Genomic DNA, 57,671 nt, shown 5'->3' with positions numbered 1-57,671 from the left:
TTTCCATTACCCTTATCTTTTTGCCTTTAAATGACTCGGGGCCTTCAATTTTAAAGTTGCCCGTAAGTTGTTTCCATCCGGTCCCATAAAAAGAAGTGGCGACCAGACCGTGTTTTTCAAGAGTAGCTAAAACCGCATCTCCCACTTCACCTTCAATCACTTGATAGGCAACTTCTCTTGATGGAAACAAAAAGGGTAAGTCAAATATGGACATTTTGGGCTCAAACCCGGTTACGGTTGATGTGGGCACGGCAACTCCTTGGATAGATCCTATTTGGGCAGCTTCTATAAGCTCTCTTGATGAGCCCAATTGGTTACCCGGATAGATAGTGACTTTTACTTCATTATTAGTCAATTCCGCTACTTTGTCGGCAAACCTCATTTGTGCTTCATGTTTAGGCGTACCTTCCGGTTCATCAGTACCAACCTTGCAAGTGTACACTTTAGACGCGTCGCTGCCGCCTTTATTTACTGCTGCTTTGTCCTGTCCACAACCTACTATTACCAATGACATAACAATAAGTAAGACTAAAAACAAGTTCTTTTTTACCACAACCGCACCTCCTTAAAATTTTTACAAAACCGCCCTGCCATTAATTAACTATCATATTTCACCCCCTTGTCCAAAGAAGAATGAAACTGTTCACAGATAATCAACATCAGTATTAAAGAAGTATCGGTAATCTGGTAATAATGTAGTTTCTGCAATAAAAAACTCCAGCTGACTTAAACCTTATTTTAATTAAGGTATAAGACGCTGGAGTTTTACTCGTTTATATAGAGGGCTGTTTTTTTGGTAGAAAAGCCCTCCACCATGAATAAATACAGCCGAATTTTTTATATTATTTTGTTATTTTATCTTTTTAAATTTTATACATTATAATTCCTTTAGTCAAGTTAAATACCGACGGGTATCGCGACAATACAGCAAGCACCATGAATGGCAGCGGCAACAGCCGGAGCACTTGGGAAAAGACCGCGCGAAATCCCCTGTGCCGATAATATGGCACAGGGGATTTTAGAAGGAGAAAAGGAGTTTTCTATTTGCTAATCATCTCAACTTCAGCCGTGATTTTCTCCAGCAGCGCCTTACCCTGGTCATCAAGCATCCCAACCAGTGCCTCTCTGGTCGGCTCCTTAATCTTTGCAGCAAAAGCATCTTTTTGCTCCTGGGTTAATCGGATTACTTTCATACCGGACTTTTCGAATGCCGGTATAATTGTTTCCTGCTCCTCTTTAGCAATGGCTTCCCGTAACCAATCACGGCAGTCAGCGGCTGATTCCTTGAGTATGGTCTGATATTCCTGGGGAAGACTGTCCCACCAATCTTTATTAACGCCTAATACCAACGGCAACCACCCATGGTCGGATACGGCCATATACTTTTGTACTTCCTGAAATTTCATATCATAAATGGACATCATGGGGTTTTCCTGGCCATCAACTACTTTTTGCTGAAGGGCGTTGTAAGTCTCGGAATAATTTATAGGAATAGCACTGGCACCCAGCGCCTTGAATTGGGCAATCAAGACCGGATTTTCCATAACCCGAATCTTTCTCCCCTGAAAATTTTCCGGCTTGGTGATTTCAAAATTACCGGTTAGCTGTTTAAAACCGCTTTCCCACATAGTTAGTACATGTATGCCAGTTGATTCATAAGATTTGAAATACTCCTCACCAATCTTGCCGTCCATTATCTTATAGGTTACCTCCCGATTAGGAAACAGATAAGGCATATCGGTAATGGAGGCGGGCGGGAAAAAGCTTACATAGTTTGAATTAGGCAGAAGCGCCGCCTGCTGAGTTTTCATCTGAACCGCTTCTACCTGTGCCCGGGCATTGCCAAGCTGTGAGGCTGGATATAATTCAACCGTAACATTGCCTTTGGTAGCCTCTTCCACTTTTTCCTTGAACCTCTCACATGCCTGGTGCTTGACTGATTCCACTGCTTCAACTGTACCAAGTTTCATAACAAACTTTTGTTCTTGGGCATTCTTGGCGGTATCGCCGCCGGCTTGGCTGTTGCTATTGCTGCTGCCACAACCGGCAGCCAAGAGACTCAATGCCAGCACCAGAATCAGTACTCTTGGGAATCCGTTAGCCTTTATTTTCAACATAAGTCCCCTCTTTCCGTTTGTTACTCCGGTTTGTTTGGTAAAAATGTTAACTTAAGAGATGCAAATTAACCTGGGATGCCCTGTCCACAACCTACTATTACCAATGACATAACAATAAGTATCACTAAAAATAAGCCTCATTTTTTACCATAACCACTCTCCTCAAACTTTTTTATAAAACCGCCCTGCCCTTAATTTAGTATCATATTTCACCCCCTTATCCAGAAAAGAAGAATTAAATTGTCCAACAGGTAATCCGAATTAGTATTAAAGAAGTTTATCTGTAACATGATTAATGTAATGATTTAGTTTCTAAAATAAAAAAACCAGCTGACTTAAACCTTATTTTTATTAAGGTATAAGACGCTGGAGTTTTACTCGTTTATACAGAGGGCTGTTTTAGTAAAAAAGCCCGCCACCATGAATAAATACAGCCGAATTTTATGCTATTATCCGACAATTTCTTGGTTTATAATTTTTTTAAATTTTAAACTTTATAATTCCTTATGTCAAGTAAGATACCGAGGGGGAATCGTGTCAAGATACTTTGAGTTTTAAATAGCTACCTTGCGTTTTCTAGGTCAATTCTATTAAGCCAAGCCATTTCTCAACGTATAAAACGGTAAACCCGCTTTCAGTATTATACTACTGAAAGCGGGTTTGTCTTCAGCCCAAGAGCCTGTTTATGGCCGCTACGCCATTAATGCCGGAATCCATTATAAGCTAGGTCACGGCTTGTGGCGCGGAGCCAATATTGATCAGTATAACTCACCCGGTTAGGGACGATCCATTCGTGTGAAGAGGCACTTTCAGGCTCAGATCTTGGCACTAATCTTTTAGCTGATTTTTTTCATCTTTTCGTGCAGCTTATGGAATTCCTCACGCAGGGCTATCTCCTCCGGGGTCTCGGGGGGGATTTCCTTTTTTAACGCCAGGTTAGGATCGCATTGTGCTTCCCAGTCCCCGGCCTGCAAGCCGTTGGCGATAATGATTCGGGGCTGGTCATCGAACTTCAGATTGTAAACCGTATCGTTGTATTCCTTCAGGTAGAGCGCTGCAATGGACGTTTCATTTCCATCGGCCCGAACCAAAAGATCTCCTGCATTTAAGTCCTTTGCTGTTACCATCCCTCTCCGGGTAACCACCGGATGGGATTCGGACAGCAAAAGCTTCTCTCCGGTGTCTGTTTCAACATAAACCATCATCTTCTCTTGCCCCGAGATGATATTCTTTACCACCAGGCTTTCCTTCTCAGCGGACAGAACCAAATCACCGGCTTTGATTTCTGATATGAGCTTTTGGGTCCCATCAGCCATGGTGATTTTTGTTTCCTTGCCAAAACATCCCCAACGCACCGTAATTTTAGGTATCCGGACCGAGGGTTTTTTGCTGGTGTAGTATTGCTCATCCGGGCCTAAGGCTGAGACACTGTTGATAGAGCAGCCTACGATTTGGATATCTTCCCCGTAAGTTGCATCGAGATAAAAACTGCATTTTAAAGTCAATTCAGTTGAAGTGCCCAGGTCTTTTGTATACAGCTTGGTGTTCCAGTCCCGGGGCAATTCAAAAGACAGGGTATGGGTTGCGGAATCAAATTTAAAAAACTGCTTTATTTGGTCAGCCGTGTAATTAAACTTGATACTTCCGTTATCAGAAAATTCTACCAGGATATCGGTAGTCTGTGATTGAGTGGAGTATTTGGCATCAGTCACGTTGGCGTTGAATTTGATTGCCCCTTTGATGGGGATGTTCACTTCAACCATATCCTTAGAATCTTTGCTGACATCCTTATAATAGTATTTTGTGTCTTCACCTTCACCAGCCTCTCTGTTGTATAGAATGAGGATATTTCCTTTCTTTTCCGTCTTGGGATCATCAATGGTAAAGCTTTCAACCAGGGAAGTCCCGCCGAGAATTTTAATCCTGGCATATTCTTTTAGCGCGTTATGAGCCAAAGTACATTTCATCCCTCGGGCCGCAGGCTTCCTAACCACGGTGTAATCCGCCTCCGAGATTATTTCGGTATCCTCCTGATACACCAGATTTATGGACGGATATTTAAGCTCCGTGTCACAGTTGTCCTGATAAGGCTGATCGTATATTTCATAGCAGCTGTCTAAAATCAAACCCCGTGTAACGTCTCTGATGCCTCCGGAGACGATCATGGAGACCTGCTGGTTCTTCAAGTAAGAGTTCAGCCCAGTAGACACATCGGTTCGGGGATCGTAGATGAGACCGTTTATATAGAAAACCTCGTCTTTCATGCCATACTCTGAAACATTCGGTTCTTCAGCAGCTGCCGCCAGTTTTTTATCCGAATGCAGCTGTTTGGTGTATAAAAAGGCTTCATACACCAAGGGGAAATCATTCTTCAGCAGTTCCTCGCCACCGAATTTTTCAAGGAAATAAGCGGCGTGAACCGAATTGGAAAAGTCCAGTTCAACACTGGTGCAGCCCTCCGGAAAGATACTGTTCCTGAGTTCGTTTAAGTTATTGTTCATTTTTTATCCTCCTCTCACTCGTTAGGTTGTATGTCTATTGTCCCCATGTCACCCGGCAGCCCTAATACTCCATTATCGCCACTTTTCCCGCCATTGCCCGGAGGAGAACCGCTGCCTCCGGCTCCTCCCCGGCCGCCTGCGCCTGCGTTGCCGGGTTTGGCCTTTTGGCACTCAGGGATGATCTTGTAGTTATGAATATTGGTGTATTTAATGACGACTTTTCCGCCATTTCCGCCATTTCCGGAGTTTCCGCCACTGCCGCCGTCGCCGCCGTTACCTCCCTGAACTTCGTCTCCATCCCGGCCGTTGCCGCCGTCGCCGCCCCTGCCGCCGTTTCCGCCTTTTCCGCCGACATTCAGTACATTAAGGTTTCTTTTCAACTCCCCAATTTCTATCGTTACATCCGGGGCGTTATCGCCGTCATCTCCGCGTTCCCCGTCAGTCCCTGCGCCGCCGTTTTTGCCGTCTTTGCCTCTGGCGCCGTCTTTTCCCTTTCCACCGGTAATTATGATATCCCGGCCCCAAGCATTAGCGGTCATTCCCTTGCTCTCCATGATCTCCCCGCACAGTTCTCCTACTTTGAAAATGCAGGGTATGCGAATCTCAATATAGCCTCCTGGGCACAGTTCCACCCGGTCGTACTGTGTACGGCTTGAAGAAGATTGGATTATAAGGGGCACATCCTCCGTAACCGTAATATTAATTTTTCCCGCCGTTTCTTCCATGATCCTCATCCTTTCTTTTATTCTTATTGGAAAACAACCAATATTTTGGCCCAATAATACAAAGTACTGGGCGTTCTTGCCCAGAGAGGGACATAAATATCAGCCGTTGCCAGGGTCCTGGTGGTGTAATGGGTACAGTTATTGGTTATCAGGCCGAATTCATGAGATCCGGTATTATAGGTCAATTCTTTCGGCACTCTCCTTATGGTGACCGTGTCGATGTTGTCACCATGGAAGCTGTTGCTATCAGTGTGGTACATGGAAATATTGTCATTGGTCCGCCTGCTGGGGTAAATGTGGCTCCAATCACCTCCGTCCTCAGAAATCATGGAATGTCTCAGTTTCTGTGATTTGGGGCCGGCCAGACCTATATGAACTTCGTGGTCTTCCCCTAAGGTGTGAAGGGTTTTTAAATTGCGTCCGGCGCCTACAAGGCCGAAAACGGCCGATGATACACCGCCTATGACAGCACCGATGACCATGTTTTGAGCCCAGTTTTCAGTAAAGTCTTTCCCATGGACAACATTCAGGCAGCCGTTGGTTATTACTCCGTCCGCCCCCCCTATCACAACTCCTATCCCAACCTCCAGTACGATATTGGTAGCAGTAACACTCATGCCAAACATGGTGAATCCGGCAGGTATTGCCATGCCGCATAAAGCCGTAAGGCTGGCAAAGGCTCCCGCAAGACCGGCAGTGATAAGCCAATCCTTCACATCAAATTCGCCGCTTATGGCAGAACTTATACCATAAAAAATGCTGCCGATTCCTGCACCTACCAAAAAGGTACCGCCCAGCATAACGAGTCCGGCTCCCAGAGGAGAGGCAATGCCCCCTGAAGCAACCGTGATGATTGCTCCTGCTACGGCAAGCACGATACCGCCTGCGATTGCGGCAAAAGTTCCCCATGACCACCCGCCTTCGGGATCGATATAATTGACCCAGTCGGAGCCTCCATAAATATAAGGGCTGGCAAACTGCCTGTCAGGATCAATGGAATAGAAGCGTCCCATAGAGGGGTCATACCACCGGGAATGCATCTGGTACAGCCCGGTTTTTTCATCCCAAAGCTGCCCGATGAATCTGAAACTGATCAGCTTTTCTGCCTGGGGTTCTTCGTAGACCCGGCCCAAATATTCCCCAAAGACCTGGTAGTTGTAGGAGGCACACAGACCTTGTCCATCGTAGATCCCCCTTACCGATGATTGGTAGTCTTTTACCAAAAAAAAGGGCTTGCCGTCTGCCACCAAAGAGAATACGCCGCCGACCCCTGACAGGCAGCAAGATCGCTCACCTGCTGTTTGCTCTGTTTGGACAAACAAGTGTCCTTTCACATCATGCACATTTATTTTGGTCATGTCTGCTGATAACTCCGCTACTTTCCGTCCTCCGCTTCCATACAGGTATAGCATGCTTGACTGATTGGATTCCATAACCACCGAAGATACATATTGCAGAGCTTTATCATATTGGATGATGAGGCCTTTGGCATTGGTGACGCTCCCATATTGGTTAAACTGGAAGTCGTCCGGCCCATGGGAAACCATTCTGTTAGTGCCCGTTTGATAACTGATTTCCTGCAGATGGTCATTCCGCATGTTGCCGTTCTTATCATAGATCAAGTGATTTGCCGCGCCCAAGCTGAACTCACTGCCCATGGAATTAACCGCCGACAGCAACCGTCCCAAGCCGTCGTAATCATATTCCATGCTGTATTCTTTTAAAAAGCCGGGGCCGGCTTTGGAATTCGGGAATTTGCTGCTTATAGATCTGATTTTTCCTGAGAAATTCCCGTTAGCCCCATCCCCAAAGTAGGACAAGACCTGCTCAAAATATGGATCCTTGATAGAGGAGAGCCATTGGGCGCTATTGTAAGAATAATTTCGCGTAAGTTGATTGGGCTCACCCGGCAGGAAGACTTCCGTGCTCAGGTTTCCGGAAGGGTTATAAGTGTACGCGCTGACGCATTTTCCTCCGAAATGCACTTCCTTCAACTGACCATGGGTGGTATATACGTAACCCATGTCTTCTTTATTGTCCGCCTGCTGTCGAATGGGTTTCCCTTTGCGGTCGTATTCCGCAAGCATAACGCTCTCCTGTCCCAAAACCTTTTGCTTGCGCATGATCATGTTGCCGTAGGAATCATAGTCAAATTCCTCTTCGACTATATGGGCATCGCTGCCGTTATAGGTGACAGCTTTCCAAAGCCTGCCCAGCAGGTTTCTGTTTTCGCCGGTTCCGTTATAATAATTTTTCCGGGCCCACCTGCTGTTTTCAGGGCGGTAGTCAGGGTCATCGGCCTTTTGCTGCAGCACCTCTTCGTCCCAAGCTCCATTGCAGCTCCCGATTTCGGTAATGTTCCCCCTGCCGTCATACATCTGGTATACATAATAACCTTGCTCGCTTCCGGCAGCGTCCTGGGTGAACCGCAGCTTACCTTGACTGTCATATACGAGCCTGGTAGTGCCTGTATCCACATCTGTCCGTTCCACGATTCGTCCAAAGAAGTCGTAACGGATGGCGCTGACAAACTTTTCACGTTCACTTTGACTAAGGCTTTCATCATAATAGTTGGGGTAGCGGATCAAAACCTGATTCCCGAAGTCGTCGTATTCATAGGTAGTAAGGCTTTGCAAGCCGTCCCTTTCGGACACCATCCAGTCAGCCACTTTATTATCCAGCTTATCCTTTACTGTAATAGTCTTCAGGCCGTCTCCGTCTGTTACCACATTCATGTAATACTGGCCTCCGGGCAGGTCCAGATTTCCGGCAAAAACCTGGTTGGAATTGGTGTAATAGCCCATTGTCACCGGATGCCGGGACAATACTGTGCCCGGCTGTTTTAATTCTATGGGCAGGGGCCTTGGCGAAACCGTGGTTTTGGCACTGCTATAGGGGAAGCCTTCATCCTCAGGATAGGCTTCAGCCGCTTCTCCCCCCATCTTCCCTGTCTCCCAATCATAATCAGTGATAAAGCCACTGCGGTAACCCCATAGTTCATTTTGGGCTTCCACCGCCTTAGTCAGAACCGAAGCCTGGCCCAGAGGAGAATACACGGGCATTTGGGTCAGAACTCCACCCTCGGTTATACTCTGGTCCTGCAGAGTTTTACCCACATAATCCTGGTAGCTTATTTTCACAGCGGGTTCCGGGGCATACATCAAATACTTTAGCTGCAGGTTTGTTTTGCTCTCTATCCGGATAGGCGCCGGGCTGTTTTTCCCGGTCTTTTCGCTGAAAAGAACAGCTCCGTTGCACATAAAGGTGAATCTTTCACCAAATTGTATGAGTGTATAATCGGAGTCGGTTTTTTCATTTATCTGCGCCGTCCCCATCGGCCTGTCCCCAATATACAGTTCCCAGCTGTCCGCTTTGCGCTCAAGCTTCAGCCCTCTGGAATGCAAGCTTATATCCTGGGAGGTATTCATCTTGCTGCCAAACATAAACATATAGTTCGTGCTGGTGTTTTTTCGCAGCTTGAGCCCCTGGTTTTCTGTAACAGCCCAATACTGCAAATACTCATCGCCGCGATTAAAATCTGTAAACTCTCCACCCATGGGGAATTCGGCAGTCAGGGTGAAATCCGGTTCCTTTTCGGGGAAGGGCGTAACTTCAAAGCTGTTGTTAAAAAACACGCTGGCTTTTAAGGGGGTCTGAGCATCGGTTAGTTCAATAATGGGGCGCTCAATCGGGTCGTGTAAAATATAGCTGCCCTCCTGCAGGTTGCGGTGCTTTCCTATGGTAAGCATATAGCTGTTATATACATAGGCTTCTGCGGTACACAGTATGGGCGTAACAAACAGGGCATCGATCAGTATTTTCCCGCTGTTTTCCCCCGTAACGATCCTGATATCTACCGTGCCGGGTGGGCAGCCAAGATCAACGGCCCTGTAAAATATCCTCCACTGGTTTTCGGTGTCTTCCAAGGGCACGAAGGTTTTCCCGAAATATATACCGGCGCCTTCCACACCGCCAACTGTTTTCATCGCACAGGAAATCATGTATTTTGAACTGCTGTTTTCAATAGAAAATGCGATTCCGCCTCCCTTGTTTAACCAGCAGCTGCGGCTTCCGCCATAAAATTCGCTGGTCTCATACATAAGGTTTTTATCCGCAGTCTGGTCTACAGGGCTCCATAAGTCGTTTTGCTCGTAGGGCTCAAAGCCACAGAAGAATACTTCTTCGGGGCAGGCATTTTCAAAGTGACCGACAGGATAGCCTTCCCACCGGTCATATAAAATCGTGGTCACCGTACCATCCAGGGATTTTTGTGACACAACACTGCCGTTTTTCAAGCGGCGGGTGACTTCATTGGTTTTCAGCCAGCCTTCCTGAGGCCCATTGAATAAGAATTTGGGGCCGCCCTTTCCTGTATAGGCATAGGTGCCGGTCTCACCCCAATTCCCGAACTTGTCCCGGGCCCATTCCTTTGCCACAGCTTCAAGTACTAGATTTTGGGTATCGTTTCGCCTTGTAGTCAAAACCACAGCGGATACATAATTCCGTTTCCTGAATTCCGGATATACTTCCCAGGCATAATTGAAATTTTGGGATATCCGGATCTTCTCTCCTTTATGGTTGGTATTGATCTTGGTGATTTTCTTCTTCTGGCCGCAAACATTTTCATATTCCGTCTCGATTTCCTCGCTGACACACAGGAAATCACCGTCTGTATCAGAATAGGGTTTAAGATATGTCTCCTTCACCACCTTATGGGGCAAAACGCAAAAGCCGTTGTTATCAATGGCCTTCGGGTAATTGATTTCCCGGTTGGTCATGATCCCTTTGTCATCAAACATGGTGGTGCGATAAAGCTGGCCGCTGAAAAAGCTGTAAAAATCACGGGCGTTGCAAAATTCCGAGTTGGGAGGATATACCGCTTCCGGGTCAGAAGGGTTTAGACCATTGAAATAGAGATACTCCATTGAGCCGTATTCTCCGTTTTTTGCAGCTTGATTCACCTTTACCAGGGAGTATTGCGGAACTTCCCCCGTAAACGTAGCGTTGCTGAGCTTGTAGCCAAAATAAAAGCTTTGGTCTTCAAAACCGGTGTCCAAAGTAACTTGATCAAGATAGCTGATATCGATTGCCGAAGGGTAATAATCCCTGTCGACAACTTTGTGCAGGGTCATTTTCTGGGCGCTTGCCAGCTTATCACCCACGTAGGTAGAAAAAGAGTACAAACCCACGTTGGGAAGGGTATCGTCCTTTGAAAAAAATATCTGGTTATCAAATTTTATCTGCTTGTAGAATTCATTATTGCGGAAAAACACCGCATAAGTGTCCCGGCTGTTCTGCAATTGGTACATTAAATAACCATTGCTCAAGACTATACTGCTGCCGTCTGTCCGGTCGGGCAACGTATAGATGAGCTTCCAGGTTTCATCGGGCTGACGGGTGAAGAGGCCGCGTCCCAACACTGCATAATCGCCCAGTATTCCGGGGCGATAGATGGGCTCATTCCCTGGCAGTACAGGGCTTACGGGAACTCCGGCGGCAGCCCACTGATTGGTATAAGGGTCAAACCGCAGGGCCATAAACCGCTGTTGATTGTTTGCCATTTCTACTGCCAGAGCCAGATCGTTTCCATAAGCATAGGCATAAGCAGCGCCTTGTTTTACCTGGAGCAGCGAGGTTTTGTTCCAGCGTCCCGGAGAGTAGCGAAAAATATTTTCAGCCAGCCCTACTATACTGTCGCTTGTAATAGCGGTCAAAACAGGATTTTTGGTTCCCAGCTTCTGCTCTGTGGTAGATACTTCGATTTCCTTAAGGGCAAACGACTCATCCCAGCGCAGAAGTATGACTTTGCTGGTTACAGTGTCCTGGCTCTGCATGGCCACAAAGGTAGCCGCTGCCTGGCATGGCCCCAGGGACCACACGGTGTTCCATGAGGTTAGCTGCCAATTGACCTCCAATGCCAAGTCCTGCACATATCCCTTTTGCCATTGGTGATTTTCGTCTATGTAAAAGGACTGCAGGCGCATACTCTTGGCTTTGTCCCGGTAAAATGCCCCAAGGATAAAATTGTCGCCACCCGATATTGCCTGGGCATCAAAGCCCTCCACCTGCAGATCCTGGCGCTGCCAGGTATTGGTTAGATAGCTGAACTGGTACACGATCAGTGCATTCTGGCTTTTTGCCTTGACTGCAAAGAATGTCCCTGAGCAGGTAAAGGCGGGCCGGGATTGTTCGTTGAGCTGGATCACCTTTTCGTTGGTCCACTCCCCTTGCCTAAGGGGGTTATTCTTATACAGTCTGTAGCAATAGGTTGCCGCGTTGACCATTTTGTACGACATAACGAAAAAGTCGGAGCCTAAGTGGATCTGCACATCCTCTATTGCCTCTTTGGCAATAGCGCTGTCTTCGTAGCTCCGCCACTTCACATTCCAGCTATATACCCTGACAATGTTCGTATTCCCCCGCTGAAATAAGGCTACTGAGAAATTCAGGCCGTGGTAAATGGAGGCCGTGTATTCTGATCCAGGTTTCGTAAACTCAATTATTGAACTGCTGGCAGGCAATTTGTCATTTTTGTAGGTATATGCGAATTTCTGACCGTAGGGATATGTCACCTGTTTCAATGCGCCGGGATTGGGATTCTGACTATTGGTTTCATAGTCAAACACCATGGAAGGCATTGGTACCATGTTTCCGCCTTTACAGGAGATCTGGGTTGCAGTACTGAGAAAACGCTTTTTGAATAACTCACCCTTCTGATATATATCAATAAATTCATAGCCCAGCTGTTGGACATATAAAAGCTCCCCGTCCCTGTTTTTTACTTGGATGCTGTCGATAAATTTGTTTTCACAGTTAAACTGATATGGGTTTTTGTTGTTTTTGGAGGAATGGGGCCAAACGCATTCGAAATCTTCCTTATCCTTATAGATAAATTCTGCTTCCTCGCCAAAGGTACTGACTACTTTTTCCAGGCGTATGCTCCGGGTATAGGAACAGTTCCCTATCCGGGCTTCTTCCTTCTCATAGGAGTAAGTAACACTGTTTCCCGCAAAGCTGGTTATGCTGGTAAGGTTCCATCCTACAGGAAAGGTTTCCCCTCCGCTGGATTCGGAGGCGCCCACCCAGTTATCCCAATGAATCCGGTTTTCAATAGCTGCTGCATCGCCCCCGTAACTCCAGATACTGCCGTTTTCCTTATGAATCTCCCATTTGCTTTCCTTGGGACTGTCGATATAGTAAAACTTCCAATAAGGGTGTTCTACCGAATAAAAGCTTATCGCCCCACCCTCTTTTCCCAACCGGTACAACGGATATGTCCCGCCTTCGGCAACCAGATAAAAGGAGGAGTCAAAGCTTTCTTTTACGAGCCTGTTCTTTACTATGATGCGGGGCACTTCCATGCCCCACCCAACCCCAAGGGCGGAGCCTGCATATTCCCGGTTGCTGCTTTTAAGCATATTCTTTATATCGCTCTGATAGGAGGCTACTATGCTCAGTTGGAGATCGTCCTGGGAATCCAAGGAAGCTAAAAAAAGAGGAAAGGCCACCATGCCTTTGTACAAATTGACTGTCTTCAAGATATGATTTTCCTGTGAATTGCCTTGCTGTGCTAAACGATACGGGTCAGAATTCAAAAAAATCACCCTTTCTGTAGGTTCAATAAAGCCAATAGTTTCCTAAAATACTTTACAAGGAAAACTTTATGAATTGTATATTATTTACAGAACAACCTCCTTCCGGATCATTCCCATGCCGTTATCCTTTATGGTTAAGAGCCATTACAGCTTCTCCTGTGGTTCCCGGACCGCAAAGAAAACCAGAACCATATCCTCAAGCCCCCTAAGCCTATCGGATAAAGTATTTGCCTTTACCGAAATTGTCTTTTAGCCGTAAAGGTCACTCCAATCCGTTGCAGGCGGCTGTTTCCCTAAAAATGCAATAGACTGAATCAGAGTTATAATTTATAAAAAGTACTTTACATTTTTTGCCATACACAGTATATCATAATATTCACAGGAATAATAGCCTATAAATTACATTAAATTACAAAAATATACGCAACAAATTATTATTCTAATAATTTGGACAAAAATACAACTCGACTATTGCCGCAGCTAGAACTAACCGGCAATCCTCGTATAATGCAATATTAAAGGGACAGTTGACTATCTCGGTCAGCTGCCCCTGAAACTATCGCCTTATTCAAAATTATTTTGGACATCCTTTTCCCGGTTCTGGGGACAGCATGGGACAGTTAAATGCAGGTTTTTAGTCTTTCCCAGGAAGATCCGGATTTGCTCGGCGCCGGGCTGGAGCCCTCTGATATAAGAGACTGAACGGTCAGAGCTCGTTTCAGCCCCGGGTTTAGGAAATCATGTTTCCATCAAAAAAAGAAAACCACCTTAACCTGAAATGGTTTCGGTGGTTTTCTTTTTGCACCAACCAGTCTATTTTTAATTGTTTTCCAGTTCTTTCGCTTCATCACTATCTTTTTTCTTAAATATGATTGCATTTAGAAGAGCGCCTAATCCCAGGCCCATCATCAAACCTAATACTATACCGGCTCCTGCTATGTCAGGATTGAATGTTTTAAGAACAAAAAGCAATATAATTGCACAAACAATCGGTAGAATCGCTTTCTTCACTATAAAGTCACCTCCTTCCACCTTGAATATGTCCATTTGAGAATAAGACCATAAAAAAGGCGGATAGCTGTTAATGGCTATCCACCCTGATAGTCTACTTCTCAAATAACGACATCATATCCAAATGGACTTAGATGACCTTATTTCACACATCCCGCTTTCGCCAGGAGTGCTTTGACCGAATGCATATATTAAATTTCGACTTCATTTTACAATTATTTAATAGCATAGTCAATACTATTAAATAATTATTTTGAGGGCAAGACAATCAAAAAACCAAGGAAATAGGCCGTGTCCGGCAGTGTATTTCCAGCCAAAGGAATGATGCCATGCTAAAAGACGTTTAGTCATGACCAAATATCGGATATTTACAGCTATTGCCGGGGGCTTGCAGTTTTTTCGGTTCTCAAGGCAATAATCTGACATGGTAAGTCTTTTCCAGCAGCTTATTGTTTTTAACCAGAATCCGCTCTATCACCCGGTCCCGCTCCTGACCGTAAAAGACGGCGCGGGAGGAATTCCTCTCTTCCAGGGCTTCGGCTACTTTAAGGTCAATTTCCAGTATCTCCCGGTATTTCTTGTTGTCAGCAATAACCTCATAGTCTACATCACTGGTAATCTGAAAAAACTCCACCATAATCTTATGCAAAAGCGGATTATGGGAATACTTGGTCAGGGTAAGGCCAAAAGAGGTTTCATGAATGTATCGTTCCTTGAAATCAGTATCATCTCCAAAGCGCTTATAAAAGGTTCTGGTTGCGTTGGCGATAGCCTCGATTTCCTCATTGCTGGCATTACGGACAACCAAATCCAGAGCCTGGTACCATAATTGCCGTCCCACTTCCAGTATATCCTTCATGTAGAAATGGTTGGCGTTATCTCCATTAAGGACATCCTCTATGGACATGTCGATCAGGGGATTTACATAGATCCCGCTGCCTCTTTTGCTGCTTACTATCCCCTGGCCTTCCAGGACTTTGACAGCCTCTCTGACCACCGTTCGGCTCACCCCGAATAACTCAGCCATCTCCACCTGCGACGGTAAACGCTCCCCGGCGGTTATGGTTCCTCTTTGGATTCCCGAGGTGATTACTTTTACTATTTCCCGACTTCTTGATGTTTCCTGCTGTTTGCCCATTTACTCAACTCCCTGAATGCTGTCACTCTATTAAGTATATACGATATAAAAGGTGATGTCTTTTTGCGGTATTAGGATTCCTCTTTCTATGTTTTTCTATTTACCAGGATGCCTAGTTGCAGTATACTATGACTAGAATAAACAATTTACGACATTTTTAAGTCTTTTTAATCCCTAGCCCAGGGAAAGGAGTAAAGCTTTACTAGACTGCAGATGCTACCACTAAAGAGTTCCATTGAAGAGGTTTCAGGTTGTAAATCAACTGGTTGGTAACTACTTTAACAGGAGGTATGAAAAATGCAAGAACGTAAACCTATAGCTCCCTATATGGCCGTAGGCCTGTCTACTGTATCATACGGTATCTCTGAACGCAAGGACATAGCCAGAAACCTGGATATCATTGAGGATTGCATCCGCGGAGCGGTCGATACGGTAAATATCAATATGCCGGTAAAGATTGTAGCTCTGGCCGAGGGCGCCCTCACCGGGTTTTCAGATGAAGTTTTTGACTTGCCTCATGTAACGGCAGCGCGTGATTTGTTTATCGATATTCCGGGTGAGGAAACCGAACGGCTCGGCAAGCTGGCACGGGAGTTTCAGACTTATATCATCGTACAGTGCAAAGCCCGCTGGCCTGAAGTGATAAAGGACAGGTATTTTAATACCCTCTTTATTATCAATCCCGAAGGCAAGGTCGTCCATAAAGCAGCCAAAAATCATATCTGGTGCCGGGAAAGATCGTGCACCCCTCATGATGTCTACGACCGCTGGGTAGAGCTCTTTGGCGACGGCATTGAGGCGTTTTATCCGGTATTAAAGACGGATGACATCGGCAATATCGGCACTATCTGCTGCAGTGACGGCGAATACCCGGAAGCAGTTCGGGCGCTGGCTTTTAACGGCGCCGAGGTGGTTTATCGCCCCAGTGAAGCCATGCCTATGACCGGAAGCGGTTATCCCGGCGGCGGCAGTTGGATGATTCAAAACCGGGGCCATGCCGAATTCAACGCTTTGTATATGCTGTGCCCCAATGTGGGCCCTGTATTCGTCCACCCGGGTATGCAGCACCCCTTTAACGTCGGCGGAGGCAATTCCCATATCGTTGACTACCGGGGCGAAATAATGTCCTACTCTCCGTCCAATTACAATACCGTAGTGGCCGCCATCATTGATATCGAGGCCTTGCGCCAGTTCCGGGTAATGAACCTGAACAGCAACTGGACCAAGGATTTGCGCACCGAGCTCTTCAAGCACATGTATGACCAGCCTATTCACCCGAAAAACCTCTGGCTGAATCAGGAACCAAAGCATCATGCCGAAGTTGATGAGGTGTATCGCGCCAATATCAAGCGTTTAATCGAAAGGGGCGCTTATACCCGGCCCTATCACGATTTTCCCGGTGCCCGGTGCCTGTCCGCCCCTTTGTCAGAGGAAGAATGGGAAAATATGAAGTCACTGTGGAAGAATCCGGAAAAGTAGCGAGAGGAGGATCCAGAAGATGAGCAATGGAAACCAAGGCTTAAGTCTGGAACAGATGGGCTACAAGCAGGAACTCAAACGAGAACTGGGTCTATGGGGCGTGCTGGCGTTTGGTATATGCATGATGTTTCCTATAGCGCCGGCAGCGGTATATGGCTCAGTAACTGATATTTCTCTGGGACACATGGCTCTGGTTTATCTAATCGCCGTAATCCCCATGTCCTTTACTGCCTGGAGCTACGGTCAAATGGCCGGAGCTTTCCCGGTTTCGGGCTCGGCCTATGCCTATACCCAGAGGGCTGTCAATCCCCATCTGGGGTTTCTGACCGGATGGGCGGTGCTGCTCAACTATATACTATTCCAGGTTTTAAACTACGTCATAATCGGTGTCTTCGCGGGAGCCCTTTTCCCCGGAGTGCCTTATTGGGCAATAATCGTAGCCACTGTTGCTATAGTGACCGGGATCAATTTGCTGGGTATCAAGAATCTGACCCGGGTTAATACCTTTTTAATCATATTTATGTTTATTGGAGTAATCTACTTTGTGGTCAGCGCGTTTACCCAGCTGAATCAGGGTGTTGGCTTGGGGTTTACCACGCTGCCGTTTTATAATCCGGCAACCTTTGGTTGGAACGCTATACTGATGGGGACATCCATCGCCTGCTTCTCTTTCCTGGGTTTTGAGGCTATGACCACCCTGGCGGAAGAGATGCACAGCCCGGCCAAAACCTTGTCCAAGGCAACCCTGATCGCCTGTTTTTTCATGGCTTTTGTCTTTATTATCCAGGCCTATTTTGCCCAGTCGGTTTTCCCCGATTTTCAGAATTTCGCCAGCCTGGATTCAGCTTTCTTTGAGGTCTGCCAGAAGGCCGGAGGGCAGGCTCTGGCCACCTTTATCACCGTAGTCCTGATTGCCGGTTCATTAGCCAATGCGCTGGACTGCCAGACTGGTGTATCCAGGCTGCTCTATGGCATGGGACGAGACGAAGTAATACCCAAAAAGTTCTTTACTCATCTCAGCGCCAAACGCCGGGTTCCGTCCTATAATATCCTGTTGATGGCAGGACTGGGTATTGCGGGCGCCGCTCTGCCCCTGGAAACAGTGATAACCATCATTAATTTCGGAGCCTTAATCGGCTTCATCATGGTAAACCTTTCGGTTATTATGCATTACTATGTGAAGCTTAAGCGCCGGGGGTTCGCCAATGTGGTTAAGTTCCTGGTTTTACCCGGACTGGGCTTGATAACTTGTACGGTTTTGCTTTACAACCTGACTGTGGAGGCGAAATTGGTGGGAATTGTCTGGCTGGCCATCGGGGTGATTTATGCAGCCGCAACTACCAACTTCTTCCGTAAAACACCCAGGAACCTTACTCTGCTGGAAGACATGGACAATGAGGGCTAAGGATTGGTCGCAGTCCCAAAGCAGATAATCAAACAGCCCCTGATCAAGCTGCAGGCTGGGTCAGGGGCTTAGTTTTTCAAATCTCTGCTCCGGTTTCTTCAGCTCTGATATTACCGATAGCTTGCTTCATTTTTAATATTTTCCTCTGCCTGATATTTTCCGCCTCTTCAGGATTCAAATTACCGTAATCCTTCAGTCCCCGGCCCGTCTTTATCCCCAGTCTGTTTTTCTCCACCATTTCCCTGGCCAAAGGCATGTAATTGGTACTGGCGCATAGCTGCGGGTTGAGGAATGAGGTTACCGTATAGGCAATATCCCATCCTATATAATCAAACAATTCCATGTGTCCCTCAAAGCCGTAGCGGAGCCCAAAAGTATTGCAGATGGCTGTATCGATATCCTCCGGAGTTGCCCATCCCTGTTCTATCATATGTCCAGCTTCCCGCCCGATAGCCGCTGACAACCTGTTTATTATGAAGCCTGGTATGTAACGCGGGATTATTACCGGCTTTTTACCCAATTCTACTGCCAGTTGGCGGCAGGTATCCAGGGTTTGCGAAGATGTTTCCGGCCCCATGACCAGTTCTACCAGTGGCATTATATGAGCCGGTGTACACCAGTGGAAAATGATAAGCCGTTGGGGATTCCTTATATGTACAATATCAAATATATTAAGGGCCGAAGTATTGCTGCTAATAATGGCATCCGGGCTGCATAAGCTATCCAGCTGCTCGAATACTTCTCTCTTTAATTGCGGATTTTCCGGTATGGTTTCCACTATAAAGTCTGCTGCCGGGGCGGCCCCCTTGAGATCACCGGCATATCGGATTCTCTCTTGAGCAACGGTTGCGGTTTCAGGAGCAATTTCATCAAACTCAACCAGGGTTTCAAGGTTACAGGCAATTCTTGCTCCGGCTCTCTCCAGAGCGTCAGGATTAATATCGCTTAAGGTTACCCGATGGCCCGCACAAGCAAATACCTGGGCTATACATGGGCCCATGGTTCCGGCCCCTATAACCAGTACTTCCAAACTCCTCACGGTCTTAACCTCCCCCTCCGTCAAATATAGGGTCATTATTCTGCTGACCTGCACCGGATTCGGGGAGGGCTCATAGGAAAGTGCCTGCATAGTCTGGGAGCATAATAGTGTTCTGATAAAATCTGGGCAGGAGATATGCGCAGATACAGACAGGTCAGTTTAACGAAAAAACTTAAAAATAATTGCGATTAAGGGTATATCTGGAACCGTCTTTGATAACGACCCACTGGTTGGCGAATTCTTCAAGTATCTTTTTAACCGTCCGGGTCTCAACTACAATATTGCGCTTACCTAATTCTTCAGAAATCTTGCATGGAGTAAACGGCTCTTTTTGAAGCAACAGGATATTGGCCAGCTCATAATTTGGAATCTCCATCTGAATTGCCATTCAAGACCACCCCTTATTAATTATCGTCAAATCCTAAACAAATACTTAATCCCTAGCTTTCAGTAACCTTTTTAATTCCATTGATAATCTCATTCAACAAAACCGGAAGCTGTTCAGCTATATTCTTCCCTATTTCTTTTAAAAACTGGTTAACCGCATCCTTATTCAAGGGCTTATCTTTTTTTTCCTTTACATAAAGAAAAAAAGGCGGGAAAAATTTGGGACCATCTTGTAAGTAATGATATACCCGAGACACGTTTTCGAACTTAAGTACCTCATCGTTTCGGTTGTAGAGAAGACACTGGGTGTTTTCCAATCCAGTCATCGGGGTTTCGAAAGCTACCACTAAATCTATAATATCATATTGACAAGCAGTATTTTCTATAGTTTTTCTAATTAATCCCTGTAGCATATTTATGCCTTGAACAGCAGAAAATATCATCATAATAGTCCGCAAAAAATATCCATGCGAGGAAAACAAATCCTCCATGGATTTATTGTGCTGCAAAGCATTATTAAAATAGGTATTAAGCGACTCGGGCCTTTCCTGGGCCCAATCAAAATCCAGATTTTGAACCAGACTCTGGTCAATGAGCCAAAAATCATCGCTTCTCTTGATTAAAGAACGATAATTTTTGCGGTTTGACAGCAACTCTTCAAGTTGGCAGGTTAATAGAGAGTCTTTCTCTGACTCCCGGTAATTGGTGAAATACTCATATCGCAGCACCGACAGCAACCACGCGTCATCCCATTGGATGAGACCGTCAAAAAATACCTGGGCCGAATATTCTTTTCTAATACCCTTCCAGAGTCCGGATATGTTTAGGGGTAAAACCTGCGAATCGGAATCGCTGCTGACAATATCAGATTCAAGGTAGTACTTAGACAGAGTAACTATAATGCTTCTGAGCAGGTAGTTGGTTTTAATGACCCTATGGTGATAGTTAACATATCTGTAGAACAACCAGCGCTGATTAAACAATTCTTCTACCGTGCTTAGCGTAGACATACTGGCACAGAATTTCGGCTTATTCCCGTCTAAAAACATCTTCATAGCCGGTATTAATCTTTCATAATCAATTCTGTTTGACCCCGAAAACCCCGAACCTTTAGCATCTCTTACCACCGAATCCAGCCTGTCGCAGTCAATGGCTCCGGATATGAGGCTGCTGTATATACAATAAAATACAGAAGTATCGTCTTCCTTAGCTTGAAACAGAAGCTCCACAAATTTCAACACGAATTCATGGAAAACTAGATTTTTAGCTTCTGCCTCATTATTGACCGCCTTGATATTATCTATGGTGTCCTCAATCAGCCTAATGCCTATTTTTTTTCCTATACCTTCATGAAGTGCGCCATGGTATGAAAAAGTATCATAGAATTCCCGGGCTTTTGCGGGGTTAAAGCCACTGCCGGTGCTTAACAGCTCCTTAATATCCTTTAAAGCGTGTTCGGTTACGTGGCTAAACGGCAGGTGGCCTACATCATGCAGCAAAGCTGTGCATCTTATTGCCTGGTACAAGACTAAATACGCAAACACATTGTCGGCCATTATGTTCTGAGGGGTGTTAGCATCGTATAGAGCGTCTTCTATATATATAGAACCTATTTTATCAACTATTTTTACGAAATTTTTCAATTCCCGGTTCATCTTCCGTATAAAATCTTGTTGATTTTTAATATCTTCTATCTTGGCGTTGATTAATCGAAAAAACTCTTCCCTGGTGTTCAGGCTGCAGTTTGTCAAACTGAAGTAAAACATTTTACCCGCTAAATGCATCGCGCCAAGTGAATGGGAAAACCTTGACGTCCGATTTGAGGGATATGTGAGATATACCGTTGAGTTCTGCAAAACATTGTGAAGTCTGTTAAAAGCCTGAGTTGAAATAATTTGTTTTTCTAAATAACTTACCGGAATAGCACCGTGAACTGTATCGGAAATAAACATAGGTTTCTTTTCCACTACCATTCTCCCCTGGCAATTAATGCCTTATTTTTCCACATGTTTACTTGATACATCTTTTAGCATCTCTTGTCAAGTGAAAATTACAGCTATTTATCTAGCTTGACTTTTTTTTGGTGTGATATCCAAACCAGCAGAGGGTTCGTCTATCTCCCCCAGGGATTGGCGAGTGTGCAAATACCTTAAGAACTTGCGTAATTCCAGCATAGACTCTTGGTCCAATCCCCGCATTAATTCTTCAATCCCACTTTCATCTTTTTTGTGCTCTTCCGAATGTAAAAGTATTTGTCCGTTTTCATCAATGCTGATTTGGTTGAGGATAATCATCAGTGCTTCAGGATGGCCGGTCTGGTCAATAATTTTTTTGATATTATCCGGGATGGGTTGGGGAAAATCCGTAAGTCCTACAAGGTAGTCAAGCGTTACTGCAAAGAATTCCGCCAGAGCTACAAGGGTATCAAGCGCAGGCAAGGAGGTACCTTTTTCAAATTGGGTAATTGCACCATGACTTTTCAAGCCAACTGCGTTAGCCAGGCTTCGCGTTGATACTTCCTTGTTTTGTCTAAGTTCCTTTAGTCTTTCTGCAAATTTCTTTTTATTCAGCATAATTCTCCTTGACGTATAGTAATGCTAACCGTATAATTCAAAGAAAGTATAGTACGACTGTCCATTCGATTATTTTAACTTAGAATTAGTGCCACTAATTAGTCGAACCTGTTGGAAGTTAGTATTTACTATTGTTATTAGGAGCTAGATATGCCGCCACCATAACAGTTCATCGCTAAATAAAGAGCATGCAATATCAGGAGCAAAATCCAGCAGATTAGGGCAGAGATAATCTGCCACCAATAGATCGCGGTTAACCTAAATATATACGAGCAAGTCACTCTAGCAACCATTTTTTCCTGGATTTAGCCAACACTAAACTATTGATTGATTCCGCTGCCTAATCCCTTCATCCGTCATGTGACCGGGATTTGAGCAGAGGAATCAGCCTTTAAAGCCATATTAACAATTTCCGCTGCAATGTGCAAATACACGCGGATGAAGCTAAATTGCTAAGCTTCCTATAGCTGCTTGACTCAGGTAGTTAAGGATAACGCAGGAGCTCCGGGATCTTACGAACAGAGTTCGTGAGGAGGGAGCTTTTTTCACAGTATCCATAGAGCCTATTGCTGGTACTCGCAAACTTTGACGGCGCTATGACAAACACTTCCCTGACCGTATCAGATACTTTTTAGATAAAGGGGAGGGCCTATGAACCGAACAGTGCATTATTTGAAAATGGTAAGGGATTTTCACTATGATACCTATTTACATAGCGTTAGGGTTGCCATACTGGCCGATAAGATTGGCGAAAAAATCGCTCTAAATTCCCAGGAGCTGAAACAGTTGACGCTATCAGCGCTATTGCATGATATTGGTAAGATAAAGCTGTCTACGACCATTTTAAACAAGCCCGGAAAGTTGGAGCCGGAAGAGTGGAACAAAATCAAGGAACATCCGCGTTATGGGGTTGAGATGCTGCGCCATGATAATCAACTGCTGTCAGCAGATGTTATGGACGGCATATACAGCCACCACGAATTTTTTAATGGTAAAGGCTATCCGCAGGGCCTTAAGCAGGAAGATATAAATGTTTTTGCCAGGGTGATAGCCATAGCCGATGCCATAGATGCCATGACCACCAAACGCTTATACCGCCCCTACGAACTTAGCTTCGAGGATGCCATACGAGAGGTGCTGGACTGCGAAGGAGTACAGTTCGACCCCTATATATGCCGTAAAATATCAAGTTTAGCGGAAGAGGACTATAATCCTCTTTTTTAAGGGTGAAAAAGCTGGGGCAGCGGCGGCGCATATACCGGCAATCATATAGAAGCAAACGGCCTTCCTGGGGCTGGCAAGCCTTAAGCGGTAATAATTAAACACCGCTGCTGCATGGCGGATAAGATAAAGCCAAGGCTAAGTAATAAATGTCTTTCTTAGCCAGTTGAGGGTGATATCCTCTCTTTCCATAACATTTCTGCTAAAGCGGTGGTCGGCGCCTGCGATAAGGTGCAATTCCGCATGCCTGCAATTCTGGTATAAGCATACGGCATTATTCGGGGCAACCACTTCATCTGCCGTTCCATGTATTATGAGAACCGGTTGGGGTGCCAGTTTTTTGGCATAAAAAATCATATCATGGTTGGCGAAATCCTCAATAAAATCAGGTTTGAGCTGGAAGCAGCCTCGCTCATCCTTAATCTCGATAGCCGCACCAGCTTCCACCTGGCTAAACTGAGCCGCTACCCCGGCAAAAGTTTCATTAAGCTTTAACGGGGTAGACCAGAATATGTAGCCGATCACCCTTTCATCCGGCTTCCCGCCAGCTGCCAGTACCGTGCTCCCGCCGAAGCTGCGTCCCAGCAGTATGGCCGGCTTATGATAGTGCCGGTCTGCGTAATCAATAACCTGCCGCAGGTCATGAAGCTGCCGGGTAAGACTTATGGCGGCGAATTCTCCACTGCTGGCGCCACTGCCGCTAAAATCAAAGGCCACTACACCCAGACCCAGTCGATTGACCCGCTCGGCAAAGCTGAAAATCCTGCCGCCGTTTTCTTTGGCCCCGCGGAAGCCATGGCAGACTATCAGCATATTGCGGCAGTCGTTTTCCGGCATAAATTCGTAGGCGGCAAGCTTCTGCCGTCCCCCGCCCGGGATGCTTATCCTGTTCAACTGCGCCCTCCTGATGTTATATCGGTTTCTTGGGCTTCCGCTGTTCATCGGATTCGTAGCGTATCCGGTTGCTGCAATTATCACAGATAAAAGTCGGGGCTTTTTCCTGGGCTACCAGTTTGGGGTAATCTTTGTGATCTTCACTAACATCCAGCGTTTTACCGCACATCAAACACCTGGCCTGAACCATATTCATCCTCAAACCCTCCCCCGTTATCTTCTTATAATATTATATCAGCAGATGTTGTTTTAAGCCAAAAGTCCTTTGCCCCACCCAAAGATTATGACCCATCCCGTACAGGCACAGGATGGGTCACTGTTAACTTCCAATCAATCACGTAGTTATATTTTGAAATAGGAAATAGCCTCCTGTAAATCTCCAACAATGACATTCAGTTTATCCAGCGAGGCATTGATTTCTTCGATACCGGCCATTTGCTCCTGGGCAAGCTGGCTGATATTTTCAGCAATGCGGGAATTGTTTTCAGCCGCATCAGTCGTCTTTTCAATCGATTCAATAGCTGTTTCGGCACTGGCCGCCATTTCCTGGCTGGCGGCAGACATTTCCTGGATCTGTTCATTGACCATGGTAACCGCCTGAATAATGTGTTCAAAGGCCTCCCCGGCACTGGCCACCACTTCTGTTCCATTGGCAACCTCTCTGGTGCCGTCCTGCATAGCACTAACGGCCCGATTAGCTTCCCCTTGGATTTCCTTAATCAAATCCGCTATGCGCTTGGCCGCCTCGCCTGATTCCTCCGCCAGCTTGCGGACTTCTTCAGCTACCACGGCAAAGCCTTTACCCTGTTCACCCGCCCGGGCTGCCTCTATGGCTGCATTAAGAGCCAGCAGATTGGTCTGGGTGGCGATATTGGTAATTAGGTCCACAATCTGTCCAATTTCCTGAGATTTAGTACCGAGACCTCCCACAATAGCCGCGGTAGAGTTGACCGTCTGACTGATGACATTTATCTGTTTAATAGCCTTTTCAATCTGCTGTTCTCCCTCCTGCGCCCGTGAGGTAGCGGAAATGGCTGATCCCGAAACTTCTTGGGCATTCTCTGCTACCTGCTGTATAGCGGCGGACATTTCCCCGATTGCAGCCTTGGAACGGCTGGTCAGCTCAGCCTGGACGGCAGCACTTGACCTCATATCATTAGCCCGGGAGTTCATATTTTCCATGGTGGATGCACTCATTTCCGAGCTCTTCAACAGTTGTGAACTGGACTGGCCGACATTCTTGATGAGGTCGTCGGTCTTTTTTATCAGCTCAGACATTTTGTCCAGCATAATGTTTACCATTTTGGCCAGCTGCCCCGGCTCATCATTGGCCCGGGCAGGAACATGCTGGGTAAGGTCGCCTTCGCTGGTTTTTTCCACCGCCTCACGTATACGCCGCAAAGGCATATAAACGGTATAGGCTATAAGGAACGCCACCAGGAAACCAGCCAGAATACCCACTATAGAGTAGATAATCATACTGGAACGGAAATGCTGGACCAGATTGTCATATGGGGTAGCCGGTACCCCCACGTACCATATGCCGATGATTTCCCCATCCTTATTCTTAATCGGTTTATAAGCGGTTTCATTCCAGGTGCCAACCACTTCGGCCCGTCCTATGTATGTTTCTCCGTTTTTACATACTGCCTGCTTAACTACATCAGATACTTGAGTGCCGACTTGCCTTTCCCCATCCTTCATGACATTGGTGCATACCCTGGTATCGCCTTTAAAGATAGTTACTGTATCCCCGGTAAGCTCGCCTATCTCATCAACCACCTTGTAGTTTTCTTCCATCAATACTCCGCCTTTGTATAAAAGGCCGTCTTTTATCTCCCAGTCCCCAGGATAATTCATATCGACAATATGTTCACCGGTGGCCAGGTCGGATTTTAACTTCTCCTGGGCGGTAAAGGTAATTTTGTTCTGCATTACATAGGTAGCATAAATCCCCATGACCCCTGTAACTGCGGCCAATATCAATGTAAAAGCCAGAATCAACCGTACCTGTACCGAGGTTTTGCGAAGTACAATCTCTAATCGGCTCAGCAAAGCCTTCATCCCCTTTCCCTTCTCCTGTAGAAACGCAAGCGTCATAGCAGGATGACGCTATCTTTAACCTCCCCTGTTGTTACCGCTGCTTTCGGGTAAAATCTTGATGTACAGCACGCGCTGATAATTGAATGCACCTGTTATATTACCCCGAGCATCATAGAAATTATTGGTAGATGCCCCGCCGACATAGATGCGGGCATCGCTCTCCAGCCCCAGGTCTTTGACGTAAGTGACTAGTTTTTGCCCATCGGTAAAGACAATCTCAACCTTCACGAATTTATCTTTCTCTTTGCTGGAATTGAGCAGGTTACGGGCATTTACATCACATCCGCTTAAGCTCACAACCGCAATTAACAGGAGGCAGGCTAAAAAGAATTGCTTTTTTTTCACTTTCCCCTCCTCCTTCTGATCCTTTGCCTATCCTGATTCACGTGGATACCAGGTCTAACCTTGCTACCAACCCTTCTAAAGCTCCATTCACTTAGTTTCTGATTAACCAGGTAATGCACACTATCTGCAGTAAACCTCTCTCCTTCACCTCTTTTCCCTGCCGATTTACCGGTCAAAATCTCCAGCCCTTCATCAATATGCTCTACTGCCCATACATTAAACAGTTTACTTTTTACCGCTTCCACCACTTCCGGTTCCAGCATCAACTGTTCAACATTCTGCCTGGGAATTATTACCCCCTGTTTCCCGTTGAGCCCTCTGGCCTTACACACCCTGAAAAACCCTTCTATCTTCTGGTTCACCCCGCCGACCGGTTGTATCTCCCCGTTCTGATTAACCGAGCCGGTTACGGCTATTCCCTGGTATATGGGTATTTCTGCCAGACTGCTTAATAATGAATATAATTCTGCACTGGAAGCGCTATCTCCTTCAATTCCCTGATAACTTTGTTCAAAGGTAAGACTGGCTGAAAGTGATAAGGGTTTATCCTGGGCATACTGAGCACCCATATAGCCGTTAAGGGTTAAAACCCCCTTGCTGTGTATGCTGCCGCTCATCAATATCTCCCTTTCAATATTAACCAGCCCTTTCTCCCCCATAAAAGTCTTGGCGGTTATCCGGACCGGCCGCCCAAAAATATGGTCTCCTACCTCATAAACCGCCAGGCCGTTTATCTCCCCCATTTTCCAACCATCCACATCGATTAATAATATATTCCGGCGAATGAATTCCAGCGACCGTTCCTCCAACATGGAAGAGCGGTATTTCTTTTCCTCAATGGCCTGCAGCACATGTTTATCATCGACCAGCTCTGCCTGGCCGCGTCCCGCCCAACTGTTTGCCTCATATATTATCTCCACCAGCCGGTTAAACAAGGTGGTTAATTTGCTGCGGTCATCTGCCATGCGGCTGCCGTACTCCACTACCCGGGCTACCGCCGCCGGGGTAAAATGCCTTAGTCTTTCATTCTCGCACACCGAGCTGATCAGGCGGGCATATTCGCTTACGTGCTTGCGGCTGCGTTCCATTTCCACATCAAAATCAGCCTTAATCTTAAACAGTTTTTGAAATTCTTCATCCTGGGCATAAAGCAGGTAATAGTATATAGGCTCGCCGATGAGTATAACCTTGATGTCAGCCGGTATGGATTCAGGTTCCAGGGTCTCGGTATTGCTGATACCCATTAAACGTCCCATGCTTTCTATGTTTATTTCTTGATTCTTGAGTACCCTTTTAAGACTGTCCCATACATAATAGTTCCTGATAATATCGTAGACATGCAACACCAGATAGCCCCCGTTGGCCCGGTGCACCGCCCCGGCCTTGATTTTGGTGAAATCGGTGGCCAGAATACCGAATTCCCCTTCGTATTCAATCTTGCCCAACAGGTTGGAATAGCTGGGGTTGTTTTCGAACACTACCGGGGCATGCTTAAGGGATGAATTGTCCACCGCCAGGTTGACCTGGTAGCGCCGTTCGATACTTCGCCGGCTTACCTGCCGGAAGAGGTTAAAGTTGGAACCTTCCTCCTGCTTGGTAAACAGCTCCAAATTGCCCATCAAATCTTCCTGCATATCCCCCAGATAATTCAGTACGTCATCGAAGCTGCGATATTTTTTAAGCAGCTGGTCAAAATAAGGTGAAATGACCGCCTGGGCCGTTTCCTGCTCCAGTTCCTTGATCCGGCCTTTTATATCCTTCTCCAGATCCCGGTACTGACGAAAGGCTTCATTTAATTTTTCCTGTACTACGGAACTGCGTTTCATTAGTTGTTCGCGTTCTGCTTCCGTCATAGCCATATATTCTTCCTGGCTCAAAGCTTCCCCGTCTTTAAGCGGAATACTGTTGATTCCGTTCTGGTTGCGGGATATGGTAAACCCGAATTGGCGAGCCTCTTCATCCAGGCGCACATACATGCGGTTAGTCTCTTCCACAAAGCCAGTTATAATCTGGTTTTTTTTGAACTCGAAGTCCTCGCCTTCAAAGGCCTGGGTTATATGGCTGACGGCGTTCTCAACCTGAGCCTCCACATCCTTTTTAAACTCTTTGCCCTTCCCGGCCGGTAATTTTAAGGCCTGGGGCGAATCCGCCTTTTTAAAATTATGGACATAACACCAATCCGGAGGAACCGGCTCCCGGGCTGCCTTTTTAAAAAGCATCTCCCGGGCCAGAGTAGTCTTGCCGGTTCCAAAAACTCCAGCCAAATAGATGTTATAGCCCGGGTTGTCTATATTCAAGCCAAAATCCAGGGAACGTACCGCCCGGTCCTGTCCGATAATCCCCCTTAACGGTTTTACCTCAGCCGTACTGGTAAATTTAAATATGGCAGGGCTGCAGTTCTTACGAAGATCCTTGGTTTTAACCCGGTATTTATCAATATTCAAAATCGCACCTCCGCTTAAAAGTCTTGTAATAAAGTATGCATTGGGGTGATGCTCGGTTTTAAAACTCAAACCTCATACCGGCCTCTCCTTTGCTGACCCGCTCCCCCAGGGCCTGATAGAGCTGGGATGCGGCGTAGAATCCGGTACAATGGGAGACGACAATTTTGGAGATGGTGAAGGATTGCAGAGCGGTAATGGTTTTCTCTATTCTTTCCCGGGATGCGTTTATCAGATGGGTACCGCCGACAAAGGCTAAAACCTGCTGTCTGTTAGTCTTGCGGCAGGCATGCTCGATTATGTTGACCATTCCCGAGTGGGCGCAGCCGCTGACAATTATAAGTCCATCCGGATGGTCAATTATGAGGGCGCTATCATCAAGCAGGGGATCGTCCTGGATTTTTCCAGCAATCATCATCTTAAAATTAGCCCCGGTATCCTCGAAGCTGTTGCTGCGCGGTACTGCGCCGCTTAAATAAACAGCGGGGGCGATGGGGCCGAAATCGTCCCGCCAGTGGAGTATGCCTCCTGCAGCCGCCAGTTCTTCCCGGCTGAAACCGCAGCCGATATCCCGGTAATTGCCTCCCCCTATGGGTAAAGGACGATGAGCAAATATACCGGAATGAGCATAAACCGGCCGCGGACCGTATTGTTTAAGGTAGCTCATCAGTCCCCCGGTATGGTCAAAATGGCCATGGCTGATAACTATGGCGTCAACCGCCGCCAGATCAATATCCATAGCTTCCGCATTTTTAAACAGGGCTTCAGCACTTCCGGTATCAAAGAGAATTCTATAATTGCCTGCTTCAATCAGTGCTGCGAAACCGTACTCGCCTATGAGCGAGGGTACCGGTGTAGTGTTTTCAGCCAGAATAGTAACAGCAGTTTTCATATTCTTCCTCCCATTTTCATCATGATAAGTGATTGCAATAGAATATCTTGTAATATCTTCCTGAAGCGCCGGACTTCTGACCGGCAAGCCTTATCCCGGCCCAATTCACTTCAGATAATATTGTTTTTATATACTGCCCGGATCTATTCCTGCTATATCTATTATATTCCTGCAAAATTATATAAAACTGCCATGGTTATTATTCCCGCCAGTAAAGTATAAAAAAGGCTGCGGTATTTTACGGCTATGATGAAGGTAGGAATTGCGGCCCAGATATAGAGATTATGAGGTCTGAAATTTATATAGCCTTGGGGTGCCAAGACACTTAATGCTGCCAGGCCTCCCAGTACCGCCGGGGCAACAAAGGATAGCCATTTTTGCAGCAGGCGGGGAAATTCCCAGCGGGATAACAGGGCAACCGGCAGCATGCGTGGTAACAGGCTTACGGCTGATACTCCGCATATCATTAACAGGATACTAGTATCGCTCATCGATTAATACCCCCAAAGTTGCTGCCAATACCGTGGCAACGATTATATTGGAAAGGTTGGCCATGGATGACGGAATAATATATCCCAGCAACAGGCAAAATGTAGCACTGATACCGGCTACCACCGCATCATTGCGTTTTCCTACCACAAAAACCAGCAGGCATATATACATAGCCGGCAGGGCAAAGTTCAGACCTATCCGGTCGGTATTGGTGATAAGGGTGCCAAGTACGGCGCCGGCCAGGCTGCTGCCTATCCAGCCAATATGAGAGGTAATATTGAGCCCGGCCATGTATGCTGCAGTAGCACTGTGATTCTGATAGCGGGTCATGGCCACCGCATAGGTTTCATCGGTTAAGCCGTAGGACAAAAGCGCAGCCAGGGTTGGAGGTACATTTTTCAGGTGGGGCACCATGGAAGTGGAGAACAGAAAATAGCGCAGGTTAACCAGCAGATTGGCGGTGATAATGGTAAAAACTGCTCCCCCGGCCTGCATAACACCAATGGCAATATATTGTCCTGCCCCGGTAAAACACATCAGAGACATTAATCCGGCCTGGATGACGGTCATGCCTACTTGATTGGCCAGTACTCCAAAGGCGAATCCCAGAGGTAAATAACCCAAAACTATAGGGAAGGCATCCTTTATGCCGATAAAAAGCTCTTCGTTTTTAATCATCAACTTAAAATTCCTAGCTACAAATTAAAAAGATTTTAGCACTTTTTGAATTATTAAGGAAGTTAAAAATAGTAAGAGGCCTCCCCCGCTGCCATGATAGGTTCTTCTGACGTTTTCAACGGCTACCAGTTTTTCTGCCGATTATCGCCGTCTTCTTCCCCATCATCAGACTTAAGCATCCATTCCAGGTCATCCAGGTGATAATAGCAGACATTTTCCGGTTCGGTACCGCGTTGAAAGGCCATTTCAATAGTTCTGGGGCAGGCTTCGGTGGCAATCAGGCCGCTGTCCAGGCAGATATTGCTTATACTTATACCGGCCGGCCGTTCAAAATCTTCGTCCGCTGCGCCCACCGACGCCTTCCCCAGAAAGCTTGCCCATATGGGACCTGCCACCGCTCCTCCGGGCAGATTTACATTCTGGTTCAGATCATAACCCACCCAAACCGCACAGGACAAGCGGGGAGTAAAACCAACAAACCAGGCATCCTGATATTCATCCGTAGTTCCGGTTTTGCCGGCGGAAATCCGCCCCACCGTCTGCTTCAGGTGCGATCCGGTTCCCCCCGGTTCCATTACCCCTTTGAGCATATCGCAGATAATATAAGCATTCTGCGCGTCTATAACCGGCTTCGATTCTACCCGGTTTTCCTCCAGAACCTGGCCCCGTTTATCCGTAACCTTGAGTATGAAGACAGGTTTGTTATATATGCCCCGGTTGGCAAAAACCGCATAAGCTGCCGCCATCTCCAGGGGCTTAACCGCTACCGGCCCCAGGGGCAGGGACAAAACCGGGCTGATATCAGGAAAGCCAAATTTCTTTATATGTCCGGCCGTATTTTTAGGCTTCAATATATTATTGACTTGTACCGCTACTACGTTGTCCGATTTCATAATTGCTTCTTTCAGGGTGAAGGGACGCCAGTGGTAAGGCTCATCGCCATAATCAGTGGGACGGTAGGTTGTGCCATCGGATAGCCTGTAAGCAACCTTTTCACACATTACAGTATCAGCCGCAGTGAATCCCCAGTCAACAGCCAGGGAATACATGAAGGGTTTAAAGGTTGACCCGGGTTGGCGCAGGGAATAGACCCGATTATAGTTAGAGAGATTATAGTTTCTTCCCCCCACCATAGCTCGTATTCCTCCGTTTTGCACATCCAGCGCTACCAGCGCCGCCTGCAGATTCTCGTCTTTGCCCTGCAGCCCGTCGGCCACGGCCTGGTTGGCAGTCTTCTGCATGTTTAAATCAAGCGTGGTCAATACCCTTAATCCCCCCTGGTAAACCATGCGTTGTCCATACTTGTCTATCAGGTAGTCTTTGACCAAAGCGATAAAATAGGGGGCATCACCAGCAACATAAGCGTTGCGGCCATAAACCAGCTTTTCCTGCAGAGCCGCCCGCTTCTCTCCTTCATTTATCATTTCTTCTTCAACCATGCGCCTCAATACTATTGCCTGTCGTTTTTTGGCGATGTCCGGGTGGTAATAGGGGTCATAGCTGCTCGGTGCGTTCGGCAGGCCTGCCAGCAGCGCGCATTGAGCCAGGCTCAATTCATCGGCACTGCGGGCAAAAAAGGTGCGGGCGGCCACTTCCACCCCGTAAGCCCCCTGTCCAAAGTAAATGGTGTTGCAGTACATGGTAAGAATCTCGTCCTTGCTGTATTTCCGTTCCAGTTGAATTGCATAGAATAGTTCCCTTATCTTGCGGGAAAAAGTCTTTTCATTGCTGAGAAATAAGTTTTTCGCAGTCTGCTGGGTTATGGTGCTTCCCCCGGCTACGACTTTCCAGCGCTTGATGTTGGTAAACACGGCCCGGGCAATCCCGCTCAGGTCAATTCCATGATGACGATAGAAATTTTTATCCTCCACGGCAATAATGGCATTAACGAAATTCTGCGGTATATCCTCCCGTTTCAGATTTATCTGGTTCTCCCGGGTGAGGCCCTTTATTACCTCGCCATTTATATCCACTACGACGGATGCCTCCGGCAGCTCAACCTCAGGAAGTCTCCAGGTAAAACCACAACAGCCAAGAAGCAAAACCATGATTAAAAGACAGCAAATTCTGTTACGCATACCATACCCCCTAATGCCTAAATTACCCATTTAGTTGATAATTAGTCATATTTTAAAGGGCGATTCGGGAAAAATACTTTTATCAAGCTTTTTAGCCCGGGGTTGACACCATCTGCCGATAAAAGGTATAAAATAAAAGGACTCATTTTTATTGCGGGAAAGGCGGTGGTGAAATGGAACCTATACCACGATCGTCATATTGGTCTTCATCTGTTAACGTCAACAAATTAATAGGGAGGGTAACATTGCGCCGCCAAGGCATCTGTTAACCCTCCAGCGAAACGGAGGGATGAGTGTGATCAAAACCTACTTCTATGATAAAGATCAGGACGCCATGTTTCATGACGTTGATCTTTCCCAAAAAGACAGCCTTCTGAGTAATCCCAACAGTTTATTATGGATAGACTTATATGATTGTTCTGCCAATGAACTGAACTATATCGGCGACCTTTTCAATTTCCATCCTCTGGCTCTGGAAGACTGTTTGCAGATAAATCCCCGGGCCAAGGTTGACCGTTATGACGACTATAACTTCTTCGTTTTTCATGCTCTGCGCTATTTTGAAGAGGCTGAGGAAGAGGATGAGATAAGCAGCATCGAGCTGGATGTGTTCATGGGTAATAACTATATCGTCACTATCCATCCGGTTGCCTTGGCGGCAGTGGGAAAAGTCGCCCGGATATCATTAAAGGATACGGAATCAACCAGCCGGGGACCGGAGCACCTGCTATACCGGATTGTAGACAACATCGTGGACGATTGTTTCCCGATTATATCCAGGCTGGGTGAAAGGATAGATGACCTGGAGGATGATATATTCTTAAGCCGCGGCCGGAAGATAACGGAAGAAATACTGGCACTAAAGCGAACCCTGATTCTGCTGCGCAAGGTATTGATACCCCAGAGAAGGATCTTTGGCAATATCAACGGGCATTATTCCTTCCTGGTGAATGAAGATAATGTCCCTTATTTCCTTGACCTGGTCGACCATCTGGACAATATACTGGATACGGCCAATACCTACCGGGATTTGCTGAATAGTACAACTGAGACTTATTATTCCATCATAACCGGCAGAACCAGTGAAATTATAACCGTGCTCACCATCATATCCATCATCATGATGCCGCTCACGGTAATAACCGGCTTTTTCGGTATGAATGTCACGATTCCGGGCAGTGAAAATCCCTTTTACATGTGGTATATATTGATGGGAATGGCAGCCCTGGTGATAAGCATGCTGGCCTTTTTCCGCTACCGCAACTGGCTCTAAAAAAAACACCTTTGAGGCTCAGCCTCAGAGGTGTTTTGCTTACTAGGAATATTTAATGCAGATGTTGCTTATGAGCCGGGCTACATCATTTACATAGTCCTCTGCCATTTCAATATGCTCATAGACTTCCCGCCATTTGATTATGGCGATCGGGTCATTTTCATTGTCAAAAAGGTAGGCCAGACCGGTTCGGTAAAAATTATCCTGCCTGCGTTCCAATTTGTTGATCTGCTCACAGGCAGCCAAAATCTCTTTTTTATTGTGCTCCATCGAGTTGATAAGGTTCAGGGCTTTTTCCTGCAAGCTTAGGGACTTACATAAAACCTCCACCATATCCTTGACCCGCTGGTCGGGTTCACCCGTTTTATAAAGTATCATCCGGTCAATGATGCCGGTTATATAGTCAAGCGTAGCGGCCAGTTTTTGCACTAGCTGAAAGGCATCCTCACGGTCAAAAGGAAGTATGAAACTGGTGTTCAGCCTGCGCACCAGTTCCTGAATAATGCGGTCACCCTCATGTTCCATAGCAGTCAGCTTGGCCATTTTGATATCCAGGTCCCGGTAGTCATTGACCACATTTTGCAATATATTGCCGCCTCTGACCACTACCCGGGCACTCTCACTGAAAAGTAAAAACAGCTCTTCATCTTTTTTCCCAAATAACCGCATTTTCTTCCCCCCTTCAACCTGAGCATGGATTTTACAAAACCTGCTAGGTATTTATGATATACCATAGCCGCTTTTATATCAAGAATTAATGGTTTGATGATCAGGGGCAGCCGAAAATTTGATTCTTTCTTTCCCGGGCGTCCTGATAAGCTCTGCACAAGAGCTTCAGAGCGCCCGCAGGTAATCCGGCCGCAGGTAACGCCGGTCATTTTTGGCAATAATATCATTGATCAACTTAAGTATTTTTTCTTTATCATCCGGCAAGCGGCCTTTTATAGGTAGATAATTGGAAGCATGATTACTCCTGAATTCAGTTCCTTCAAGCTCCATATGCTGTATCATGATTCGCATTTCGTCAAGAATCTCAAAGGGCTCGGGCAGTTCAAACTCTTTTCTTTCCATTTTTCGATAGAGTTCAGTACGGGGCACCAGCATAAGGGTTAAAGCCCCGATATAATCCGGGTTCATTTCATTGCATATCTCTGCGGTTTTAATGGCATGATCCACCGCCCGTGGGGTTCTCCCTGCCAAACCCAGTAATACCGTTACCGAGAGCAGAATCCCCGCCTGCCTTATCTTCTTGCCTGCCTCCACCATTTCTTCATAGGTAACCCCTTTTCTGATTTCCCGCAGCAGCTCCGGATCACCGGTTTCCACTCCCAAATAGGCAATAGTTAGTCCTGCTGCTTTCAATGCGGTAAGTTCAGAAATTTCTTTTTTCAAAATACTGTCCGGGCTGGCATAAATGCCTATGTGGCGCAAACCGGCAAAGGTTTTGCGCAAATCGGCCAGTATTTCCAGAAGTTCAGCGGTATCCATGGCCAGCGCATCGCCATCGGCCAAGAAAACCTTCTCCAGATCACCATAATAACTTCCAGCCATGCGAATATCGGCTTTTATTTCTTCCAATGGTCTGACCCGGTATTTTTTGTCCTTATACATACCGCAAAAAGTACAACGATTATGGGTACAACCTACGGTACATTGAAGAATATAGCTCCTCGCTTCACTGGGAGGCCGGAATATGTTTCCTTCATATCTCATCAGCCTGGCACCTCCTTATTTGCTTTATAGTTTATACAAAATAAAATATTTTGTGTAATACTTTACTTTTTATAAATTATAATCTAGCCATATTTTTTGTCCATTGGCATCAAAATAAAAACAGGATGCGAGTTTTTTTAATATTGTGAGGAGGTTGTTGTATGGCGAGGAACAGAGGACTTATGTCCGAGCAGCTCAAATATGAAATCGCCCGAGAACTGGGTGTAGACCATATTGTGGCTACCGAGGGCTGGGGCGGTGTAAGCTCACGAGACTGCGGCCGAGTAGTCGCCAAGGCAATTGAAATCGCAGAGAAAAGCCTGGCCCGGCAAATGTAAATAACTCGCTCCTTTTCGGGGGGTAACACCCCCGAAAAAGTTTATTCTAAGGGGGGCTTGCTTATGATAACCGGAAAAACCCCGTTGGAGGACGTACTGGAAATACCTGGTGCAGCACAAGTTTTCGAGAAATACGGCATCAGATGCCTGGGTTGAATGGGCTTGCGGTTTGAAACCGTCGAGCAGGGTGCTCGGGCCCACAATGTAAATCTGGAGAAACTGTTGGCCGACCTGCGGCAAACCGGCAATAAGGGGTTATAACCCCTTATTGCCGGTTTTGTCAATCGCTGCTTTCCAGAGTCCTATTGTGATAAGTGATAACCTTATGTTCCCAGGTACGCATGGTCAGCTGCTCGTCATGCATAGACATCAGATATTGGGGCAAAAGCGGAGTCTTACCCATACCGCCGGGGGCATTGACTATATAGGTGGGAACTGCCAGACCAGAAGTATAGCCTCTCAGCTGCTCCATAATCTCCAAACCGGTTTCGATGCTGGTGATAAAATGAGCGGTACCCTTTACCTGCTTGGCATGAAACAGATAATACGGTCTAACCCTGATTTTCAAGAGTTCCTGATTGAGCTTTTTCATTATATGAGCATTGTCATTAATTGATTTCAACAATACCGCCTGGTTCCCCAGCACACATCCGGCAGCCATAAGCATGTCACATGCTTTTTTAGCTTCTTCAGTAACTTCCAGGGGACTGTTAAACTGGGTATTGATATACAGCGGCTGATGTTTGGCCAGCACCTGACATAATTCCACGGTAATCCTCTGGGGAAGTGTAACCGGGGTTCTGGTGCCGATGCGCTTAATCTCTACATGTTCGATCCTATCCAATTCACCCAGCAGCCAATCCAGCCTTTTGTCTGACAACATTAGAGCATCACCGCCGGTGATCAGCACATCGCGAATCTCCGGATTGTTTCTTATATATTCCAGGGCATTTTCCAGCTGATGCTTGCCGGCATGATGATCTTTTTCCCCAAAGTTCCTGCGCCGCTGGCAATGGCGGCAATACATGGCACATTGATTGCTGACATTGATTATCAGCCGGTCGGGATAGCGGCGGGTAATGCGAGAAACCGGGCTGGTAGTCAGTTCCCCCATGGGGTCAAGCTTGCCATACTGGTCATAGATTTCCCGGATGTCGGGAATTGCCTGTTTAAATATCGGCGATTGCCGATAGTTGGCAAAATCAATCAGGCTTAGATAATAAGGGGATATGGCCCAGCGATATTTTTTGGAAACAGCCAATATTTCCTGGTATTCACTATCTTTTAAATCGATAAGGCACGACAGAATGTCGACGTCAGAAATGCGGTTTTTGATTTGCCATACCCAGTTGTTCCAATCCTCTTCCGAAGCATTAAAAAATTCAAGCAGGCGCGACCTGTTATTGGTATTGCGTTCCCGGGCCCTGAAACCTGTTTCCAGGCTCGGCTCTGCATCCAGGTAGTCTTGAATCCGGGAGCGCAATTCGTCTGCCCGATTAAGGGAAATGGTAAGGTTATCAATTTTTTGCACGTTCATAAATCAAAACCCTCCTTACATTAATAGTCGACGGAGGGCCAAAGCAATACTTATGCATTTTATCCCTCCCTTAACATGCGCTTACGAAGTTAGCTGACGGGTTAGGGCTTAAGGGTAGCCCTTCAATTCATCATTGATTCACCCCAAAAAATGGTTCCTCCGCTCTGTTTACCCCAACAGATTCAGCGTAATATGATTTCAACAGGTCGGTATCCATACCCCCTTTATTCGAGTATATGCTAATTATTAAGCTAATGCAACTTATTTTTTACTGTTTATTCCATTTGCTTATCATCCAAACAGAAGAAAGGCGATTACCAGTGAAAATACGATAATAAGGCTTGCAGGTCCCAGCCCGCTCCCAATAAGTATGCCTAAAATTGCGGTTAACCATATACTGGCAGCCACGGAAAGGCCGTGAACCTCATTTTTTTCCGAAACCCATATTAGTCCGGTGCCCAAAAACCCCAGGGCGGCTATTATCTGAGCTGAAAGCCGCCCGGGGTCACTGAACCAGGGATAATCTATTACTTTGTAAAACTCAGTCGAGACTATGGTCAATAACGCTGCTCCGGTACATATTATGGCAAACATGCGGGCTGCGACCGTACTGGTTTTCAGCCCGATAATAGTGCCAGCCGCAGCAGCCAGCACTATTCTTAAGAGAAAGCTCCCCAGCATTAAAGCACCCTGTAATTAGGAGCTTCCTTGGTTATACTAATATCGTGGGGATGGCTTTCGGTCAGGCCGGCATTGGTTATGCGGATGAAGCGGGTTTTATTTTTCATTTCTTCAATATTTCTCACCCCACAGTAGCCCATACCCGCCTTCAGACCTCCAATAAGCTGGAAAATGGTCTCGGATACATAACCCTTATAGGGAACCCGGCCTTCAATACCTTCCGGAACCAATTTCTGAGCATCCTCCTGAAAATAGCGGTCACTGCTCCCCTGGGTCATTGCCCCCAGCGAGCCCATACCGCGATATACTTTATAACTTCTCCCCTGCAGAATTACAACCTCTCCGGGACTCTCTTCGGTTCCCGCAAAGAGATTGCCCAGCATAACCACATCTGCCCCGGCGGCAATAGCCTTGGCAATATCCCCGGAATATTTAATGCCTCCGTCAGCAATGATAGGTACTCCATATTGGCCGGCCACGGCGGCGCAATCGGTGACCGCCGTAATCTGGGGGACGCCTATTCCTGCTATTACCCTGGTAGTACAGATGGAACCGGGCCCGATTCCCACCTTGATGGCATCGGCCCCCGCCTTGATAAGCTCCTCGGTAGCCTCCCCGGTAGCAACATTGCCGGCAATAAGCTCAACTTCGGGGAACCCTTGCTTTATGCTGGCAACAGTTTCAACCACCGCTACTGAATGTCCATGGGCGGTATCGACTACTATAACATCAACCCCGGCTTTAACCAGCGCCTGCACCCGGTCATAGGTATTCCGGGCAATACCTACCGCAGCTCCTGCCAGGAGACGTCCCCTGGAATCCTTGGCTGCATGAGGGTATTTATAAGTTTTTTCGATATCTTTAATAGTGATTAGCCCCATAAGGTTAAAATCGTCATCCACTAAAGGCAGTTTTTCGATCTTATACTTGCGCAGGATCTCCATGGCCTCATCCATGCTGGTGCCTACCGGTGCGGTTACCAGTCTTTCACTGGTCATTACATTTTTGATGGGCTGGTTAAAATCAGTTTCAAAGCGAATATCACGGTTGGTGATAATACCCACCAATTTTCTGCCCTCGGTGATGGGTACGCCGGATATGCGATAATGTTCCATGATATCCAGGGCATCCTGAATTTTGTTATCGGCCGCTAAATAGAAGGGGTCGGTAATCACTCCATGTTCAGACCGTTTCACCCGGTCAACCATCCGGGCCTGTTCTTCAATTGACATGTTTTTGTGTATCACACCGATACCGCCCTCACGGGCAACGGCAATTGCCATTCGGGTTTCGGTTACAGTATCCATACCGGCGCTCATCAGGGGTACTTCCAACCTGATATTCCTGGTTAGCCTGGTGGAAACGTCCACATCCTTCGGCATTACCTCAGAACGCCCGGGAAGAAGAAGCACATCATCGAAAGTGAGACCTTCTTTGCCAAATTTATCCAACATTATTTATGGCCTCCTAATAAAATTTAGAATATATTATATTATTATAAGCTAATTTTCAAGCCGCTGCAGCAATTACTGTATCAGTCGCCCCCCATAACCGAACTCAACCCGTATTTAATAAAATGTTCCTGCAGCAGGCTCATGGTATCAAGGCTCACCTTATGTTTGGCCGCCATTTCCCTTATCCCGACATTGGCTTTCATATCATTTATAAAACTGTCAAAATCCACTCCAGCTTCCGCACACATTTCATCCAGCCCCTGAATTCTGCTCCAGGGCGGAAACGAACCCTTGCCACGATTGTCTGTCATTAAATACAACCTCCTCATGCTGTTAGGAAAATAACCGCTGATCAGCACTGATTTTTTAGGGGCCATTAATTATGCCTGATCCCGCAAAATATGTCTTCATACGCGGTTGCCTGTCCGTTTGCCTGCCCGGTTTACTTACTTCCAAGACGTCCCGGGCAAAAAATCCGGGGCAATTATTATAGCTTGCCCCGAATATGCGGAAATAAAATACCCGCAGCATGTCAAGGCAGCAGCGGGTTTATATGTATCCTTTTTGCTTGGATGACAGGGAATGGGGGCCATAGTTTATATAGAGCTGTTTTTTAAACGCATATGAGTAGCATCAAGCTCAACTACGATCACTTCCCGGCCGATTTTTTTTACCGCCTCCCAGGGTATGACCAGTTTCTGGCGGTCAGCCCAAAAGTTAAAGGCATTACCCCGATTGGGAAGTATTATAGATATAATCTGGCCGCTTTCCTGGTCTACCAGCATATCTGATTCCCCCACGGTTCCCATCCGCATCCCGTCATATATATTAACCATTTCTTTGCCTACCAGGTCATTAAGTCTCATGCTATCCCCCCGTTCAAATACCGGTGTGGCCAAATCCCCCTGATCCCCGAGAGGTCGCGTCGAGTACGTCTACTTCCAGCAATTCGGCCTTTTCCGCCCGGGAAAAAATCATCTGGGCAATTCGTTCACCCCTTTTTAAAATATACTCTTTGTCCCCCAGATTTATAACAATAAGCTTAATTTCTCCCCGGTAATCACAATCGATAGTTCCCGGGCTGTTAAGCAAGGTCAGGCCATGCTTTAAGGCCAGACCGCTGCGAGGCCGGATCTGGGCCTCATAACCATCAGGCAGGGCGATAGCAATACCGGTGGGTACCAGCACCCTGTTGCCCGGAGCAACAGCGACTGCTGCCTCCACTGCCGCATACAAATCAACTCCTGCCGCTCCTGCAGTCATATAACCGGGCAAAGGCAAATCAAAACCGTGTAGTCTTTTTATCAATACCTGCATACATCAACCCTCTTTACTTCCACCATTTCTTATACTCCTGTTCCACCGCCGGCAGCACCCCGGCACTGCCGATCGCCGCCAGGGAAAACCGGGGGAAATCCAGGACTTCATCCGCAAAACCATTTACCCTTTCAGCGCTCACCGCATTAATCTGCTCCAACACCTGATCCACCGGAATCACCTCATCATACATCAGGATCGATTTGCCCAGCCGGTTCATGCGATTCATCACACTTTCCATACCCATAAGCATGCTGGACTTTATCAATTGCCTGGTTCTTAGAACTTCCTCCCGGCTCACTCCCTGTTTTAAAAATACATCCAACTCGCCCTTTAATACCTCAAAAAATTGTGGGATTTTACCTGGACCGGTACCGATGTGAATTACATAAGCTCCGGTATCGGAATAGTTGGAAGGATAGGAATATACCGAGTAGGCCAGACCCAGTTCCTCCCTGATAGCCTGGAACAGGCGGGAACTAACTCCTCCCCCAAGTATGCTGTTCATGATATTCTGGGTATACCTGCGCTTATCCAGATAGGATATCCCCGGTACCCCCAGGCATAATTGCACCTGTTCGGTATCTTTTGCCACCAACTCGATAAAGGGGGTGTAGGAGGTAACCTTACTGTAAGGCAGTTCGGCCGCCTTTCTGCTTTCCCGGTTGAGATAGCCCTCGACCTTGTCTCTTACCCTGCCGGCATCAACATTACCGGCCACAGCTATAATCATGTTGGAAGGCTGATAGGCGCTGCGGTAATAAGCATAAACGGCGTTGCGCTCAAAGCCTGACACCGATTCCATGGTTCCCAGTATGGGGCGCCCCATATTATGTCCCTGCCACAACTGCTGGCTGAACACATCATGAATCAGATCATCCGGGGTATCTTCATACATGTTGATTTCTTCTGCAATTACCCCTTTTTCGGTCTCAAAATCCTTGGCGGCAAAACGGGAATTAAAAACCATATCAAATATTATGTCCAGGGCCGTATCCAGATGTTCGTCCAGGGTACGGGCATATACGCAGGTGTGTTCCTTGGATGTAAACGCATTGATCTGGCCGCCGATACCTTCGAAGCTCTCGGCTATTTCCCGGGCACTGCGCTTATCCGTACCCTTAAAAAGCATGTGCTCAATAAAATGGCTCGCTCCGGACAGCGGCTCCGCTTCATGGCGGGAACCAACTCGAATGTATATCCCTACGGCCACCGACCTGACATAAGGTATTTCCTCCACCACCAGCCTGGCTCCGCTGTCCAGCTTCCAGTAATCTATCACCAGCTATACCTCCAATAAATATTATATAAAAGTATTCTTGCCCCTTGGCGTATTATCCTTTTTGCAGCCATCATTACCCCGATGTCCGCTGGTTTTTACAATACCTTCAGGTTTTGCAGAAATCTTCTCACCGGGTTAAGCTCCTGCCCGACATCCTGGCGGCATATCAGCTCCGTACTCCGTACCAGCTGGTTATCAGCATAAACTGACATACTACCCAGCTTTTGCCCCGCCTTTAGCGGCGGTTGTACTACATAGTTTACCTTTACCCGTTTTTGAATATCCGGGTTTAAGCCTGCTGCCCAGACGTAGATATCTTCGGCCGGATACAGCTCGACATACGGGCATCGGCCATTAGCCACCTTAACTTGTTTAAACGGCACGTTTTTGTCAACCATTTTCATAAGCTGGGTGGATTGGAATCCGTAATCCAGCAGCGAGGCACAGTCATTGCTCCGGTTACCCGACTTTAAAGCAACTGCTATCAGCCGGCGTCCATTACGGGTAGCCGATGCAACCAGGCACTTGCCCGCCGCATTGGTAGTACCGGTTTTTATGCCATCGGCTCCGGGGTAATTATCCAGCAGGGTATTGGTATTGTCAATAAGCATAGGCTGGTGGTAGCCGGGATGCTGGAACTGAACCCGCCGGCTGGCTACCAGGCCTTTTAAATATCCATCCTCCAGAAGGTAGCTTCCTATCCGGGTCAAATCGTAGGCCGTGCTGTAATGATCGGCCGACGGTAAACCCGAAGCGTTGCAAAAGTGGGTGTTTACCGCCCCGATGGTGAAGGCCTTTTTGCTCATTAAATGGGCAAAAAAGCGTTCTTCGCCAGCCACATGCTCGGCCAGAACTACAGCGGCATCGTTGGCCGAACGTATTAGCGCCGCTTTCAGAAGCTCAGCAACCTCCACTTCCTGACCGGCACGCAGCCCAATTGAGTATTGCGGCGTTTTTTGCGCATGGCTGCTGACCGTGGCAATCTCTTTCGAACCGGCATATTCGGTCGCCAGGATAGCGGTCATCATCTTGGTAGTGCTGGCTACCGGCCGCACCACATCAGCCTGGCGGGATAAAATAATCTGCCCGCTGTCACCATCCGCCAGACAATAATAAGCGGAACTGAGATAAGGTACTGCTGCTGCCAGCGGGGCATTTAAAAAAAACAGGGTCAGGAAGGCCAACACCAAGCCCCTGACCGCCTTATTTACTCTTTTCATCGGGCAACTTTCCGTCTTTTTTTATTATATCATCAATGCCAACCATCTTATATCCCTGCTCTTTAAGCCCCTTGAGCATTTCCGGCAGCGCTTTTACGGTAGGTTCGGTAGGATGCATAAGCACAATAGCATCATTATGGAGCCGGTTCGTAACCCGCTTAACTATGGTTTCAGGGCTGGGACGCTGCCAGTCAATGGTATCGATGCTCCACATGATCAGGTCATAATCCAGGCTCGAGACTACCTGCATAAGCTGTTTCCCCTGCTCACCATAGGGTGAGGCAAAAAACCGGCACTGGCCGCCGGTTATATCCTTGATTACCTTTTCCGCTTTCTTTATCTGTTCCTCCGCCTGAGCCGGAGCAAGCTGGTTAAAGTGCAGATGCTTGTAGCCATGGTTTTGAATGCTGTGACCGGCTTTGCTCATTTCTTTCAGTAGGCCCGGATTCTTCTCCGCCCAGCGGCCGGTAACGAAGAAGGTTACCCGGGCGTCATATTTTTTGAATTCCTTCAGCATCGCCGGGATATATTCTTCTCCCCAGTCAACATTCACCGTCAGGGCTACTGCCTTTTGGCCGGTATTTCCCTGATAAATTGGTTCTTTAGAGTGTAAAGCTATTCCGGCATCATTAAAATATGCTAAAGACAATCCCAAAAAACCACAGAGCAGTATAAATATAACTGCTGCTCCCAGCATGGCTCTTTTGGTAAAGAAATAAATTCTCACTTCTTTTCTCCCCCCCATAATTGAACCCAAACCCTGCCTCTGCTTACCCCTGCTTTAATAATTACCAAATCCTGGCTGGTGTTTTTGAACCTTAAATCCATATGAGCATAATCAACGGCTGCATCGCTGCCGGCAGGAACATAGCTCACCGGCAGGGAATGCTGGTGCCTTTCGGTTATTTTCAGGCCGCTGGCCAAAACCGTATTGTATAAAGTACTTGATACCTGACACACCCCTCCTCCGTAGTCAAGTTCTCTGGCCCCCATCAGAATTACCGGCGCCGGCATGAATCCCCTTTCCACCGTTCTGGGACCTACCGTTTGGTTAAACGAAAAAACTTCACCAGGCCATATCACCGAATTATTCAGGCATGAACTGGCCAGCTCTATATTGCTGTAGCGCTGATAACTCCCACTGATCCAGCTCTCATAACTGCCCAGTATTTGATTGGCATTCTCCAGATCCCGCCGGCTGTATCGGGGATAGACGGTTATAGTCTCAAGCTCCAGATGCTGACCTTCGGCGGCATTAAGAACTTTATTCACCGAACCCGGTACATCAATAACAACACCCGTCGCTTCACCTGTAATCTGCCCCGTCCTTTTGTCCAGACCTGGCTCCCGGGGGAGTTTCTGATGCTTGATAGCCAGATATTCGATATCGGCAGCAACCTCTTCGGGAAGCATACCGGAAAAATCCCGTCCGGCCATGATAACCCCCGGTGCAACTCCAAAGAAATGCCTTTCCACCTGATCCACCCAGTTAGCCAGCAACGGAATGCTGATAAAAAAAGTCAACAGCAGCCAGACCCGTTGATCCAGCCTGATAAAATAGAAACCCTTTAATAAAAGCATCACCCCTTATAACAACTCTTTTAATTATTATTCCGAGGTGATTATACCTATGCGATTTTTATCTTTTAAGAAACCCCATAAAATGCAAATAAACCGAGACAACTCGGTTTACTTGGAACGATATTTGCTTTTTTGGTCCGATAACCTAGGTAGTAGCAGGTTTAACCGTGTTTTTTAAAACGGCTTTGCGGGATAGATTCACCCTGCCCTGCCGGTCAATCTCGGTTACCTTGACCAGAATTTGGTCGCCTATGTCAACCACATCCCGTACTTTGTTAACCCTTTCCTCGGCCAGCTGGGATATATGAACCAGCCCTTCCTTGCCGCTGGTTCCCAATACGCCTGGGATTATCTCCACAAAGGCGCCAAAATCCATGATGCGTTTTACGGTTCCCATATAGGTCTTCCCTACTTCGACCTCAGCCACAATAGATTCCACTAAGAATTTGGCCTTCAAGGCGGCTTCCTCGTCAACCGCCATAATAAACAGACTGCCGTCATCCTCTATGTCTATCTTGCATCCGGTTTCATCCACAATTTTGTGAATGGTTTTTCCACCCGGTCCAATGACTTCCCGGATTTTATCGGGATGAATCTGCATTCTTATCAAACGCGGGGCGTAGGGAGAAAGCTCCATATTAGGTTTGTCAATGGCTTGCATCATTTTCCCCATGATAAACATGCGGCCTTCGCGCGCCTGCTTCAGCGCCGTTTTGACAATTTCCCGGTTGACCCCGGTGATCTTGATATCCATCTGCACTGCCGTCACGCCTTTTTCGGTGCCTGCCAGCTTGAAGTCCATGTCTCCCAGGGCATCTTCAATTCCCTGAATATCGCTGAGAATGGCAAAGCTGTCCTCGCCTTTTACCAGGCCCATAGCTATGCCTGATACCGGAGCTTTTATCGGCACTCCGGCATGCATCAGGGAAAGGGTGCTGCCGCAGACGCTGCCCATGGAACTGGAGCCATTGGATTCCAGGACCTCTGAGACCACCCGAATGGTATAGGGAAATTCTTCTTCCGCAGGAAGTACCGCCAGCAAAGCTCTTTCGGCCAGAGCGCCGTGACCGATTTCTCGTCTTCCCGGTCCCCGCATGGGCTTTACTTCACCGGTACTGTAGGGAGGGAAATTATAGTGATGAATATACCTTTTTCTATCGTCATTACCCAGTCCGTCCAGGATTTGTTCCTCGCTGACGGCACCCAAGGTGGTCACCGATAGAACCTGGGTCTGTCCCCGGGTGAACAAACCGGAGCCATGGGGTCTGGGCAGGATGCCTACTTCACAACTGATAGGTCTGATTTCATTAAGCTTGCGCCCGTCTACCCGATCTCCCTGCTCCAGGATCATTTTTCTGACCACTTCTTTGAGCAGTTTGTCCACCGTCATTTTAATCTCTTTCTCTTCTTCCGGATAACTCTCCAGGAAGTGGTTGATTATCTCGTCATTGGCCAAATCCATCTGCTCTTCCCGGGATTTCTTATCCGGGTTTTTCACTGCTTCTTCCAGACGGGGCAGAGCATAGTCGCGAAGTGCGTTCACCATTTCTTCATTCACTGCAATTTCCGGTACTTCAATCTTGGCCTGACCTAATTCAGCAATGATGGGCTCCTGAAACGCTACTATTTTTTTAATCTCCTCATGAGCAAAGAAGACTGCCTCCAGCATAGTCTCCTCGGGTACCTGATCGGCATGCCCCTCCACCATCATTATCGCTTCTTTGGTTCCTGCCACTACCACATGCATTTCCGAACGGCGGGATTGCTCCAGGGTGGGGTTTATGATCAGATCACCGTCGACCATACCGACAACCACTGCGCCAATAGGGCCGGCAAAGGGTATATCGGATACTCCCAGAGCCAGAGAAGCGCCGACGGTAGCAGTGACATCAGCCGGACAGTCTTTCTCTACCGACATTACGGTTGCCACCACGTGAATATCATTCTTGAATCCCTTGGGGAATAGCGGACGAATCGGCCGATCCAGCTGCCGGGCCGAGAGGGTTGCCAGTTCCGTGGCCCGGCCTTCCCTTTTTATGAAACCTCCCGGGATTTTACCCACCGCATACTGCTTTTCTTCGTAATCCACGGTCAGAGGGAAAAAATCGATACCTTCCCGGGGAGCCTTGGAGGCTGTTGCCGTTACCAGCACAACGGTCTCACCGTACCTTACCAGAGCCGCTCCATTGGCCTGTTTGGCAAGCTGCCCGATTTCCACGACTAGCGGACGTCCGGCAATTTCCATTTGATATTTGTGGACTATATCCATCTCCTCCTTTCACATTATTATAAATAAAGATAAAGAGCGGCTATCCGCTCTTTTACCTTCTCAAACCAAGCCTGGTCAGAATTTGGCGATAACGGTCAAAGTCTTTCTCTTTTAGATAATCTAAAAGAGAGCGGCGTTGACCAACCATTTTTAAAAGCCCCCTGCGGGAATGATGATCCTTGGTATTGGCTTTAAGATGTTCATTCAGATAGTTTATTCTTTCCGTAAGAATCGCTATTTGAACTTCGGGGGATCCGGTATCATTCTCATGTATCTGGAAGGCCTTGATCAGCTCTTCCTTTCTTTCCGGCGATAATGCCACGCTCTCACCTCCTCTTCTTTAAATCGCCATTAACCAAGCTTGGCGCCGGTGAATCGCCAACCCTAGCCAATGGTTCATTCCTGTTAATGGTATATGATTTTAAAAGCAGTTAGACTGCCGCTCTTACCTGGATTTTAACCTTTATATAATTATCCCGGACAGCATATATTTTTATACTCCCGAGCTCAATAACCAAGGTAAATTGTAGCATAGCCCGAAAAAAAAGTAAACTTACCGGGTTGAAGCTATTCTTCGGGCTTTATCCCGGTCCAAAGCTATCTGCCGGGTTAGTTCCTCGGCACTGCTGAACCTGCGCTCATCCCGTATTTTGGCTATAAAGTACAAACGAAGCTTTTGACCGTATATGTCACCCTTAAAATCGATTAAATGGGCTTCAATCTCCACCGGATATTGAGCATGAAAGGTGGGCTTGCTGCCAATGTTGACCACCGCCTGATAATGGCGCCCGTTAACCTCGGCCCGGGCAGCGTAAACGCCCTTGCCCGGTATGCTGACTTCATTGCTTAACCCCAGGTTGGCGGTAGGGAAACCAATAGTGGAACCTCTATGTTCTCCTTCGATGACCTGCCCTTCCAGCATAGGCTCATACCCCAGCATAATTTTGGCCTGTCCAATATCACCTGCATCCAAGGCCCGTCGGATCATACTGCTGGACACTACCACCCCGTCAACTGCAACCGGTGGTATGATATTAACCTTAAATCCCTGTTTTTCCCCCAGTTGCCGGAGCAACTCCGGAGTCCCGGCTCCTTTGTCGCCAAAGGTATAATTAAACCCGACAAATACTTCCTTAACCCTAAGCCGGTCAATAAGTATCTGCTGCACAAATTGCTCGGGGGAGCATCTGGCTATTTTAAGATTAAAGCTGTTGTATATCAGGATCTGCACCCCTAATTTTTCCATAAGCTCCGCTTTCCGTTCCGCCGTCACCAGCAGCTTGGGAGCCCGCTCGGGAAAAAGCACCTTGCTCGGGTGAGGCTCAAAAACAAAGGCGGTTGCTTTTCCTGCGTCTGATCGGGCCGCTGCCACCATTGTTCTGATCAAATGCTGATGGCCCTGGTGCAAGCCGTCGAAATTACCCAAGGCCAAATAAAGGGGGCGGTGATCAGGCTTGAAATTTTCAATTTCACGTACTATCTGCATCGTTTAAGCTCCTTTATTAAAGACCCTTTCCGCTTTAATCATGCCGGCTCCTTCATGATTGCTTCGGGCCAGAGCCACTAAGCTGTTTTCCGGCGAGTATACCCGGATAAGTCCCTGCGGCAACCGGGCCTTTATCGCCACTGCCTGGCCGTTCATTATGGCCTGCAGGTCTTCCCTGGAATCAATTTGAATGGCGGGCAGATGAGTCAGCGGATAGTCTAAAGGCCAAAGATAGTGGTTGATTGAGGTCTGATCCTGCAGGATTTTTTCCAGAGGAGAGGCTTGCTCTATATTAAACCGGCCCGAGCAGATGCGTACCAGGCCGGACAACAAAGCGCCCGTCCCCAGTTTGACGCCGATGTCGTGCCCCAGGGTACGCACATAAGTGCCGCGGGAGCAATCGACCTTGATTTTAATCACCGGCAACTCGGCATCCCGGTTTATTTCCAGTATCTCCAGGCTATGAATCACTATTTCTCTTTCCTCCCGGGCTACCGTTATCCCCTCACGGGCGAGCTCATACAAGCGTTTTCCCTGGTGATGAACCGCAGAATACATCGGGGGGATCTGTTTGATCCTCCCGGTAAACTCCTGCAGAATGCCCTCCAGGCGCTCTGCCCGGAAATCCTTTTTCCCCGTATAATCAACGCGGCCCCAGGCATCCTGGGTGTCGGAGACCGCCCCCAGAGTGAACTGGGCTATGTAAACTTTGCGTTCATCTTCTACATAGGGTATTACCCTGGTGGCCTTCCCTATTGCCAGCGGCAAAACCCCGCCGGCCATGGGATCAAGTGTGCCGAGATGGCCAATTTTGATTCCACGGGGGATGATTTTTTTTATCTTTCTTACAACGTCAAAAGAGGTCATGCCTCGAGGTTTATCAACATTTAGAAAGCCTTGCAAATTAAGCCATCACGTCCTCGACCGTATTAATTACCTTCTTCTTAATCTCTTCCAGTGTACCTTCCTGTCGGGCGCCGGAAGCCTGCCGGTGCCCTCCCCCGCCATAAACGGCAGCGATTGCGGCTACATCAATGGCGCCTTTGGAGCGAAAGCCAATTTTAATGATGCCCGGCTCCGTCTCCCGAAAGAGTAGTCCCACTTCAACCCCTGCAATCATGCGGGTATAGTTAATGATGCCTTCCGGGTGAAAATCCAGGGCCTCTATGGCTTTCACTTCTTCATAGGGAAGGCTCATCCAAGCAATCCTGCCGTCACCACTGAATTCTATATATTTTAGGGCCAGACCCAGTAAAAGCACTTCCCGGCGCGATTTGGATTCAAACAAGCGAATCCGGGCTTGGTCAACATCAGCTCCCAGTTCCAGCAAACTGGCGGCAATACGCATCGTGCCAGAGGTGGTGTTGCTGTTCAGGAAGCCTCCGGTATCCATAAGAAGGGCAGCATACAGGCAATCCGCAATTTCTGCCCGGATTGGAACCTGCATAGCCTGCAGCAGGGCAAAAATTATTTCTCCTGTAGCTGCCGCGCCGGGGTCTACATAATTATAGTCACCATATAACTCGCTCTGGAGATGGTGGTCGATATTATAAACACATGTATGCCCGTCAATTTTAGCTAATATTTCCTCCCCGACCCGCTCCCGGTCAGCACAATCAAGAAATATAATATTGGCCGGGATAACTTCCAGCTCGGATGGCTTTTTAATCATTTCCCACCCGGACAAGTAATCATACCGGTCCGGCGCCGAATCTGCAAGAACCATGGCAACCTGCTTCCCGCTGTCGGTCAGGCCCCAATAGAGGCCCAGCAGTGAACCTATACAGTCACCATCGGGGATGACATGGCCCAGGATAAGGTAGTCGTCAGATTTCAGCAATTGGCGGGCAACTTCTTCCATGCTATTCATCGTGAATTTTTGGCCCTTCCTTTAATTCATCCAAAAGCGACGCGATCCGTATACCCTGCTCAATGGAATGATCCAGGCGGAACTCCAGATCCGGTGCATGTTTGACCTGGATAGCCTGAACCAGCTCGCTGCGTATGAAACCTTTAGCTTTTTGCAGGGCCTGCATGGTTTCCTCCTGCTTCTCATCGTCGCCCAATACGCTTATATATACCCGGGCATGACTCAGGTCATTGCTGACGTCAACCCTGGTAATGGAAACCGTGGTGAAGTCAATCCGGGGGTCTTTTATATCTTCCTGGATTATTCGGGCCATGATTCTCCTGATTTCTATAGCCATTCTTTCCTGTCTGCGTTTGCTCATGGCTTTACCCCCTTTTATCTTAAGTAGACGGCTGGGAAAAAGTCGTTATCTATAACTGCCGGGGTATTTCTTCCATGGTATAGGCTTCAATAATGTCGCCTTCTTTGACATCATTAAAATCCTGAATGCCTATCCCGCATTCGTAGTTTTCTACTACTTCACGGACATCATCCTTAAAACGTTTTAGGGATGAAAGCCTGCCTTCATACACGATTACACCATCGCGCAGTACCCGTATGTTAGCATTCCTTTGCAGTCTGCCGTCGATAACATAAGAACCGGCAATTAAACCCACATTAGGTACTTTAAAAGTAGCCCGGACTTCAGCCCGCCCCATATACTTCTCTTTATATTCCGGGTCAAGCAATCCGGCCATAGCCTTTTTAACATCATCGATGGCCTCATAGATAACACGGTACAAGCGGACGTCTATACCTTCATCTTCCGCATATTTCCTGGCTTTTACATCAGGGCGGACATTGAACCCGATGATTATGGCCTGGGAAGCTGAAGCCAGCATAACGTCAGTTTCGCTGATAGCTCCTACCGCAGAATGGATCACGTTTACTTTGACTTCATTAGTACCCAGGCGCAGGAGCGATTGTGCCAGGGCTTCGATTGAACCCTGGACATCACCTTTTATAATCAGATTAAGTTCTTTGATATCAGCATCCTGCATTTGTTTGAAAAAGTCATCCAGGGAAACCTTGCTGCTCTGCTTCTGCTCTTCCATTTTCTTTTCACTCAGACGCAGATTTACTACCTCCTTGGCCACTTTTTCATCACAGGCCAGAACTTTGCCTCCTGCTTCCGGAACATCTGACCATCCGGTAATCTCCACCGGCATGGAGGGATAAGCCTTTTCTACTCTTCTGCCTTTATGGTCGGTCATGGCCCTTACCTTACAATAGTTATTGCCGCAGATAAGGAAATCTCCAATTTTCAGCGTACCCTTGAGTACCAGTACGGTTGCTACCGGACCTCTGCCCCGGTCAAGTTGTCCTTCGATAACGACCCCTTCAGCGGTGCGGTCAGGATTGGCCTTAATTTCATGCACCTCTGCCACCAGCAGAATCATTTCCAGCAGGGTGTCAATTCCTTGGCCCTGCTTGGCCGATACCGGTACAAATATGGTATCACCGCCCCATTCTTCCGCAACAATACCGTATTCAGTGAGCTGCTGCATAACTTTGTCGGGGTTGGCTTCAGGCTTGTCGACCTTATTGATCGCAACCACAAATGGCACGTCGGCAGCCTTTATATGATTTACCGCCTCGATAGTCTGAGGCATAACCCCGTCATCGGCGGCTACTACCAGTACCACGATATCGGTAAGGTTGGCTCCCCGGGCCCGCATGGCGGTGAAAGCTTCATGCCCGGGGGTATCTATAAAGGTAACCCGATTGTCATTCACGGTAACCTGATAGGCTCCAATATGCTGGGTTATTCCCCCAGCCTCTCCGGAAACCACGTCAGATTTCCGTATCCTGTCCAGCAATGAAGTTTTGCCGTGGTCAACGTGCCCCATTACGGTTACTACTGGAGGACGCAGCTTGAGGCTGGATTCATCATCAACTATTTCTTCCAGCAATTTTTCTTCCTCGGAAACAGCTCGCTCTACCTTGACTTCATACAGGCTGGCCACTATTTCTGCGGTCTCAAAATCAATGGCCTGGTTGATGGATGCCATGATACCTAGTTCCATTAATTTTTTGACTATTTCCGCTGAACTCCGATGTAATTTTTCCGCCAGTTCCCTAACGGTGGTATTTTCCTCCAGGCTTATTTTATCCGGTAATTGGACCAACATATCCTCTTTTTTACGCTTATGTTTATGCTTTCTACCTGGACGGCTGTAATCCTTCTGCGCCTGGACCGGAGCGCTCTTGCGGGGTTTGTTTTTATCATATTTACCCGCCTGGCCGGGTCGTGCCTCTTTGCTCTTTTCCGCTACCTTATTCTTGTGTGGCTCGCCGCGCTTCTCCGGGGCCGGCGCAACTATCCTGTCGCCTGTGCGGGGCTGGTCTTTGCGCTGAGCGGCAGGCGGAGTACCCGGCCTTCTAAAGTTCTGCCCTTGACCATCACCTGAGAATTCACGGTTCTGGGGCTTCTCCGGCTTCGGCCTCGGGAAGCCGCCCTTAAGTGGTTCACGGTTTGGGGCTCTATCTGAAGCCGGTCTTGGCTGGTTTTTAAAAGCTTCACGGTTCTGAGGCCTGTCCGAACCTGATCTTGGTTGGCCTTTGGATGCTTCGTGCTGTTGAGCCCTGTCCTGAACCGGTCTTGGCGAACCCTTAAAGGGTTCTTTATTTTGAGGCTTATCCGCAACCGGCCGGTGTGCGTTCTTAAAACGTTCCTGGGTCTTGCCCTCCCGCGATATATTGCTCTTTTTTTCCTGACCCGCTGCCCGGTCGTTCGGCCTGACCTGTCTTTCCTGGCCGTGAGCAGGCCTGGAAGCTGTTTTCTCTTCCCTCTGGGGCTGCAGATGTTCCATCCGGTCAGCCTGTTCCCGGGCAGGCTGCTGTGGCCGTTTGGGGCTTGGGGTATCGTTTTCCAGTGATTTGGTTCCAGGAACACCCGTGCTATCCTTTTTTCCGGCCTCGGCCTTTTCTTGCCTTCCACCTGTTTTCAGCTGTTTCTTAACCCAGTTAGCCTGGGATTCCTCCAGAGTACTCATATGGTTTTTGACATCTAGTCCCATATTCTGCAAAGTATCGACCATCTCTTTACTTTGCAAGCCCAATTCTTTCGCTATCTCGTGTACCCTTATTTTGGCCATTCAACCACCCCCGTACTATTTAACCCTTCGCCCCGCGATTCCAAGAGTTTAATAATAGAATCCGCCATTCCCTGATCATTTATAGTTAAGGCAACCCGGTAAGCCTTGCCCACGGAGGTGCCGAGTTCATATTTACTCCCCAGGATGATCCAGGGAACCTTTTGTTTTTGGCTGATACTAATCAGTGAATCCCTGGTGTTTTCAGAAATATCACTGCTCATTACTAACAGGCAGGCCCGATTGAGTAAACTGGAGCGTACCGCCAGGGCACCTGACGACACTTTCCCTGCCTTTTGCGCTAAACCTATCCTACTATAAATTCTGTTCAATTTATCACTCACCTTGTATTACGGAAAAGATTTGGAGATTTGATTGGTAAGCATCTCTACTACTTCAGCAGGTATTTCCTGTTCCAATGCCTTCTGCAGGCGTTTACCCTTCAATGCCTGCTGCAAGCAGTCGAGTTGCGGGCACAGGTACGCTCCACGCCCTGGCTTTTTACCGCTGTTATCTATTTCAATGCTGCCCTGGGGGGTGCGAACCACCCTGGTCAATTCCTTCTTGTTTTTCATTTCCCTGCATCCCACACACATACGCTGCGGTATTTTACGGGTTTTGGCCATCTATATCGGTCTCCTCCATAAACTGGCTTTCACTCTTGATGTCAACCTTCCAACTGGTCAGCTTGGCTGCCAGTCTGGCATTTTGCCCCTCTTTGCCGATAGCCAGGGAAAGCTGATAATCCGGTACTACCACGGTAGCCATTTTAGCTTCTTCACTGACATAAACAGCTAGTACCTTAGCCGGGCTTAAGGCATTGGCAATGTATCTTTCCGGATCTTTGTCATACTTGATAATATCAATTTTTTCCCCTCCCAGCTCCGATACTATGTTTTGGACCCTCAGTCCCCTCGGTCCCACGCAGGCGCCAACGGAATCAACCCTTTCATCCAGGGAATAAACCGCTATCTTGGAGCGTGCCCCGGCTTCACGGGCAATTGATTTGATTTCCACCACTCCATCATATATCTCCGGTACTTCCAATTCAAACAACCGCCGCAAAAAATAGGGGTTAGTCCGGGATACGTATATGTTAGGCCCTTTGGAGGTATTCTTAACTTCATATATATAGGCCTTTATTCTTTGTCCCAGTTCATATTTTTCTCCGCTGATCTGGTCGGAAGGCAGCATGATGCCGTCGGTCCTTCCCAGGGTAATATATATGGTTTTGGATTCAATTCTCTGAATGATGCCGGTAACTATTTCCCCTTCACGCTCGAGAAACTCCTCATAGATTAAGCTTCTTTCAGCTTCCCGGAGCTTTTGGATAACCACCTGTTTCGCCGTCTGGGCGGCTATACGTCCAAAATTGGCCGGAGTAGCTTCAACGTAAACCATGTCTTCTTCCTGGCAGTCGGGGTACAGCTCCCGGGCTTCAGTTATATCGATTTCCAGGCGGGAGTCTTGTACGTCACTCACTACTTTTTTCTGGGAAAATACTTTGACCTCCCCGGTTAAATCGCTGAATTCCACGCTCACGCTCTGAGCCGTGCCGAAGTTTTTCTTGTAGGCCGTGTTAAGTGCCGCCTTAATTGCATCTATCAGAGCCACTTTCGGAATGCCACGCTCTTTTTCTATTTCGTGCAATGCCTGTATCAATTCATTAGACATTGTTTTTCCTCCTTAATAATCCGGATATAATCTAACCATGGAAACCAGTTCGCGGGGAAGCTCCATCACTTCCCCCTCAACCCTGACCTGAATTTTTGCCTTATCGGTTTCTACAAGTATTCCATTAATTTTACGGGGACCCTGGTAGGGCTTGAGCATTTTGATTTTCACCATACTGCCACGGAAACGCAAAAAATCCTTATCCTTTCTTAAGATACGGTCCAACCCGGGTGATGACAATTCCAGATGATCATAATAAATATTACGGTCATCCAATACTGGCTTAATGGCCCGAGTAGCTTGACTGCAAAGACTTAAGTCAACCCCCGCTTCACTGTCTATAAAAACGCGAAGCATTTGCTCCTTATTTTCCCTGCGGTATTCGATTCCCACCAGTTCTATAGCAAGCTGGTCAAGCTCCCTCTCGATCAACTCTTCGATCTCCTGTGTCTTTCCCAATAAAATCACCCCCGGCGGTTTTTTTACGATTACCGGTGCGTTACAATAGAAAAAGTGGGCGGACACCCACTTGTGGTTAACAGATATTAGTAAGCTTAGTATCAGTATAACATAATGTTAATAATTTATACAAGTCAATGCCGATATTAGGATTTTACTTAGGAGAAAAGGCTTATCTGGCTGCTTTCGGGTAAATCTCCGAAACAGTTGCTTTGTTTGAGTACCTCCATAGCCGTTTTATTGAGCCGGGTTCTCTGTTGAAAATCCTCAATGGAAATATAATCTCCTCCAACCCTGGCATCAACGATACTCTGGGCAGCATTAGCGCCCACATTGGGCAAAGCCGAGAACGGCAGCAGCAGTCCGTCTTGGTATACCACAAAACGACTGGCCTGGGAGCGATAGAGGTCGACCGGATAAAATCTGAAGCCCCGCGCATACATCTCCAGAGCCAATTCCAGCACCGGCAGCAATTTTTTTTCCTTTTGCGGGGCTTTAAATCCCATGCGGTTGATCTCCTTGATCCGCTGGGCTATCCTGTCAATTCCCTCCAGGACGGTTTGCGCTTCAAAATCCTCCGCCCGGATGCTGAAGAAACTGGCATAGAATTCCCTGGGGTAGTTTACCTTAAAATAAGCAATGCGAAAAGCCATCATAACATAAGCAACCGCATGAGCCTTGGGAAACATATATTTGATTTTCTGGCAGGATTCGATATACCAGGATGGTATCTGGCAGTCTTGCATGACATTTTTCTGCTTATCCTTCAGCCCCTTGCCTTTACGCACATTCTCCATGATTTGAAAGGCCTGGTTTTTATCCATTCCCTGCTGAATCAAATATATCATGATGTCGTCACGGGTACATATAACTTCGCTAAGACTGGCTACATCGCTTTCAATCAGAGTCTGGGCATTATTGAGCCAGACATCGGTACCGTGGGATAGCCCGCTTATCCTGACCAGCTCGGAAAAAGTTGTAGGCCGGGTTGCTTCCAGCATCTGCCGCACAAACCGGGTGCCAAATTCGGGTATGCCATAAGTTCCTACACTGCTGCCGATCTCATCAGACGTAACCCCCAAAGGCTCGACTCCTGAAAATAATCCCATGGTTTGCTCGTCATTCAGCGGAACAGCAGACGCCTTAATGCCGGTTAAATCCTCCAGTTCCTTGATTACAGTAGGATCGTCATGGCCCAGAATATCCAGTTTGACCAGTTGATCGCCGATGGCATGGTATTCAAAGTGGGTGGTTATTACCCCTGATTCT

Annotated in this window: 49 protein-coding genes and 1 riboswitch (2 of these 50 cut by a window edge); of the genes, 5 read left to right on the top strand and 44 right to left on the bottom strand. The window is 47.3% G+C overall.

Features of this window, described 5'->3' with window-relative positions; all coding sequences use genetic code 11:
• The 7 genes from ACU70B_RS06680 to ACU70B_RS06650 all read right to left on the bottom strand — a co-directional run.
• A protein-coding gene (locus tag ACU70B_RS06680) for a TRAP transporter substrate-binding protein (RefSeq protein WP_447185571.1) crosses the window boundary here: on the bottom strand, positions 1-553 show its 5' portion. It extends 494 nt beyond the left edge of the window; the window shows 553 of its 1,047 coding nt (coding positions 1-553); it begins with the start codon at positions 551-553; its stop codon lies beyond the left edge, outside the window.
• Between the two features lie 487 nt (positions 554-1,040).
• The gene (locus ACU70B_RS06675; protein ID WP_447185570.1) at positions 1,041-2,117 is read right to left on the bottom strand and encodes a TRAP transporter substrate-binding protein; all 1,077 of its coding nucleotides are present in this window, start codon (positions 2,115-2,117) and stop codon (positions 1,041-1,043) included.
• 836 nt (positions 2,118-2,953) lie between these two features.
• A complete protein-coding gene (locus tag ACU70B_RS06670; protein WP_447185569.1) occupies positions 2,954-4,618 on the bottom strand; it encodes a Hint domain-containing protein in 1,665 nt (554 codons plus the stop codon).
• A 14-nt stretch (positions 4,619-4,632) separates the two neighbouring features.
• Entirely contained in the window at positions 4,633-5,343 is a 711-nt protein-coding gene (locus tag ACU70B_RS06665; RefSeq protein ID WP_447185568.1) for a hypothetical protein, read from the bottom strand.
• Between the two features lie 23 nt (positions 5,344-5,366).
• The gene (locus tag ACU70B_RS06660) at positions 5,367-12,881 is read right to left on the bottom strand and encodes an RHS repeat-associated core domain-containing protein (protein WP_447185567.1); all 7,515 of its coding nucleotides are present in this window, start codon (positions 12,879-12,881) and stop codon (positions 5,367-5,369) included.
• A gap of 876 nt (positions 12,882-13,757) precedes the next feature.
• Positions 13,758-13,949 (bottom strand): hypothetical protein, encoded by a 192-nt coding sequence (locus tag ACU70B_RS06655; protein ID WP_447185566.1) that lies wholly within the window; start codon positions 13,947-13,949, stop codon positions 13,758-13,760.
• Positions 13,950-14,355: 406 nt separating this feature from the next.
• Positions 14,356-15,087 carry a FadR/GntR family transcriptional regulator gene (locus ACU70B_RS06650; RefSeq protein ID WP_447185565.1) on the bottom strand — a complete coding sequence of 244 codons (732 nt, stop codon included), beginning with the start codon at positions 15,085-15,087 and terminating at the stop codon, positions 14,356-14,358.
• A gap of 297 nt (positions 15,088-15,384) precedes the next feature.
• Between ACU70B_RS06650 and ACU70B_RS06645 the strand changes: the two genes are divergently transcribed.
• Positions 15,385-16,566, top strand: a complete 1,182-nt coding sequence (locus tag ACU70B_RS06645) for a nitrilase-related carbon-nitrogen hydrolase (RefSeq protein ID WP_447185564.1) — start codon at positions 15,385-15,387, stop codon at positions 16,564-16,566.
• Between the two features lie 19 nt (positions 16,567-16,585).
• A complete protein-coding gene (locus ACU70B_RS06640) occupies positions 16,586-17,971 on the top strand; it encodes an APC family permease (protein ID WP_447185563.1) in 1,386 nt (461 codons plus the stop codon).
• A gap of 76 nt (positions 17,972-18,047) precedes the next feature.
• Here ACU70B_RS06640 and ACU70B_RS06635 read toward each other — a convergent pair whose 3' ends face one another.
• The 4 genes from ACU70B_RS06635 to ACU70B_RS06620 all read right to left on the bottom strand — a co-directional run bounded on the left by ACU70B_RS06635 (position 18,048) and on the right by ACU70B_RS06620 (position 21,970).
• Positions 18,048-19,010, bottom strand: a complete 963-nt coding sequence (locus ACU70B_RS06635) for a 3-hydroxyacyl-CoA dehydrogenase family protein (protein ID WP_447185562.1) — start codon at positions 19,008-19,010, stop codon at positions 18,048-18,050.
• 172 nt (positions 19,011-19,182) lie between these two features.
• Entirely contained in the window at positions 19,183-19,398 is a 216-nt protein-coding gene (locus tag ACU70B_RS06630) for a hypothetical protein (protein ID WP_447185561.1), read from the bottom strand.
• 52 nt (positions 19,399-19,450) lie between these two features.
• Positions 19,451-21,163, bottom strand: coding sequence for an HD domain-containing protein (locus tag ACU70B_RS06625; RefSeq protein ID WP_447185560.1), 1,713 nt, complete (start codon positions 21,161-21,163; stop codon positions 19,451-19,453).
• Positions 21,164-21,457: 294 nt separating this feature from the next.
• Positions 21,458-21,970, bottom strand: coding sequence for a helix-turn-helix domain-containing protein (locus tag ACU70B_RS06620; RefSeq protein ID WP_447185559.1), 513 nt, complete (start codon positions 21,968-21,970; stop codon positions 21,458-21,460).
• Between the two features lie 651 nt (positions 21,971-22,621).
• Here ACU70B_RS06620 and ACU70B_RS06615 point away from each other — a divergent pair.
• A complete protein-coding gene (locus tag ACU70B_RS06615) occupies positions 22,622-23,194 on the top strand; it encodes an HD-GYP domain-containing protein (protein WP_447185558.1) in 573 nt (190 codons plus the stop codon).
• Positions 23,195-23,329: 135 nt separating this feature from the next.
• Here ACU70B_RS06615 and ACU70B_RS06610 read toward each other — a convergent pair whose 3' ends face one another.
• The 9 genes from ACU70B_RS06610 to ACU70B_RS06570 form a co-directional block, all read right to left on the bottom strand.
• Positions 23,330-24,085, bottom strand: coding sequence for an alpha/beta hydrolase (locus ACU70B_RS06610; protein WP_447185557.1), 756 nt, complete (start codon positions 24,083-24,085; stop codon positions 23,330-23,332).
• A 16-nt stretch (positions 24,086-24,101) separates the two neighbouring features.
• A complete protein-coding gene (locus ACU70B_RS06605) occupies positions 24,102-24,281 on the bottom strand; it encodes a DUF2197 domain-containing protein (protein WP_447185556.1) in 180 nt (59 codons plus the stop codon).
• Between the two features lie 146 nt (positions 24,282-24,427).
• Positions 24,428-26,149 carry a methyl-accepting chemotaxis protein gene (locus ACU70B_RS06600; RefSeq protein WP_447185555.1) on the bottom strand — a complete coding sequence of 574 codons (1,722 nt, stop codon included), beginning with the start codon at positions 26,147-26,149 and terminating at the stop codon, positions 24,428-24,430.
• Between the two features lie 54 nt (positions 26,150-26,203).
• On the bottom strand, positions 26,204-26,533 hold the full coding sequence (locus tag ACU70B_RS06595; RefSeq protein WP_447185554.1) for a hypothetical protein: 330 nt from the start codon (positions 26,531-26,533) through the stop codon (positions 26,204-26,206).
• Entirely contained in the window at positions 26,530-28,977 is a 2,448-nt protein-coding gene (locus ACU70B_RS06590) for a Lon protease family protein (protein WP_447185553.1), read from the bottom strand. Before ACU70B_RS06590 ends, ACU70B_RS06595 begins: the two co-directional genes overlap by 4 nt.
• A 58-nt stretch (positions 28,978-29,035) precedes the next feature.
• Positions 29,036-29,866, bottom strand: a complete 831-nt coding sequence (locus ACU70B_RS06585) for an MBL fold metallo-hydrolase (RefSeq protein WP_447185552.1) — start codon at positions 29,864-29,866, stop codon at positions 29,036-29,038.
• Positions 29,867-30,027: 161 nt separating this feature from the next.
• Positions 30,028-30,357, bottom strand: coding sequence for a branched-chain amino acid transport AzlD family protein (locus tag ACU70B_RS06580; RefSeq protein WP_447185551.1), 330 nt, complete (start codon positions 30,355-30,357; stop codon positions 30,028-30,030).
• Entirely contained in the window at positions 30,344-31,036 is a 693-nt protein-coding gene (locus ACU70B_RS06575; protein WP_447185550.1) for an AzlC family ABC transporter permease, read from the bottom strand. The genes ACU70B_RS06580 and ACU70B_RS06575 overlap by 14 nt, the downstream gene beginning before the upstream one ends.
• A 122-nt stretch (positions 31,037-31,158) precedes the next feature.
• Positions 31,159-33,114 (bottom strand): transglycosylase domain-containing protein, encoded by a 1,956-nt coding sequence (locus tag ACU70B_RS06570; protein ID WP_447185549.1) that lies wholly within the window; start codon positions 33,112-33,114, stop codon positions 31,159-31,161.
• Between the two features lie 295 nt (positions 33,115-33,409).
• On the opposite strand from ACU70B_RS06570, the gene corA reads away from it, so the two are divergent.
• Positions 33,410-34,387 carry a magnesium/cobalt transporter CorA gene (gene corA / locus ACU70B_RS06565; protein WP_447185548.1) on the top strand — a complete coding sequence of 326 codons (978 nt, stop codon included), beginning with the start codon at positions 33,410-33,412 and terminating at the stop codon, positions 34,385-34,387.
• 42 nt (positions 34,388-34,429) lie between these two features.
• On the opposite strand, the gene ACU70B_RS06560 is transcribed toward corA, so the two are convergent.
• Both ACU70B_RS06560 and ACU70B_RS06555 read right to left on the bottom strand, forming a co-directional pair.
• On the bottom strand, positions 34,430-35,056 hold the full coding sequence (locus ACU70B_RS06560; protein ID WP_447185547.1) for a DUF47 domain-containing protein: 627 nt from the start codon (positions 35,054-35,056) through the stop codon (positions 34,430-34,432).
• Positions 35,057-35,221: 165 nt separating this feature from the next.
• A complete protein-coding gene (locus ACU70B_RS06555) occupies positions 35,222-36,100 on the bottom strand; it encodes a radical SAM protein (protein ID WP_447185546.1) in 879 nt (292 codons plus the stop codon).
• Positions 36,101-36,261: 161 nt separating this feature from the next.
• Between ACU70B_RS06555 and ACU70B_RS06550 the strand changes: the two genes are divergently transcribed.
• On the top strand, positions 36,262-36,438 hold the full coding sequence (locus ACU70B_RS06550) for a small, acid-soluble spore protein, alpha/beta type (protein WP_447185545.1): 177 nt from the start codon (positions 36,262-36,264) through the stop codon (positions 36,436-36,438).
• 280 nt (positions 36,439-36,718) lie between these two features.
• Here ACU70B_RS06550 and eam read toward each other — a convergent pair whose 3' ends face one another.
• From eam to ACU70B_RS06440, 22 genes are all read right to left on the bottom strand, one after another.
• A complete protein-coding gene (gene eam, locus ACU70B_RS06545; RefSeq protein WP_447185544.1) occupies positions 36,719-37,975 on the bottom strand; it encodes a glutamate 2,3-aminomutase in 1,257 nt (418 codons plus the stop codon).
• A gap of 63 nt (positions 37,976-38,038) precedes the next feature.
• A riboswitch (cyclic di-AMP (ydaO/yuaA leader) is annotated at positions 38,039-38,173 on the bottom strand.
• Positions 38,174-38,266: 93 nt separating this feature from the next.
• Complete coding sequence (locus ACU70B_RS06540) at positions 38,267-38,656, bottom strand: MgtC/SapB family protein (protein ID WP_447185543.1); 390 nt, start codon at positions 38,654-38,656, stop codon at positions 38,267-38,269.
• The gene (gene guaB / locus ACU70B_RS06535; protein ID WP_447185542.1) at positions 38,656-40,110 is read right to left on the bottom strand and encodes an IMP dehydrogenase; all 1,455 of its coding nucleotides are present in this window, start codon (positions 40,108-40,110) and stop codon (positions 38,656-38,658) included. The genes ACU70B_RS06540 and guaB overlap by 1 nt, the downstream gene beginning before the upstream one ends.
• A gap of 80 nt (positions 40,111-40,190) precedes the next feature.
• On the bottom strand, positions 40,191-40,421 hold the full coding sequence (locus tag ACU70B_RS06530) for a helix-turn-helix domain-containing protein (protein ID WP_447185541.1): 231 nt from the start codon (positions 40,419-40,421) through the stop codon (positions 40,191-40,193).
• 285 nt (positions 40,422-40,706) lie between these two features.
• Complete coding sequence (locus ACU70B_RS06525; RefSeq protein ID WP_447185540.1) at positions 40,707-40,976, bottom strand: YlmC/YmxH family sporulation protein; 270 nt, start codon at positions 40,974-40,976, stop codon at positions 40,707-40,709.
• A 13-nt stretch (positions 40,977-40,989) separates the two neighbouring features.
• Positions 40,990-41,427, bottom strand: coding sequence for a dUTP diphosphatase (gene dut / locus ACU70B_RS06520; RefSeq protein ID WP_447185539.1), 438 nt, complete (start codon positions 41,425-41,427; stop codon positions 40,990-40,992).
• A gap of 13 nt (positions 41,428-41,440) precedes the next feature.
• Positions 41,441-42,709 (bottom strand): M16 family metallopeptidase, encoded by a 1,269-nt coding sequence (locus ACU70B_RS06515; protein ID WP_447185538.1) that lies wholly within the window; start codon positions 42,707-42,709, stop codon positions 41,441-41,443.
• 95 nt (positions 42,710-42,804) lie between these two features.
• Positions 42,805-43,929: a D-alanyl-D-alanine carboxypeptidase family protein gene (locus ACU70B_RS06510; RefSeq protein ID WP_447185537.1), complete on the bottom strand. Its 1,125-nt coding sequence runs from the start codon at positions 43,927-43,929 to the stop codon at positions 42,805-42,807.
• Positions 43,913-44,656 carry a polysaccharide deacetylase family protein gene (locus tag ACU70B_RS06505; protein ID WP_447185536.1) on the bottom strand — a complete coding sequence of 248 codons (744 nt, stop codon included), beginning with the start codon at positions 44,654-44,656 and terminating at the stop codon, positions 43,913-43,915. The genes ACU70B_RS06510 and ACU70B_RS06505 overlap by 17 nt, the downstream gene beginning before the upstream one ends.
• The gene (locus tag ACU70B_RS06500; RefSeq protein ID WP_447185535.1) at positions 44,653-45,510 is read right to left on the bottom strand and encodes a VanW family protein; all 858 of its coding nucleotides are present in this window, start codon (positions 45,508-45,510) and stop codon (positions 44,653-44,655) included. The genes ACU70B_RS06505 and ACU70B_RS06500 overlap by 4 nt, the downstream gene beginning before the upstream one ends.
• Before the next feature lie 145 nt (positions 45,511-45,655).
• Positions 45,656-47,779: a polyribonucleotide nucleotidyltransferase gene (locus ACU70B_RS06495; protein WP_447185534.1), complete on the bottom strand. Its 2,124-nt coding sequence runs from the start codon at positions 47,777-47,779 to the stop codon at positions 45,656-45,658.
• Between the two features lie 52 nt (positions 47,780-47,831).
• Positions 47,832-48,101 (bottom strand): 30S ribosomal protein S15, encoded by a 270-nt coding sequence (gene rpsO, locus ACU70B_RS06490; protein WP_447185533.1) that lies wholly within the window; start codon positions 48,099-48,101, stop codon positions 47,832-47,834.
• A gap of 231 nt (positions 48,102-48,332) precedes the next feature.
• A complete protein-coding gene (locus ACU70B_RS06485; RefSeq protein ID WP_447185532.1) occupies positions 48,333-49,265 on the bottom strand; it encodes a bifunctional riboflavin kinase/FAD synthetase in 933 nt (310 codons plus the stop codon).
• 3 nt (positions 49,266-49,268) lie between these two features.
• Positions 49,269-50,168, bottom strand: coding sequence for a tRNA pseudouridine(55) synthase TruB (gene truB / locus ACU70B_RS06480; protein ID WP_447185531.1), 900 nt, complete (start codon positions 50,166-50,168; stop codon positions 49,269-49,271).
• 1 nt (position 50,169) lies between these two features.
• The gene (locus ACU70B_RS06475; RefSeq protein ID WP_447185530.1) at positions 50,170-51,135 is read right to left on the bottom strand and encodes a DHH family phosphoesterase; all 966 of its coding nucleotides are present in this window, start codon (positions 51,133-51,135) and stop codon (positions 50,170-50,172) included.
• On the bottom strand, positions 51,128-51,496 hold the full coding sequence (gene rbfA / locus ACU70B_RS06470) for a 30S ribosome-binding factor RbfA (RefSeq protein ID WP_447185529.1): 369 nt from the start codon (positions 51,494-51,496) through the stop codon (positions 51,128-51,130). Before rbfA ends, ACU70B_RS06475 begins: the two co-directional genes overlap by 8 nt.
• 49 nt (positions 51,497-51,545) lie before the next feature.
• The gene (gene infB / locus ACU70B_RS06465) at positions 51,546-54,272 is read right to left on the bottom strand and encodes a translation initiation factor IF-2 (RefSeq protein WP_447185528.1); all 2,727 of its coding nucleotides are present in this window, start codon (positions 54,270-54,272) and stop codon (positions 51,546-51,548) included.
• Positions 54,260-54,601: a L7Ae/L30e/S12e/Gadd45 family ribosomal protein gene (locus ACU70B_RS06460; protein ID WP_447185527.1), complete on the bottom strand. Its 342-nt coding sequence runs from the start codon at positions 54,599-54,601 to the stop codon at positions 54,260-54,262. Before ACU70B_RS06460 ends, infB begins: the two co-directional genes overlap by 13 nt.
• 18 nt (positions 54,602-54,619) lie before the next feature.
• Positions 54,620-54,895 (bottom strand): RNase P modulator RnpM, encoded by a 276-nt coding sequence (rnpM, locus tag ACU70B_RS06455; RefSeq protein ID WP_447185526.1) that lies wholly within the window; start codon positions 54,893-54,895, stop codon positions 54,620-54,622.
• Positions 54,879-55,943 carry a transcription termination factor NusA gene (gene nusA / locus ACU70B_RS06450; RefSeq protein WP_447185525.1) on the bottom strand — a complete coding sequence of 355 codons (1,065 nt, stop codon included), beginning with the start codon at positions 55,941-55,943 and terminating at the stop codon, positions 54,879-54,881. Before nusA ends, rnpM begins: the two co-directional genes overlap by 17 nt.
• A gap of 12 nt (positions 55,944-55,955) precedes the next feature.
• Positions 55,956-56,402: a ribosome maturation factor RimP gene (gene rimP, locus ACU70B_RS06445; RefSeq protein WP_447185524.1), complete on the bottom strand. Its 447-nt coding sequence runs from the start codon at positions 56,400-56,402 to the stop codon at positions 55,956-55,958.
• A 158-nt stretch (positions 56,403-56,560) separates the two neighbouring features.
• On the bottom strand, positions 56,561-57,671 hold the 3' portion of the coding sequence (locus ACU70B_RS06440) for a PolC-type DNA polymerase III (RefSeq protein ID WP_447185523.1). It continues 2,516 nt past the right edge of the window; the window shows 1,111 of its 3,627 coding nt (coding positions 2,517-3,627); its start codon lies beyond the right edge, outside the window — the gene reads right to left on this strand; the stop codon is at positions 56,561-56,563.

Source organism: Syntrophomonas curvata (assembly GCF_052976825.1).
This window is presented reverse-complemented; position numbering and strand designations above follow the sequence as displayed.

What these genes read in the sequence shown, in the direction of transcription:
- ACU70B_RS06675 (WP_447185570.1), bottom strand. Translation starts at nt 2,117, where the DNA reads ATGTTGAAAATAAAGGCTAACGGATTCCCAAGAGTACTGATTCTGGTG.
- ACU70B_RS06670 (WP_447185569.1), bottom strand. Translation starts at nt 4,618, where the DNA reads ATGAACAATAACTTAAACGAACTCAGGAACAGTATCTTTCCGGAGGGC.
- ACU70B_RS06665 (WP_447185568.1), bottom strand. Translation starts at nt 5,343, where the DNA reads ATGGAAGAAACGGCGGGAAAAATTAATATTACGGTTACGGAGGATGTG.
- ACU70B_RS06650 (WP_447185565.1), bottom strand. Translation starts at nt 15,087, where the DNA reads ATGGGCAAACAGCAGGAAACATCAAGAAGTCGGGAAATAGTAAAAGTA.
- ACU70B_RS06645 (WP_447185564.1), top strand. Translation starts at nt 15,385, where the DNA reads ATGCAAGAACGTAAACCTATAGCTCCCTATATGGCCGTAGGCCTGTCT.
- ACU70B_RS06640 (WP_447185563.1), top strand. Translation starts at nt 16,586, where the DNA reads ATGAGCAATGGAAACCAAGGCTTAAGTCTGGAACAGATGGGCTACAAG.
- ACU70B_RS06630 (WP_447185561.1), bottom strand. Translation starts at nt 19,398, where the DNA reads ATGGCAATTCAGATGGAGATTCCAAATTATGAGCTGGCCAATATCCTG.
- ACU70B_RS06625 (WP_447185560.1), bottom strand. Translation starts at nt 21,163, where the DNA reads ATGTTTTACTTCAGTTTGACAAACTGCAGCCTGAACACCAGGGAAGAG.
- ACU70B_RS06620 (WP_447185559.1), bottom strand. Translation starts at nt 21,970, where the DNA reads ATGCTGAATAAAAAGAAATTTGCAGAAAGACTAAAGGAACTTAGACAA.
- ACU70B_RS06615 (WP_447185558.1), top strand. Translation starts at nt 22,622, where the DNA reads ATGAACCGAACAGTGCATTATTTGAAAATGGTAAGGGATTTTCACTAT.
- ACU70B_RS06605 (WP_447185556.1), bottom strand. Translation starts at nt 24,281, where the DNA reads ATGAATATGGTTCAGGCCAGGTGTTTGATGTGCGGTAAAACGCTGGAT.
- ACU70B_RS06600 (WP_447185555.1), bottom strand. Translation starts at nt 26,149, where the DNA reads ATGAAGGCTTTGCTGAGCCGATTAGAGATTGTACTTCGCAAAACCTCG.
- ACU70B_RS06585 (WP_447185552.1), bottom strand. Translation starts at nt 29,866, where the DNA reads ATGAAAACTGCTGTTACTATTCTGGCTGAAAACACTACACCGGTACCC.
- ACU70B_RS06580 (WP_447185551.1), bottom strand. Translation starts at nt 30,357, where the DNA reads ATGAGCGATACTAGTATCCTGTTAATGATATGCGGAGTATCAGCCGTA.
- ACU70B_RS06575 (WP_447185550.1), bottom strand. Translation starts at nt 31,036, where the DNA reads ATGATTAAAAACGAAGAGCTTTTTATCGGCATAAAGGATGCCTTCCCT.
- ACU70B_RS06570 (WP_447185549.1), bottom strand. Translation starts at nt 33,114, where the DNA reads ATGCGTAACAGAATTTGCTGTCTTTTAATCATGGTTTTGCTTCTTGGC.
- ACU70B_RS06560 (WP_447185547.1), bottom strand. Translation starts at nt 35,056, where the DNA reads ATGCGGTTATTTGGGAAAAAAGATGAAGAGCTGTTTTTACTTTTCAGT.
- ACU70B_RS06555 (WP_447185546.1), bottom strand. Translation starts at nt 36,100, where the DNA reads ATGAGATATGAAGGAAACATATTCCGGCCTCCCAGTGAAGCGAGGAGC.
- ACU70B_RS06550 (WP_447185545.1), top strand. Translation starts at nt 36,262, where the DNA reads ATGGCGAGGAACAGAGGACTTATGTCCGAGCAGCTCAAATATGAAATC.
- eam (WP_447185544.1), bottom strand. Translation starts at nt 37,975, where the DNA reads ATGAACGTGCAAAAAATTGATAACCTTACCATTTCCCTTAATCGGGCA.
- ACU70B_RS06540 (WP_447185543.1), bottom strand. Translation starts at nt 38,656, where the DNA reads ATGCTGGGGAGCTTTCTCTTAAGAATAGTGCTGGCTGCTGCGGCTGGC.
- guaB (WP_447185542.1), bottom strand. Translation starts at nt 40,110, where the DNA reads ATGTTGGATAAATTTGGCAAAGAAGGTCTCACTTTCGATGATGTGCTT.
- ACU70B_RS06530 (WP_447185541.1), bottom strand. Translation starts at nt 40,421, where the DNA reads ATGACAGACAATCGTGGCAAGGGTTCGTTTCCGCCCTGGAGCAGAATT.
- ACU70B_RS06525 (WP_447185540.1), bottom strand. Translation starts at nt 40,976, where the DNA reads ATGAGACTTAATGACCTGGTAGGCAAAGAAATGGTTAATATATATGAC.
- dut (WP_447185539.1), bottom strand. Translation starts at nt 41,427, where the DNA reads ATGCAGGTATTGATAAAAAGACTACACGGTTTTGATTTGCCTTTGCCC.
- ACU70B_RS06510 (WP_447185537.1), bottom strand. Translation starts at nt 43,929, where the DNA reads ATGAAAAGAGTAAATAAGGCGGTCAGGGGCTTGGTGTTGGCCTTCCTG.
- ACU70B_RS06500 (WP_447185535.1), bottom strand. Translation starts at nt 45,510, where the DNA reads ATGCTTTTATTAAAGGGTTTCTATTTTATCAGGCTGGATCAACGGGTC.
- ACU70B_RS06495 (WP_447185534.1), bottom strand. Translation starts at nt 47,779, where the DNA reads ATGGATATAGTCCACAAATATCAAATGGAAATTGCCGGACGTCCGCTA.
- ACU70B_RS06485 (WP_447185532.1), bottom strand. Translation starts at nt 49,265, where the DNA reads ATGCAGATAGTACGTGAAATTGAAAATTTCAAGCCTGATCACCGCCCC.
- ACU70B_RS06475 (WP_447185530.1), bottom strand. Translation starts at nt 51,135, where the DNA reads ATGAATAGCATGGAAGAAGTTGCCCGCCAATTGCTGAAATCTGACGAC.
- rbfA (WP_447185529.1), bottom strand. Translation starts at nt 51,496, where the DNA reads ATGAGCAAACGCAGACAGGAAAGAATGGCTATAGAAATCAGGAGAATC.
- infB (WP_447185528.1), bottom strand. Translation starts at nt 54,272, where the DNA reads ATGGCCAAAATAAGGGTACACGAGATAGCGAAAGAATTGGGCTTGCAA.
- rnpM (WP_447185526.1), bottom strand. Translation starts at nt 54,895, where the DNA reads ATGGCCAAAACCCGTAAAATACCGCAGCGTATGTGTGTGGGATGCAGG.
- nusA (WP_447185525.1), bottom strand. Translation starts at nt 55,943, where the DNA reads ATGTCTAATGAATTGATACAGGCATTGCACGAAATAGAAAAAGAGCGT.